Here is a 46,439-nt window from a genome sequence, read left to right on the forward strand (position 1 = left end):
TCAGAAGAGCCGTGAGCCAGACCCGCCCACCAGACCCATCCTGCGCCCACCGAGCCGAGACCGTCACGCCCATCAAGGAGTCAGACCAACCGGTCCACGAGATCCATAGTGAAGAGCCGACAGTGGGCGGTGCGGCTGGGTATCCCGGTGGGTGTCCTGCTGTTGGCGGCGGGCACCACGTTCACGGTGGGGGTGAACATCGGATCGTCGCGTGTCCCGGCGCAGGGCGCGATCTCGCAAAACGAGGCGCTGCGATTCCGTCTGTCGTCGTATCCCGTCGAGCAGGCAGCGGTGTTCGGTCAGCAGTACCTCAACATCTGCCTGACCCGTCCGGCTGCCTCCGACACTGCCGCGGTCCGCACCCGCGGTGAGGTGTTGGCCCGGATGGCGACGAGCGGCACCGAGTCGGGCTGTGGCTACTCCGGTACATCGACAGCAGAGGCGGAGAAGCCGGAAAGCATCGTCTTCACCGGACAGATCAGCTCGGTGCGCGAGGGCTACACCGAAGGGGCCGCAGCGTATTTGACGTACCAGGTGGCGTACGGCGCGGAGAAGACCTTGGAAGCGGTTGTTCCGGTGTGGGTCAACGATCGCGCAGACCCGACGATGATGCGGGTCGTCGGCAATGTCGGTTTCATGCCGGCGCCCCGGTTGGGTGCTCCTCCCGCCTACGCCGAGACCCGAGCCAAGGACGCCCAACTGGCGACGCAGCTGCGCGATCAGGTGCTCTCTCCGTTCATGCAGGCGTGGGGATCGTCGGATGCCCAGCAGCTCAATCTGACGTTGACCGAAGACGCATCGTTTGCGGCCCGCGCTGGACTGCGTGGCTTGTTGGTCAACCCCACCGTGGAGAAGGTGACCGTGTACACCGCCCGGACAGAGTCCGGCGGCACCATCCACTACCAGTCCGGCGACGAGGTTGTCGCCGAGACCACCGTGGAGTGGACCAGCGCGATGAGCACGTCGAAGCAGGCTGGCACGTACCAGATCCGGTTGCGGTACGTGCAGGGGAAGTGGGCGGTTCTCGACGTCACGGGGTCCGCCTTGGATCCGTCTGGGGGACCGGTTCCGAACAGCGGCGCAGCCGCGTCGTCATCGGGTGCGCCCGACAGTTCGTCACGCAGTGGATCGTCGTCGCCCTCGTCGCCCTCGTCGCCGACAACGCCTGTGCAGCCGCAGGAGCCGACGCAGGCCGCGTCCGGTCCATTCGATCCTGCAGGGGTCCCCAGCGCGTAGTCCCCGGGGAAGTCCCTCGTAGAACGCCAATTTCGGCGTCTGTCGGGTTCGGGTGGAGAACCCATGCGAGATCGTGCAGTCGCCGCGACTGGCCCGCAAGGCGGGTGCGGCCCTTACGAGAAAGGAAGCACAGCATGTGGGATCAGGTTCTGGCATTGACGGGAGACCCGTCGACCGCTGTCGTCGCGCAGCAGGGGTGGGGCACGGTCAACGAAATCGCAGAGAGTGTCCGCGACAATCTCCTCCTCATCGGCAGCACTCTGCTGACCGTCTTCGGGTCCATCCTCGCCGTGAAGATCGGTGGCTCCGGCAAGGGCAAGATGCGCGAGCGCATCGGTGACGTCGGCGTGTGGGTCTTCGCCGGGGTCTTCGCTGGGCTGGTCACCTTCATCCCGGGCCTCGCCACCTCGCTCGGCAAGGAGACTGTCCAGTCCGGCACCACTGGTGGCGGGGTATCCGTGGTCGACGGACAGTAGAGCCTCGCAATGTCCGCCGGCGACAACTCTTCCCGAATCATCTCCCATGACTGGACCAACCTGTTCCGGCACCGGTCCCGTCAGTTCTCGATGGACGAGTTCCGCCTCCCTGGCGTGGACTGGGTCGGAGCAGGTGTCGCAGGCGGAGCCGCGCTATCCATCGGGATCGGCACCACGCTGCTGCTGTGGCTGCTCGGAATCGGCTGGTGGTGGATCGGACTGCTGGTCGGCATCGTAGCCGGTGGTGCGGTCTACCCCGTGGTGGCCAAGGACACCGAGGGGCGGGTCACGCCCCTCGAATCGACCACCCTGTGGATCGACTACCACCTGTTCCAGCCCGCAATGCTGCAGGGCACAGGCAAGGACGAGTACCCGACCGATCTGCACTGGCAGGTCATCCTCTACCGCCCCGAGGACATGCCGGATTACAGCGACAGCTTTCCCACACCCGCGCCTTACGGCACCTACCGGAAGTAGCTTCCCGTGACATACATCTTCCTTGGCGTCCTCGTCATTTGCGTCGTCTACTTCGGTGCTCGGAAAGTCCAAGCGCGCAAAACCTCCGCCCCCACGGGGCGCGCTCGGCAGAAGAAGCTGACGACAGTGGCGGACCGGGAACGGCTGCCGTACCGATACGCGGACGACCTGATCTTCATCTCCGGAGACTCAGTGTGGACCGCGCTGCGGCTCGCCGGCACGACCGACGAGTTCCTCACGGCCGACGAGAAGCAGTCAGCTGCCGAGTTGGTGGCGCAGACCTACAACACGCTGCTGGCCGTCTTCAACGGCAAGTCGGTGCAGTGCCACGAGATCATCCGGTACCGGCCGACGTCGGCGGAGGAGTGGGCCCGGGGCTACCTCAAGACGTCCTGGAATCCGTCGCGACTGATGCGCCAGCTTCTGCGCCACGTGTCGGCGTTGCTGTCCGAATCCACACCGGAGCGCCAGCGCTACCTGATGGTGCGGCTCGGCGAGTTCACCGGCGAGACCGTCCCCGACCCACTCAGCGCCATCGCGAATCGGGTCACCGCCGTCGCCGACGAACAGTTCCGAGCATCGGATCTCGAGCCGTTCCGCGATCTCGCGATCCGGGTGCACCTCCAGCTCGCCACGTTCCGCGCAACACCGTGCACCCGCGGCGACCTGATCTGGCTGATCCGAAAGACACTGTCCGGGCACCGCTTCCCGTCCGAACAGCCGATCCTGACGTCGAAGCCGCTGCGGACAAGTTTCTTCGACATGGCCGTGAACTTCCGTGGTCGCAATGGGCAGGACTATGTCGAGATCATCGACACCGACCCGGATACCGGGGACGAGCGATCGACCTACACCGCAACCCTCGTCGTTGCGTCGTCCGCACCGATCCTCGAGTTCAACCCGGTCATGGCGTGGGGTCCGGCCCTCGCGCAGCTTCCGCGGCCGGTCGAGCTGTCGTGGCGCTACGAGCTGATCTCGGCGGCCGAGTTCAAGGACCGAGCCCTCAAGGTCGCCAAGAACATCAAGGATGAGGCCGCCGACCGCGACAAGGTCCAGGCCTCGGAGGATCCGCGATTCGAGAACAAGTACGACCGGGCGCAGGCCTTGTTCGAAGAGGCGAGTACCGCTCCGCAGCCCGCGATGATCGGCCGGTTGCGGCTGGTGCTCTCGGCGCCGACGCCCAAGGAACTCGTCGCCGCCGAAGAAGACGTCCGAGCGATGATGGGCGACCTGGAGATGGTGCGCGTTCCCCGTGCCCAGTCCCACCTGCTCAAAGAGCAGCTGCCGGGGGACTACACGGGCAAGATCTTCGGCGGCCTCGTCGCTGCGCAGGGTGGCGGGGTGAAGATCGGCGAGCGCACCACCGATGTGTGGGCGCCGGCGGTGGCTCGCCTCGATTCCGATGACCAGGTCGGCGACGCAGTCGAGGCGAACCGGGGGAGGACCCGAGGCTGGCGCGGGTTCCCGGTCGGCTACACCTACACCAATGGCGCGCCGGTCCACTTCGGGCTGCACGTGCAGGTTGCGCGGGACCGCGGCGCAGGCATCGCGATCATCGGCGCCTCGGGCGGCGGCAAGTCGACTCTCGCCCTGCTGCTGTACTTCTGGGAATCCGAGTCCGGCACGCAGTGCATGGTGCTCGACCCGAAGAACGACTTCGAGAAGTTCACGTACTACATCGCATTCGGCGAACAGGTGATGCAGCCGGGATTCTCCGCCGACGCGGAAGCCGGGATTCTCGGTACCGAGGAGTCCCAGTTCCAGCCGGTCAACCCGGAGTTCTGGGCCGAGACCACGATCGTCAGTCTCGCCCGCGGCGCCGCTGGCCAGTTGGATGCGTGGTCGCTGACCGACTCGTACGCCGAGGCTGACGAACTCGCCCGCGGCCAGGTCGAGGTGCTGTTCACCGACAAGGACGATCGCACGATCGTCGAGCAGGCGTTGGCTGTGATGAAGGAGGCCTACGACGCCGAACAGGCCGGCGAACCCATTCACGGCGACCCGATCGTGCCGTCGATGGGGACAGTGGTTCGGTTCCTCGAGCAGAGCCGTGAGAAGTACCGGCCGATGGCAGAAGATGCGGACAACGCGAATGCCTTCAACGCGACCGAGAAGCTCGAACAGCTCGATCGAGTGATCAACCGGTTCAAGCGTGCTCGTGACACTCGCTACGCCAAGCTGCTCGTCGGTAACGGCCAGCGAGTCGACCTCGGTGACATGACCCGTCGGCGGGTCATCTTCACGCTCCACGGGTTTGCGCCGCCGAAGAAGCCGGACCAGCCCGAGACGTGGTCGGAGTCCGAGCGCAATGCGGCAGCCGCGATGTTCACGGTGCTCGATCTGGTGCAGAAGCTCTTCGACGATCGTCCGAAGCCGAATCCGGTGACCGGTGAGATGAAGACGCCGCCGCGTGCACTGTTCGTCGACGAGGGGTACATGATCGCCCGGCAGCCGACTGGGCAGGGCATCCTCTCCCGTGGCCTGCGTCAGGGCCGCTCGCTCAACCTGGTGATCGTGTTCATCTCCCAGCAGCCCCGCGACGTGCAGGAGATTGAACAGCAGGCCAAGGACGCCGGCGAGGCCGACTCGAACCAGTTCGGCACCATCTTCATGTTCCGGCAGAAGTCCCCGGTCGAGGCGGCCCGTGCGCTGGAGCTGCTGCGGGATACCAGCGGAGGGACCACGACCGAAACGGTCGCGCTGGCACGCAAGCTCCTCGAGGAAGGCAAGAGCGCTGGCGGTCAGCTTCGTGGTGGTCGGTGTGTGATGCGCGATGTCGACAACCGCGTCGCCACGGTTTCGGTGGACCAGATGTTCGCCGAGCTCGCCCGGGCTACCGAGACGAACCCGAATGACCGTCCTCGAGCCCAGAGCATTCCGATCAGTGGCAGTGGACGGGACTGGGAGATCGACCCGACCACGATGCTCGAAGTCCGCACGGGAATCAGCGAAGCCAACATGCGCGGTGACTACACCGACGACCTCGAACTCGACGAGGACTGGCACGACTTCATCGCTCGCAACATCGACGAGCTCGAAGCGGCCAATGCCGCGGCGGCAGTGACTGCCGAGCGCCTGTACACCGAATCCGGATTGGAGGATGCGCACTGATGGCTACCCTTGCCCCTCAACAGCTCTGGACCGGCCGCAGCTCGCGGTGGGGCCGCAAGTTCATGGATGTGCTCACCCAGCCTCGTCTGATGTTCCGCGGCGTCGCGGTGGTGTCGGCGCTGTTCCTAGCTGCCGGCCTCGTGCAGGAGATCGGCGTCGTGTCGACCCTCGTGGTTGCCTCGATGCTGGCCGGGGTTGCCGGTCTGGTCGTCGCATGGCGGCGTAGCCCGGCACACGTCTTGGCGGCCGTCTCAACGCTGGTGTACGCGGGCGTAGTCGTCGCGCTCGGTGCGGCATCGTCGTGGCTGACGATGATCGAGGGCGGGTATGCGTACTTCACCGCCTACCTGACCGGGCTGCTGGCGCTCGCGGTGCTGGTACTGCGTTCGCGACGAATCGGCCCCTCGCCGGCACTCACCACCTTCCTGGCTCAGACCGCACTGATGGCCACCCTCCCGCTCCAGCTGTGGCTCTCGTCTGCCTCCGCTGCGATCGGCGGGCTGATCCTCGGGGCCGCGGTTGTGTGGTGGCGGCAGCGTCTCGCGCCACGACGTGCGCAGACGGATCAGCGGGTCCGCCACCTCGCGGGTCGAGCGTGGCAGGTGGTAACCGCGGTGGTGGTGACGTTGCTGGTCACGGCCACGGTGATGCTCGGCTCGGCCGCGCCGGCGGGAGCGTGGGGTTTCTCGTCGATCACGAACGCGATCACGGAGCCCGTCAAGGAAGCCATGTGCGGTATGACCGCACCCAACCTCGAACAGCAGCCGGTGGGTTCCGGCCCTGAGGCATGGTTCTCGAACCTGAACCTGGCTGGTGCGGTCGATGCGGAAACGGGTCAGCGTTCGGACAACGCGAAGGACATCCGTCTCGCGGCCGGCGGCGACATGACGCAGTACACCCTCTACGAGATCTCGGGTCTGCGCGGCTTGGACTGGGTGAACTGGCAGTACTCGCCGGACGCCGACGGGGAGGCGAAGCCCGACCAGTGCTCGATTCCGGCATGGATGTGGACGATGTCGGGCAACGCCATCTTCACCGTCAACCTCTACATCCTGCAGGCGACCATCGCGCTCAAGGAACTCGCGCAGGCGAAGAACCCGGTCGCCTGGCTGTACGACAAGTCGAACTCGGTGGTCGCGAACGTCTTCACCAACCTTGCGCTGCCGCTGATGGGTATCGCGATGGCTCTGGGTGCGATCGCGATCGGAATGGCAGCGGTGCGGGGCGGGGGCCGCGACGCGATCGGGAAGGCGGTCGCATCGATTGGCGTCATGATTCTCGCCGGGGCCATGTTCGGCGGCATCATTGCCGACAAGAACAGCGACCAGTCCCTCGATGAGCCGCAGGGCGCGGGCTTCTACGTCGTGGCAAACACGCTCGATTCGATGATCGGGCAGTTGAATTCGGCGCTGACGACGGCGATCTTGTCCGATCTCAACGATGACAATGGCGAAGAGTTCTGCCACGTCCCGCCGGGGAACACCGAGGCTCTTGGGCAGCGGGTGTCCTCGTGTGTGCTCGCGGAAACCTTGGCGTACCGGCCGTGGGCGCTCGGACAGTTCGGGCCTTCGGGTGGACGTGCGATCAACGTCGATGAAGGCAAGCCCGATGCCGGATCCGGGCAGGCTGTGGAAGGTGTCCGATACGGCCAGGACGCAGCGACCAAGGGCGATGGACTGCCGTGCTACGTCAACCTTGACATGTGCCGTGACCTGCGGACCTACCTGATCGTGCAGCAGGGCGGACCGGCCATCGGCGATCTGGTCACGACCTGCCTGAATGCCAACAATCCGAAGAACCTCGCCGATGCGCAGCAGTGCGTTCCCTATTTCGCTGCAGGGAAGGTTCTGGCTGATCGGGTCACCGCCGTTACAGACGCGTCTGACGGTGATACGGGGCAAACAGGCGGTTCTCCCGCACTGGCTGGAGTTGACGCGAGCACGATGTACTCGGCGTTCACCGGCACCAATGGCCTGCAGCGGCTCACTCAGGCCGCGTCGTCTCTCGTCGCGACGCTGGTCATTGCGATCGCACTCACGTCGCTGTCGATCATCACGATGCTCTGGCACGTGCTGCTGTTCGCGCTCTTCATGATCGGCCCCCTGGTCCTCGCAGGAGCGACATTCACCGGTAAGACCAACGGCGCTAAGGAATGGGTGTGGAATGTGCTGCACACATTCAGCGCACGCTTCGCCTACGGCCTGATCATGACCCTGATCATCTGGCTGATCTGCCTGGTATTCCGCTCCGACAGCATCTACACCGGTATGAAGATCATCATCGTCGGAATGGTGCTGTTCGGGTTCTTCAAGCTGATCCGCAAGATCGACGAGAAGATCCGCCCACAGCAGGGCTCGATGAACGTGAACATGGCCGACCAGGCTCGCCGCGGTATGACTACGACAAAGGCCATGACCGCGTACGCCGGATACAAGGGTGCGCAGCGCCTTTCGCGCGCGCCCGGCGCGGTCGGCCGCGGCACGGGCGCTGCGGTGCAGGCCGGCGGCCGCTCCGCGAAGTCCGCGGTCCTCACCGGCGGCCGGATGGTCAGGGGCGCCGCGGTGGGATCGGTCAACGCGCTCGGTGGTGAGCACAAGTCCAACCTCGCCGCGTCCCGGGCCATGGGCCGCAGCGGGACCCGCGTGATGGCGCGGCGTCTGGTGACCGCCCCAGTCACAGGCACCGCCGGCGCGGTCCGCGGCGCCTACCAGGGAGCGCGGGGCCGCACCCCGGCCTACGCCGGGGAGGGAACGAACCGGGCTGTCGACTCCCTGGCTCGCGGCGCGAAGTCCACGGCCAAGGTGACCAAGGAGGCCCAGTTCCTGGCCCAGTACTCGGCGCTGCGCGCACAGGAAGCGGTGGGCAACAGGCTCAATCCGGCACGCAAGCTCCCCGATCAGCGACGCGGGAAGAACGCGAAGCAGGGAGCGGGCAGCAACGGGGGAGGAGAAGCGTAGTGACATTCTCCGACCCGACTTCGACCGATCTCAGTACGACGACTCAAGGACAGCGCATGGAAACCACGGCCAACGGCAACCACCATCCCGCCGATGACCTCGCCGAGGCGCTCGACGCGTTCGACGCCGCCGGATATGGGGATGAGGTGTTGTACGGCTACGACCCTCAGGTGCTGTACGACAACGAGACCGGTGAGGTTCGGATCATCGTCGTCGTTCCCGTGGAGGGCGGTGGCGAGCAGCCGATCCACATTCCACTCGACGACGAGGGGATGGTCGCCGTCGTCAACGGGCTCGCGGAAGCGCGCGGCGTCCAACCGCGCATGTCGGCGCCGGCACGTCACCCGCTGGCCGAGGAGATCGATGCTCCCGGTGAAGCGCCGAAGCGGTCAGCGATCCGACGAATGGTGGATCCGGCTGGGATCGGCGGGCTGACACCGGATGACCTGCCGCCGACGATCTTCGGAGTGCAGTCGAACAAGATGATCGCGTACATCCTGATCGGAGTGCTCATCATCTCGTTCCTGCTGATGATCCTGCTCTGACTCTATCTGCCTCTCCACGAAGCGGCCCCCACCCGACGGTGGGGGCCGCTTCGCGTTTCCGCTGGTCAGCAGCTGGTGGAGAACCCGTACGCAATCGTCTGTCCGACCGATCGACGTCGACGCAGGAAGGACCCGTCATGGATCTTGCTGACCGCACACGGCGGTGGGCTGGACAGGCCATCAACGAGGTCGGGGCCAGGCTCACCACCACCCGCGGTCGCCTGGTCCTCTGGGGAGTCGTTCTCGTTCTCTCGGCGTCGTTGTCCGAGACCGGATCACAGCGACTCGGCGACGGTGGCGTGCGCATGGCCGCCCTGATGCTCGCGGTGATCGCCCTCGAGCTCACGGTTGCGGCGGTCCGCTGGCTGTGGCGCCGGTTCAAGCAGCGACGTGCGCGTCACGCTGTCCGGAGCGGCCGATGAGTACGGCCAGCACGCGGACCGCGCTGGCCGCGATACTGCTCGCAGCAGCGGTCGCCCTCGCGGGATGCGGCGGTGACAGCCCATCTGCCCCGGCAACGCCGACTGTGCTCCCCGACGACCCGGGAAACATCGAGGTCACCCCGAAGCACACCTACGCAGAAGTGCCGGCAGCCGACGCTGAGGCATTCGCTATCGACTTCATCAAGCTGTACGGCACGTTCAGCCCCGCCAACCCGGCGCCAGGGCGGACGTGGATGTCGTCGTGGCGGTCGCTTGCCATGCCGGAAGTATCCAGTCGGGCCGAGGCGGAATTCGACAGCATCTGGGGGTGGACCTGGGACCAGCAGGTTCAGGCGCAGGACGTGTTGCCGGCCGGGCCCGTTCAACTCGACGCAGACTTTGGGACGGTGACCGTCCGCATCCCGGCCCGCCGCTACGTGCTCGGGCTCCTCGCGCAGCACGTGGAGGACGGGCATTGGGAGAACCTGCATTTCGAGGTCGTCGTCGGGCCGAGGACTGTCGGGGAGGCCGACTCCGGTCTGGCGGTGTACCGCGTCGAGATGCGTGGTGCCTGACAGATGTGGGTTGTAGCAGGCAAGGTCGCCGCGAAGGCGGCCACCAAGGCGGTCGCGAAGAAGGCCGCCGGAGGGCAGGCTCCGAAGAAGAAACGGTGGCCGCTCTACCTGTCAATTCTCGGTGCGATCGCCGCGTTCTTCGCAGTCCTGTTGCTGTTGGTCGGGAACATGATCACCGCATTCGTCGCGGCGATCACCGGAACCACCACAGTCGTCTCGACTGACTGCGGTGTCGACCGAGGGCGGGTGTCCGCGTTCGGTGCCGCCGGTGGATCGTTGTCCGGTGTCCGTGCCGGATCACTGGCCATCCCCATGGCCTCGGGTACCTACACGATCTCCTCCGGATGGGGGATGCGTGACGGTGGCATGCACAACGGCAGCGACTTCGCCGCCCCCGTCGGCACACCGATCTACGCCGCCGCCGACGGCGAGGTGACCGTCGCCGGTCCCGTCTCCGGATACGGCAACGCGATCATCGTCGAGCACAACCTCAACGGCCAACGGGTCGCCACGCTCTACGGGCACATGTTTGGCGACGGCGTGCTGGTGAAGGCCGGTGACCTCGTCCGCGGTGGACAGCACATCGCCAACGTCGGCAACGACGGCGACAGCTCCGGCCCCCACCTGCACTTCTCCCTGCATCCTGGCGGCTACGTCAACTACAACTCCGGTGTCGATCCGATGCCGTGGCTCACGCAAGACCTGCCCGCAGCCTCATCGCTGGCAGCTGCGCGTCCCGAGTACACGCCGATCGACCCGAGCACGTCGACCAGCGCCAATCCCTTCGACGCTCTCACCGCGCCGGCCGCCGAGATGGTCGCCTTGCCGGCCGAGAAGGGCACCGAGTCCGGGATGCAGGTCGACGGTGTGCGCGTCATGCGGGCCGCGTCGGCGAAGTTCCCCGCCGTCACGACGATCGGTGGCCTACGGCCCGGGGACCCGGGCGACCACGGGTCCGGTCGTGCCGTCGACATCATGGTCCCGGACTACAAGAGTCCCGAGGGGACCAAGCTCGGCGACGACATCGTCGCCTACTTCCAGGCGAACGCCGACGCCTTCCACGTCGACTACCTGATCTGGCAGCAACGACTGTGGCAGAACGGCTCCTGGTCTGTGATGGAAGACCGAGGATCGGACACCGAAAATCACTTCGATCACGTCCACGTCAGCGTCGCCGGTGGTGGAACCCCGAACGGCGACACACGCTACGGCACCGCGCCGGGCATCTCCCCGAATTCTCCACCCGCGATCCTCGCGGCCGACACGTCAACCTCCACCGCCGACTGCATCGAGCCACAGACCAGCGGTGGAGACGGTCTCGCCGATGGCTCGGTGCCCGAGAAGTACCGGGCGGCGGTCATCGCCGCAGCCTCGATGTGTCCGGAGATCAAACCCCCGCTGATCGCCGCGCAGCTCGAGCAGGAATCCGGCTGGCAGGAAGGGGTCACCAGCGCGGGCGACGGCGTCAACTCCGGTGGCGCCCAAGGTATGGCCCAGTTCATGCCGGGCACGTGGGCAACGATGGGCGTCGACTCCGGCCTAGATAGAAGCGGACGGCCCGAGGCCGCGAACTCGCCTGACCCGTTCAATCCCTTCGACGCGATCGCCGCCCAAGGCAAGTACATGTGCTACATCGTCGACCAGCTCAAACCGCACGTTGCCAGCGGAAAGGTCAAGGGCGACATCGTCGATCTGGCGTTGGCCGGCTACAACGCGGGTGAGGGCGCGGTGATCGAGTACGGGGGGATCCCGCCGTTCGGGCAGACCCAGGCGTACGTTCCGGGCATTCGCGCCCGGATGGCGAAGTACGAGGCCAACATCGGGTCGTCCCCGGAAGTCTCAGGGGGAGGCCCGGCCATCACCGTCGCCGGCAGTCCCTTCGCACGCGCGATGATCGAAGCCGCGTCACGTCAGCAGGGTCTGCCGTACGTGTGGGGCGGTGGTGGAGCTGACGGTCCCACCGCCGGCCAGGGCGGCGGCGAGCTGGGCTTCGACTGTTCGGGGCTGGTGCTGTACGCAGTCGCGCAGGCCTCCGGACAGCGGACGATCCTTCCTCGCACCACCTGGGGGCAGGTCGAGACCGGCACCGCCGTGTCCAAGGAGAACATTCAGCCTGGTGATGCGGTGTATTCCAACGGCACCGCGCACGTGGCCATCTGGCTTGGCGATGGGAAGGTCCTCGAGGCGCAGACTTTCGGGGTGCCCGTCGGCGTCCACCCATTCGACCTGAACAACGCCGAAAACATCAGGAGGTTCGGATGATCCGTCGTGCACTGACCAGTGTCGCTGCGCTCTCGCTGGTCGCTGCCGTAGTGGCCGGCTGCTCCTCGTCGAGCCAGGAGTCGGCACCGCAGCCAACCGAGACCGCGCCGACGAAGGTGATGCCGTCGACCTTGCCTGCGCTCGACGCGTCGACCATCGATACCAGCGACCCGGATGCCGTGGCCATCGCGTTCGCTGAGACGTCGTACACGCTGTTACCGGGGGTCGACCCGGACATGAACGCTGGAATGGCCCGTGCTGCAGCAGTCCTGGAGCCGAAACTCGCCAGCGACATCCGCGGCCAGGTCGGGCGTTCCTCGCCGGGGTACGAGTGGAACCAGTGGGCGCAGGCCGGCGCGATGGTGGATGCCACTGCGGCGATCGACACGCAAGAGGTGCCGCCGCAGACTGATCGCGAGGCGTTCCGGATGGTGCGGGTGACGCAGACGGTGGAGAACTCGACGCGGTTCATTGCGCAACGACAGCTAGTACTGCTGTTGACCCTGGTCAACATCGACGGCGAGTGGAAAGTCTCGCGTCTAACCCAGCTCTGAGCTGTTACCTCAGATCCACGCGTGTCAGGACTTCTCGGAGGCGCTCTTGAATGGTGATAAGCCATTCGGCCATCTCGTCCCACCGGTCGCGGTCGTTGATGTCGTTGAACGGCGAGGAAACGATGATCCGAGCGGCCTTGTTGTCCGGCATCGGATCCCATGTCACCTCGGCGTTGACCAGCGAGTCGACGATGTGGCGATGCTCGACCAAGATGGCATACCGACGCTCGTTCTCCTCGGCGTTGGCCGAGAAGTACACCTGATGTGTAAGGACTCCGTTGAACCAACTCATCAGCAACTGAACGTTGCTGATACCCGTGCCTATGGGTTGCCAGGGTTTGTTCAAGCCGGTGGCGTTCGTCCAAGACGGATACCGGTCCCGAATCCGGTCGAGGACAACCGCCCAGAATTCGCGGTACACCACAGCCGACACGGACTCACCTGTCGAGGTCGCCGCCTTCTTCACTGTCTTCTCCCAGTCGTTCGGTTTGACGACCAGTTCGAAGTTCGGCGCGACAGGGGAGTCGCCGATCCGCACCACACGGATCTCTACACCGAAGAATCTGGTGTCCTCGTCGGTGCGATGATTGAGCCATTCAAGTGCCGCCCGGTGTTCCTCACGGAACCCCGTGGTCACCCACACAATTGTGCTTGGGTTCGTGCCAGCCGCGTACGTGATGATCTGGCCGAGATGCTGGTGATCCGAATGCCCGAGCTGGTTTTCGACGATCACTTTCCGGTCCGTTCCCTGATCCCGGCCGATCAAGTCCAGGCGGAACCCCCCGACTCGATGCTCTGTTGCTTCGAGAACGAGATCGTCGATACCGAGCAGCTCCGCGAGAACGTCCGCGTTCTCCAGCAACCAAGGCGTGAAGTGCAGTGCCTCGTCCGGCCACACGGTGCGGGGCTCGACCGAGGTCAGCCGCGCCAACTCAAAGCCGCCTGTCATCGCTGCTCCCCTCCACTCCGGTTATCCGCTCGCAGCTTATGCAGCCAGGGCCACAGCACGGGACAAAGACGCCAGCACCCGACCGAGTGCTCCAGCAAAGTCCGCCCGACCATCCTCACCCGCCGGGAAACGGCCACGGAGCAGAGGGAACGGGTGCTCGGCACGGACCGGCTTCCGGCTCCGCGGTGCTCGTCGCCACGCCAACTCTCGTTGCCACCACTCCCACATCAGCGATTCCGCGGTGTACAGCCGCTGACGTGCTTCGATCACGCCCGCCACGCCCAGCTTCACAGCGGCAGCAGCCATAGCCGAGACCACCTTCTTCACAGCCCGACCGCACCGAGTGACAAGTCCGAGGTCCTGCAGGAGCCGCAGGTGCCGAGTGACCGTCGCTGCGGGGAGGCCCGTCGCCTGGGAGAGCGAGGAGGTGCTGTGGTGGCCCGATAGGACGGCACGGTGGGTGGCACCGCAGGCGCCACCGAGGCCGGGGCTGGTCCAGAGGTCGTGGCGGGCGTGGAGCAGGGTTTGGTGGAGGAGGGTGCCCAGGAGGGGATCGGGGGCGGGTACCCCTTGTGATTCAGTTCTAACCTCAACGGAAGGAAGGTCCAACCGATACCGATCGGATCGTGTTCCCCGGCACGTGTCTACTCGGGTGATCCAGCCGTTCTCCCGCAGCCAACTCAGCGCCCTCGACGCCGTCGGCTGCGTGACTCCCGCAGTCAGGGCCAGACGTCGCTGATCGATGTCGAACTCTGTCCGTCCGGTCTCCCACGCGATCAGGCACAGTGCATCGAGAACACATCGTCTGTGGACTCCGGCGTTGCCGCTCCACTGTGTGGGGTCGGTACCGGCGGCGTGCTGAATCTGGTGGGCGCGAAGCCTGCCGCCCTTGTCGGTGGTTGTCTCCGCGCGACGGGGATGCTTCTGGGTCCATCGGTTCCAGGCTGCCAAGGCACGGTCCCACTGGCGCAGCGCGAACCGATCGATGTCGGGGCGTTGAACGCGGCCGGTACTGCCGTAGCGGCCGGTGCGGAGATATTCGAGGGCGGGTGCGGTACGCGCGGCGGAGAGGACATCGTCGGTGCGCCATCCGTTGGCGGCCATGCGCAACAGGGCAGAGAACGCAGGGCCACTGTGGTCGTCTCGTGGGCGGATGGGGGTCGACAGCGCGGCGTGGAGCGCGGCGTGGCGGGCGTCGTCTTCGAGGTTGCAGCGGATGGCGGGGGCCCGGGTTTCGACGATGGTCGGGCCCGTGAGGACTTCCAGGCTCGGGGACTTGCGGGATGTACGGGGCTTCGGCTGCGGCGTCGGCTCGGTGGTGCCGGCGGTGTTGAGGACCGTCAGCATCATGGTCAGATGCTTGGAGAGCCGGCGCAGGTCGAGCATGGTCGCGCCGAGGGACAGTGCGGCGAGCGCTTCGTTGGGATCACCGTCGGGATCGGACAGTACGGGGGTGGAGCATGTGCCACTGCGGTGAGCGGAGGCCGGGAGACGGACGCAGCCGGTTCGCGGGTTGGTCAGGGGCGACAGGTCGAGGCTGCTGTGGAGCTGTTTGGTCAGGCGGGCGAGGGAGCGCACGGCTCCGGCGGCTACCGGCTCGGCCATGCGGATCCAGACGTGGCGGCCCCATTGGCTGCCGGAGGCTGTCACCAAGTGTGGGATGTTCAGCGACCGCAGTGTCGAGGTGAAGGCGAGTGCGTCAGCAATGGAGTCAGCGAGTCCGATCGACGGTGTTTGGGTCGAGTCGAAGTCGAACGCGAGGAAGCGATAGGTGCCGTGGGGGTCGGCGAGGTACATCGCGACGGGGAAGTCCGGTAGGTCGGCCGGAAACGGCGCGTCGGTGTAGATGTGGGTGCGCGCGGTGTCGACTCGGGCCGAAGGTCGCGGGGACCATTCGTGAAACGCCTGGTAGTAGGTGTGGCGCCAGTTGTGGTTAGTGACAGTTGTGACAGCGTCGTTGTGTGTTGCCGATGGATCAGCGCATAGATGTGCGCTACCATCGAACTGTCCTGCTAGCACAGGAAAGCTCCTCATTGGTTCGGAGCCGCGGATCAGCAGAGCTGGTAACTCTGCCCCGCACATGAACACTGGTTCGGTGAGTTGGCGCTCACCGAGCAGCTACAGAAGCCCCGCTTATGCGGGGTTTAGCTGTTTCTAGGGGTGGTTAGTTCCTAGACATGTACGTCCACGGCTGATGAAGTTGTTCATGGGCCTGACGCCGGTTGGCTGGTAAGGCCGGCCCGGCGTATGGCGTTAGCCGGTCATCAGCAGCTGGCTCCTCTCGGGCATCAGGTGCCCTAGACCTACGCGGTGGGCAAGCAGAGAGGCGACGACGTCGGGGCGACGAAGAGCTGCCTCGGCCGCGAACTCGTCGAGGACCGGGACGAGTTCCTTGGGCACGCGAATCGCGAGTGTCCCTGTCCCCTCCGATTCATGGGCCACCGATGGGATGACTTCTGCGAAGTCGAACATCGGCTCACCGTGAAGGACGAGGTCAGGGCGACCGGCGGTTTCGGAGAGCAAGTCAGCGACTGCTCTGCTTACAGGCAGACCACGTCGCTCCGCATAGGTAGCGAGAGCATCGACGACGGCCTGGGGCGCGTGGAAACGAATCTGCGTTCGTTCGCCGAGGTGTGGTTGAGCCATGGCGGTCATTAAACACGCATAACTGTTACGGAGTTGCACGACACGCCGCACTTGTAACAGTTACGGCTGAAACACCCGGCGAAGCGCCTCCGTACCTTCACCGACATGAGCACACCAGACGCCCACTCCGTCGGCGGCGACAACCCCGCCCTCGCCGGGCAGTCCCTCCGCAACCGCTCGCGCGCGCAACGCCGCGCCCTGCGCACCATGACCGGTCAGCTCATAGTCACCGCCAGCGCGATCACCGCGACGGTCACCACCATCGCTCTGCTGTTCGTGCTCCCGCTCATGGACGCCCTCGCCGTGGGCACCTACAGCGCCGCGGCACTCGCCGCCGCCTACGCACTCATCACCTTCCCACGCCGCGCCGCAGCAGTCGGCTTCGCGCTCGTCGCAGCGGCACTGGTCTTCACTATTGGTCGGTCCTACGACCTCGGGGCCGCTGCATCCTGGGCCGCTATCCTCGCATGCGCAGTCACCTCGGTGGCTGTGTTCTCGACCCGTCGCACCACCCGAACCCCGTACCTCCCCACCGTCGCAGCCCTGACCGTCATCGTCACGGCCTTCTGGACGACGGCCGCCCTCGCGCTACCGCGTTGGCTGTGGGTAGCCCCCGCCCTCATCACGAGCCTGGTCGCTGTCGGGTGGCGCGCCGCGTGGCCGATCACCTGGCGGGCACACCACGCGGGTTGGCGCTCAAAGATCCGGTACCGCACCGGCGCGCCCCTTGCCGAGCGCCCGAACGGGGACGGCCGGTGGATGGCCGAGGAGTACCTCGAGGTCGGCGCTGACGCCGAACGCATCACCGCTCACATGTTGACCGGCCTCGATGACCGCTGGCACGTGTTGCACTCTCGGGCACTGCACTACACGGCGGCGGATGCGGACCACATCGTGATCGGCCCGGCTGGTGTCCTGCTCATCGACAGCAAGTACCGGTCAGGGCACTTCGAAGCCCGCCCCTGGGTTACCGAAGATGGCACCGCAGGCAGCGACTGGTTCTACAACGGCCAGGTGCTCGACGCCAGCCTCGCGCAGTCGGCGATCTTCGAAGCTGACCGCATCGCGTGGGCCTTCCACGCCGATGGCCTCGATCGCCAAGCGGTCCCGATCGTCCTCGCCATCCACGGCGCCCGCATGAATGTGCCCTGGGGGGAGTGGACGATCGAGCTGCTTGGTGATCCGGTTGACGATGACTCCGAGACGCCGGTGGTCGGTACCCGACTCGTCACACTCGTCGACGCGACCCACCTGGTCGACTACCTGACATCGTTGCCGGCCCGACGGTTCACGACGCCCACAAAGCGCGAGCTCACTGTGGGGCAGGAGAAGTCGTTGTCACCAGAACTGGTCGAGGAACGCGCACAGCATCGCTACGTTCGCGATCTCGCCGCGGTATGTGAGCACCTGTTCCCACGCACCGCGTGACCGCCCAGCATGCCGACACAGGTACAGGAAAGGTTAATCAGCGCGAAGGGCCCGACCGTTGTACGACGAGAACCTTCCGATTGTTGAGACAAACCGATTTTCACTGCAGCGGAGCGGGGGTAGCCGTCGTACAGGACGGTTGAATTCGATTGCGAGCCAGGAGCGCGCTCACCCTTCGTATCGGCTGGAGCACACCTGCCGGTTGGACTCGACGCAGGCACAGGCACTGGCACTGGTTTTGTCCGGAGGATCCGGCAGCCAACCAGGGAGTTGTCTGACCTGAAGGCGCCATCCGCGATCACCAGCGCCGGACACGGTCCGGTCGACCCAGACTGGGGCTCCGTCGAGCCGGGTTCGTAGTGGGCGGGTTCGTGCGGGCCGGGCGTGGAGTGTTGTCGCTTACTGCTGATCGGGGCCATGGGCGGCGAGGAGCTTGGCTCGGGCGACGCGCAACAACGGTCCCAGTGCCTCGGGCTCGATACCGAGGCACTGTGCGATCAGGACGTCGGGCACCCGGGCGTCGCGGAGCCGCAACGCTAACGAATAGGGCACCGGCAGCCGCCTCAGCGCGTCCTCCCATAGGTCCCGTTCGGTGGCCATGCCGCCAGCATCGATCGCCCGGGCTCCAACGGCACGAGTATTCGGCTACTCCAATCCTTATGCGCCGATAGTGAGCGTCGAGAGATGAACAGTGGCGCAACGCCAGAAATGCCGGTCGGTGAGGCCTGCATGGTGACCACCTTTTGTCCTCACTGACTCGTTTATCGGATGAATCGCTCCCTGAGAGGCGACGTGCCGCTTCTACGCTCTATTTATGGGCAGGGCATGGCCGCTGACCGGCCGGGCAGAAGAAATGCAGTTCATCGAGGGAGCGCTACGGCGTAAGAGTGGACCGCGCGGTGTCGTCCTCGCGGGCGCCGCGGGAGTGGGCAAAACCCGTTTGGCCCGAGAGACGATGGCAGGAGCGGCACGGCGCGGCCACGCGGTGTGGTGGGTGCCGGCGACCGCGTCGGCGCGGACGCTACCATTCGGCGCGTTCGCCGGGCTGTTCGACGTAGCGGGTGACGATGCGGGGCAGGTGCTGCAGCGCGCCACCGCTGCGCTCACCGGTGGTCGGGGCGCCGGTGAAGTGGTGATCGTGGTGGACGACGCCCACCAGCTCGACGAGATGTCGGCGCTCCTCGTACACCATCTTGCTGTGCGGTGCGCCGCCGCTGTGGTGGTGACGCTGCGGAGCGATGAGCTGGCGCCGGACGCGATCACCGCGTTGTGGAAGGACCGCTATCTGGACCGGTTGGAGGTGCAACCGCTGTCAGAAGAGGAAACTGCAATGCTGCTTGAGTCGGTCCTGGGCGGGCAAGTCGACTCCGTCACGGCGGGACGGTTGTTCGACCTGTCGCGAGGTAGTGCACTGTATCTGCGGCAGCTGGTCGACGGAGCACTCGAGGCCGGACGGCTGCGGCAGGACGGCGGGGTGTGGCGCTGGGAGGGACCGTCGATGGTGCCGCAGGGCCTGACCGAGTTGCTCGAGACTCGGATGGGCACCCTGCCGGAATCGGTGCAGGAAGTGGTGGACCTTCTTGCTTTCGGAGAGCCGCTACCCGTGACAGCGTTGAGTCGGCTGACGGCTCCGGCTGCGGTCGAGCAAGCGGAGACGCGGGGAGTGATCAGCGTGAGCGGCGATGACGATGCGCTGCAGGCCAGGCTCGGACACCCGCTATACGGGGAGGTGCGCCGGCTGCGCACCGGCCGGTTACGTGCGGCGCAGTTGCGTGGCCGCCTTGCCCAAGCCCTCGGCGACACCGATGACGGCGGGTCGTTCCTGCTGCGGCGGGCGGTGCTGACCTTGGACTCGGATCTGCCCGGGGATTCGGAGTTGTTTGTAGCCGCGGCGGACCGGGCGTTCGCGCTGTGTGATTTCGATTTGGCCGCCCGATTGTTCCGGGCAGTTGTGGTCGCCGGCGGGGAAACCGAATCCCACGCCCGGCTCCTCGTCGCCCTGGCGCAGTGCAACGCTGCGACCGAATTCGAGCACGAAGCCGCCACGCTCGCCGGGCGCGTTACCACCGACTTCGAGCGGGTGCAGATCGCGGTGTCGCGGGCGATCAATCTTTATTGGAACCTGGGGCGGACCGACGCCGCCGCGATCACTCTGGACGGTATCGAAGAGCAGGCTCGAACGGCCGGATTGACTTCGGTGCTCGATGCGCTGCGCGCAGCATTTTTCTCGGGACTCGGCCAGTTCGAGGAGGCGATCGCCGTAGGACAGTCCGCACTGGGGCATGCGGAATTGCCCGATTCCTCGGTGGTTCTTGCCGGCTGGGGAGTTATGGCCGGACTCGGCAATCTGGGGCGGGTCGACGAGATCGGACCCTGGGCCGAGCGTGCTCATCAGGCGGCAGCTAGGGAGCCCCTTGTGCGGATGCTCCGCCCGACCCTGGCCCTGGTCGAAATGCACGTTCTTGGGGTCGGCGGCTACGCCCACCAAGCGGAGAATGTCACGCGGACACGTCGCGACGAGAGTTGGCAGTCGCCGGGTTTCGGCCAGTGGACGGCTACAGCGCTGTTCGGCTGCGCCGCGCTGGCGCGTGGACGGGTCATCACTGCACAGCGCCGGCTCCGTGATGCTTTGGGCGGCTTCGGCTCGATTCAGCACGCAGCATGGCGGAATATCTGCCGTCTGAACCTTGCCCATGCGCTAGCACTGTCTGGGCAACCGGTTGCCGCGGCGCAGGAGTTGTCTCTTCTCGAGTCCCAGCGGGACATCTACTCGACAGTGTTTGCCCCGGAGTTGCTCATCGTTCGTGCCCGGGTTGCGGCTGCGGAGGGGACGGTCAGCGCAGCCATCGCGTTGGCCCATGACGCGGCGCACATCGCGGCAGAAGCGAGGCAGAGCGCATACGAGGTGTACGCGTTGCACACGGCGGTGTGTCTCGGGGACCACACCGTCGCGCTCCGGCTCTCCGAACTGGCCAGCACAGTGCAGGGGCCACGGGCGAGCGCGGCGGCCGCGCAGGCTGCGGCACTGGCCGCCAGCAACGGGCCCGGCCTGCTCGTGGTCTCTGAGGAGTTCGAGCAGAGGGGAGATCTGCTTGCCGCTACCGAGTCCGCCGCTCAGGCCGCGGGGGTGTTCTTCCGCCAGCAGTTGCGCGGGTCGGCGCATGCGGCAGCGACACGAGCACACCGGTTGGCGGAAGACTGCGAAGGACTTCGAACGCCGGCGTTGCTGGAAGCAGACCGTCCGCTGCCGCTGACCGGTCGGCAACGCGAGATCGCGACCCTCGTTGCCCATGGACTGTCCAACCAGCAGATCGCCGACCGGTTGACCATGTCGGTACGCACTGTCGAAGGACATATCTACCGTGCTGCCACCAAGCTGGGCGTCACCAGCCGAACCGAGCTCGCTGCCCTCATCCGTGACGAGGGCCCAGAAGGGGTAGCCGTAGCATCCGCCGGAAATCGGGCGGATTTGGCGTATCCGACTGGTGGGCACGGGGTTTCGAGTTCGGCATGCACTGTCGACTGGTTGGTGCTTGACTGCCGATGATGATGTTGGTCGGTGCTGGTGGAGGCTGAGGTCGTGGCGACGCGGATGTTCGCGGACGAGGAGTTGGAACGACTGCGGGGATTCCCGGAGATCAGCCGCGAGGAGCTGTTCCGGTACTTCACGCTGACGCCTGCGGATCTGGCGTTCGTGGATCCGGGCCGGGGCCGGGGCCCAGCCGAGCGGCTGGGCTTGGCGATCGCGTTGTGTACGCTGCCGTGGCTGGGATTCGTGCCGGATCGGCTGGTCACGGCTCCGCCGGTGGCGGTGGCTCGTGTCGCCGAGCAGTTGCGGTTGGATCCGGTGGTGATCGGTGCCTACGGCAGGCGAGCCAAGACCCGCACCGAGCATGTGCGCCTGGCCGCGCGGTACCTGGGATGGCGTGCGGTCGGTGCGCTCGAGTTCAAGGAGCTCGATGAGTTCCTGCTCGCGCGGGCGATGGAGCACGATTCCCCGACTCTGCTGTTCCGGCTGGCGTGTGAGTATCTGATCTCGGCGAAGGTGATCCGGCCAGGCCCGGTCACCGTGGTCGAGCGGGTCGCCCACGCCCGCCACCAGGCCCAGACCGAAACCTATGACCGGCTCGCTCACGAGTTCACTGCGGCGCGGTGCGCGGAGTTGGACGGCTTGCTTGTCACCGACGCTTCGCTGGGGATCTCGCGGTTGCGGTGGCTGTCGACCGGGCCGGTGGAGGCCTCGGCGGCCGCGGTCCGCGCCGAGGTCGACAAGCTGGGTTTCCTGCGCGGGTTGGGCGCTGATCGGCTGGATATGTCGGTGCTGCCCGCCGAGCGGCGCCGGTTTTTGGCCACGATGGGCCGGCGCCTGAGTCCGCAAGCGCTGCAACGTCGGGATCCGCAACGCCGGTATCCGATCCTGCTCACGGTGCTGGCCCAGTCCGGCACCGATGTCCTCGATGAGGTCGTGGCGTTGTTCGATCAGGCGATCTCGGTGAAATTCGGTGCTGCCGAACGGAAGATGCAGCAGCGGCTGGCCGAACGAGGAAAGACTGGAGAGGACCGTCAGGCGCTGCTGGACGATCTGTTGGAAATCGTCACCGACCCCGGCGTTCCGGATGAGGAGATCGGTGCGCTGATCCGCGGCGAGAAGATCGGGTGGGAGCGCCTGCGCGCGGCGATCGCCCAGGCCAAGCCCAGGTTGCCGCGTGATCACGGGCATCTGGCGGCGTTGGATTCCTCCTACAACTACCTGCGTCAGTTCACCCCCGCGGTGCTCGAAGCGGTGCGCTTCTGCGGCGGTACCGCCGCGACCGAGTTGCTGATCGCGGTGAACATGCTGCGCGAGTTGAACGCGACCGGGCGGCGCAAGGTCTTCGATGACGCCCCGACCGGGTTCGTGCCGATGAAGTGGCGCGGCTACCTCGACGAGGCCCGCAAATCCGGCAGCGCGACCGCGTATCGGCACTACTGGGAGTTGTGTGTGCTGCTCGGATTGCGTGACGGGTTGCGCAGCGGGGATGTGTTCGTGCCGGGCTCGCGCCGTTACGCCGACCCGGCCGCCTACCTGCTCACCACCGGGCAGTGGGAACCGCAACGCGTTGAGTTCTGCGGCCTGGTCGGGCGATCCGCCGATCCTGGCGTCGCGCTGGCCACCGTGGTCGCCGAACTGCACGACGCTCTCGGTGAGCTGGAGGAGGTGCTGGCCGGCGGGGACGGCCCGGTCCGGCTGGACGAGGGCGGGGATCTGGTGATCTCGCCGCTGAGCGCGGAAGATGTTCCCGCCGAGGCGATCACGCTCAAGGCCGAGCTGACCGAAATGCTGCCGTTCGCGCCGATCGTGTCGCTGCTGATCGAGCTGGACAAACGCACCGGCTACCTGGACTGCTTCACCCACGCCGGCGGTCAGGCCACCCGGACGCCGGAGCTCAAACGCAACCTGATCGCGGTACTGCTGGCGCACTCGACGAACCTGGGGTTGACCCGGATGGCCGAGGCGTGCGGAATCACCTACGACATCCTGGCCTGGACCGACGAGTGGTATGTGCGCGAGGAGACCCTGCGCGCGGCCAACCTGGTACTGGTCGGCTACCACCAGCGGCTGCCGCTGACCGCGGTGTTCGGCGCCGGAACACTGTCGTCGAGCGACGGGCAGCGTTTCCCGACGCGCGGTAAGTCGACCACGGCGCGGCCGTTGAGCCGCTATTTCGCCAGCGAGGGCCTGTCGACCTACACCCATGTCAGCGACACCCACGCCACCTACGGCACCAAGGTCATCGTGGCGACCAAACGCGAAGCCCACTACGTGCTCGATGAGATCCTGGGCAACGCCACCGATCTGCCGATCACCGAGCACGCCACCGACACCCACGGGGTCACCCTGGTCAACTTCGGGTTGTTCGACCTGCTCGGGATGCAGCTCTCGCCACGGATCCGGGATCTGGGGCGGATCACCCTGTACCGGCCGGGCCCGCGCGCCGAGGCCGAGGCCCGGTTCCCGCACGCGGGCCCGCTGATGACCCGCAAGGCCAACCTGGGTTTGATCGCCGAGCACTGGGACGATCTGCTGCGGTTGGCCGGATCGCTGAAGTTCGGGCACGCCACCGCGTCGCTGTTGGTCGGCAAGCTGTCGGCGTCGGGGCGGCAGAACACCCTGGCCGCGGCGCTCAAGGAGTACGGGGCGCTGCGGCGCACCATTTACGCCGCGAGATACCTCTCCGATCCGGACTACCGGCGCAAGATCTCGCGGCAGCTCAACAAGGGCGAGTCGCTGCACGCGCTGCGCCGCGACCTGCTCTATGCCCATGAGGGGATGATCCGGGCGCGCCACCTCGAGGACCAGACCGAGCAGGCCTGGTGCCTGACCTTGACGACCAACGCTGTGATCGCCTGGACCACAGAGTATTACGGGTTCGCTGTCGAGCAGATGCGCCGGACCGGGCAGCGTATCGATGACGAGGTCCTGGCCCACATCAGCCCGGCCCACAGTGCCAACATCAACTTCTTCGGCGCGATCGAGGTCGACATCGACGCCGAGCTGGCCCAGCTGGGCCCGACCGGGTACCGGCCGCTGCGGGTGCGCGACACCTTGTTCTGACCGCGCGGAACCGGGGCCCGTGGTTACGGCGTGGCGATGTCGATAGCGGTGTCTGCTGGCGTGGGTGTTCGGTGGGCGGTGAGGAAGTTGTCGACGAGCCGGGTGCAGTCGTCGTGGTCGATGCTGCGTAATCCGGTGAGACGGGCGAACACGATCGGGCCGAGGAGTTCGATGATGGCGAAGGTGGTGTCGAGCTCGCCGAGCATCGCGCGGGCCTCGGGACTGGTGAGGATCTGGTCGAACGGGTGGCGGTACTGCTCGATGACGCGCGCGCGCAGCGAGGTGACCGCGGCCGGGTCGGGGTGGTCCTCGCCGATGGAACCCATCGCCAGCCAGGCCAGGGTGGTCATCTGCACCGGAGCCTGTTCGATGAGGTCGGCCTGGCTGGCGAGCAGCGCCAGGAGCCGCTCACGCACGGGCCCGGTGCCGGTCGGTGTGTCGACCTGGGGAAGTAGTCGTTCGAAAGTCGCCGCGAGCAGCTGGGTGGTGCTGCCGAAGTGCCGGTAGAGGGTGGCGCGGGCGACCTTCGACACGCGGGTGACCGCCTCGACGGTGACCGCCTCGACACCGCCGGTGGACAGCAGATGGGTGGCCGCGTCGAGCAACCGGTTGCGTGAGCGCGCCAGTCGCGGATCGGCCTGCTCGTCGTCCGCGGCGAGCGGGTCGGTCGCCGCCGGGCCTGAGTCGGTCATGGACGCGCCTTCCTCCGAATTCGTGTCGTTGAACTCTTGATATGGGTGAACTCTATCCCACCCCCCAACCACTATGATACGAATGGTCTCGTACAGATACCGTTGGTCTTCAAAGTCGGGGAGGTGCCGGTGGCCACACCCGGAACGGACACTGTCGAGATCGCCCGCTGGACCAGGGCCCAGTGGTGGATGCTGGCGGTGTCGTGCCTGGCGGTGGCGCTGGTGGTCGCGGCGATGGCGGCGTTGTATTCGGCGTTGCCGCAGATCGCGCTTGCGACCGGGGCCACCCAAGCCCAGCTGACCTGGATCGTCGACGGCTACACGCTGGTGCTGGCGTGTCTGGTGCTGCCCGCCGGCGCCGTCGGTGACCGTTACGGGCGCCGCGTGGTGCTGGTGGTGGGGTTGGTGGTGTTCGCCGCCGCCTCGGCGCTGCCGCTGCTGCTGTCCGACCCGGCCTGGTTGATCGCGACGCGCGCGCTGGCCGGGGCAGGCGCCGCGCTGGTGATGCCCTCGACGCTGTCGATCCTCACTGCAGGGTTCGCCCCCGCTCATCGCGGCCGGGCGGTGGGGATATGGGCCGGGGTCGCCGGATCCGGGGCGATACTGGGGATTCTCGGTGCCGGGGTGCTGCTCGAACGATGGTCGTGGCTATCGGTGTTCGTAGGGTTGACCGTGGCCGGGGCGGTGCTGGCGGGGTTGGCGTGCACCATCGCCGAGTCCCGCCAGCGCGAGCATCCGCAGGTGGACTGGGTGGGCGCGGTGGCGGTGGCGGTCGCTGTCGCGGCGATCGTGTTCGCCGTGATCGAGTTCCCCGCGCGCGGCTGGGCCGACCCGCTCGTCGCCGCCGCCGCCGGGGTCGGCGTGGCCGCGACGGCGGCCTTCGTGGTCGTCGAGCTGCGCTCGGCGGCGCCGCTGCTGGATGTGCGGTTGTTCGCCCGCCGTGGTTTCGGTGCCGGGTCGCTGTCGGTGACCATCCAGTTCCTGGTCACCTTCGGGGTATTCCTGCTGCTTGTGCAGTACCTGCAGCTGGTCTTCGGTTACGGGCCGCTGGCCTCGGCGCTGGCGTTGGCGCCGATGGTGGTGCCGCTGGTCGTGATCTCGGTGATCGCGCCGTGGCTGTCGAGCCTGGTCGGGTTACGGGTGATGACCGTGGCCGGCCTGCTCACCATCGCCGCCGGGCTGGTGCTGGTGAGCCGGCTGACACTCGCCGCGCACTACCTCGACCTGCTGTGGCCGCTGCTGATCATGAGCGCGGGCCTGGGATTGTGCACCGCGCCGGCGACCTATGCCATCGTCGCCGACACCCCCGAGGCCAAACACGGGGTCGCCGCCGCGGTCAACGACGCCGCCCGCGAGATCGGCGCCGCGATCGGGATCGCCGTGGCCGGCAGCGTGCTGGCCGCCGGCTACACCCACCGCATCCAGCCCGCCCTGCCCCAGTTGCCCGAGCCCGCCCGCGGCCCGGTCGCCGATTCCCTGGCCGCGGCGCTGCAGGTCGCCGACCAGGCCGGACCGGTGGCCGCACCGCTGGCCGAGTTCGCCAAGGCCGCGTTCGTGCACGGCAGCGGCCAGGCCGCGCTCGCCCTGGCCGCCCTCACCACCGTCGGGGCGATCGTGCTGGCAGTACTGGCCCCCGGCCGCGCACCACGCCGCCGATACATCTCGACCATTTCCCCCGCAAAACACGCTCCCTTCTCGTGAAAGACGCCCGTCATGACGGCCTATCGCACGATCATCGTCGACACCGACGGATCCGACCGCTCCTACCGTGTGGTCGACCACGCCGCCGAACTCGCCCACGCCACCCACGCCCGGCTCCTGATCATCTGCGCCCGCCACCCCATCGACGCACGTGAGCTCGGGGCGGACCTCGACCGGCTCGGACCCGACGCCTACCAGCTACGCGGCACCACTCCCACCGAGGCCATCCTGCGGACCGCCCACCAGCACGCCCTCACCCACAACACACCCCCACACACCGATAACACCCCCTGACCTGTTCCGTAACCGGATCGGCCACCGGAACACCACGCAGAGCCAACGTCGGCCCAGCTCACCGGTGTTCCGTAGAGGTGTTCCGCTGACTGTGCCGGTCAGCCCCCGCTATCTGGAACACTTTCGGCATGGGTGAGCCGTTCCGCGTCGGATACTGCCGCTGCTCCACCGACGAACAAGACGTCGAGATCCAAACCGAGCAGCTATTGGCGCTCGGAGTGCCGCGTGAGCGGATCTTCATCGACAAAGGGTTCTCCGGGACCACCCGCAAGAACCGGGCCGGGCTCGACAACGCACTCGCCGCCGTCACCTCCGCCGCGGCGGCCATCGACGGGCGACAGGTAGTGCTGACCACGCCGAAGTTCGACCGATTCGCACGCAACATGGCCGAAGCAGGCCAGACCCTGACCGAACTGCGCGAGCGCGAGGTGCTGTTCGGACTCGGGAGCTCGATCTACGACTGGAACGACCCGTTCGGCAAGCTCTTCCTGCAAACCTTGGCCATGGTCGCCGAATTCGAGGCCAACCTCAACCACCTACGCACCCGCGAGGGCATGGCCAAGGCCCGCGCGAAAGGCAGGCTCAAGGGCAAGCAGCCGAAACTTCCTCTCACGGCACGGAAAACAATCCACCGCCGCTACCACGACCCCGCCGACGACGCGAGCCTGGCGGACCTGGCCGAGGAATACAGCGTCGGCCGCTCCACCATCCACCGCATCGTCAGCAGTGCTGCACCACGAGCCTGAGAATTCACCAGCCTGTCGTCAGGATCCCGCTACTTTGCACTTCCTGACAACCTTGGGTTGCGGGCCCTTACGTCCCACACGAGTTCTGGCCCGAATCGGATCGTCGGCGAGCTGGGCGGATACGCCGCGCCCGCCAGGAGCCGGTGGCGAGACAGACGATCGTTTCGACCCAACAGGCCGAGCGGATCACCGACCGGGCACTACGCCATATCCGCCCGATTTTCGGCAAATGCTACGGCTACCCCCAGAAGGATGACCCGGACGGAATCGGAAGTACGCGTTGCACATCGGTTCGAGGACGCGACCCGACCCAACGGCAGGCCACTCACGGTGTGCTGCGCGACCACCGTGGCTCGTCGGCATAGCTACCATCCTCAGCCGACAGATGCCACTACAGTTTGAACAGCTGTCGATGCGACTTCGACACTCCGTACTCGTGCGCCACCCTGTCTCAGGGTTCCATGTGCATTTCGCATGCCACTGAACTTCGGAGTGTGCCCGATCCCCTCGACGCCCCTTGGCGGCTGTTCCACCGCCGGGCGCTCGTGTCGCGATTGTGAGGCGAAGTGACGTAGTGGACTACCTGCCCCACCACCCTCGGCTCGTTTCACCATTGGTTGCGTCAGATTCGGATCGAGGTCGATCGAACCTCACCAGGCACGGAGGAAATGACATGAACAAGAAGATTCTCGGGGCATCGGCCTCGGCAGTCGCGGCCGTTGCAGCGGTCGGACTGCTCAACACAGGAACTGCCGGAGCAGCGACATCCCTTGGACCGACGACGAATTCGTGTGCTCCCGGCGGGGGCGCCGCAGCGCCGGTCGCCGTCGCCGGCGGTGTGTTCATCGCCGATCCAAACAACCCGATTCCGACGGGTGTGCATGTCAGCTCTGTCGGCACCGGAAGTCTCAACGGCGACGTCCCGGGGACTGTCTGAATAACGGTGGATCCGGGTTGGCCTGACACGCCGAGCAGCGAGCTTGGCGGGAAGGATCGACCATGACGGAAACACTGGAGCCCATGGCGGACGAGGTGAACCAGCTGGAGTTGGCGCAGCAGCTGCTGGCCCAGGCCAAAGAGCAGGGCATAGAGCTGATGGGCCCGAACGGACTGCTCGGGCAGTTGACGAAGAACGTGCTCGAAACCGCCCTGGATGCGGAGATGACCGAGCACCTCGGCTACGAGAAGAACGACCCGGCCGGACGCGGCAGCGGCAACTCCCGCAACGGCACCAGATCGAAGACGGTGCTCACCGAGATCGGCCCGGTCGAGATCGACGTCCCGAGGGACACCGACTCGAGCTTCGAACCGAAGATCGTGCGCAAACGGCAACGGCGGCTGACCGGCATCGACGAGATCGTGCTTTCCCTCAGCGCGAAAGGGCTGACCACCGGAGAGATCTCGGCGCACTTTCAGGACATCTACGGAGCGTCGGTGTCGAAGGACACCATCTCCCGGATCACCGACAAGGTGCTCGAGGAAATGACCGAATGGCAGAACCGGCCCCTCGATCGGGTATATCCGGTGGTGTTCATCGACGCCATCCACGTCAAGATCCGCGACGGTCAGGTCACCAACCGACCGATCTACGTCGCGATCGGGGTGAGCGTCAATGGCGAACGCGACATCTTGGGGTTGTGGGCCGGCGACGGCGGGGAGGGTGCGAAGTTCTGGCTGGCGGTGCTCACCGAGATCAAGAACCGCGGAGTCGCTGATGTGTGCATCGTCGTCTGCGACGGGCTCAAGGGTCTGCCGGATGCGATCAATACGGTGTGGGAACTGGCGGTGGTGCAGACCTGCATCATTCACCTGATCCGCAACACTTTTCGGTTCGCACCACGTCAGCATTGGGACGAGATGTCCCGCGATCTCAAGCCGATCTATACCGCTCCGACCGAGGCCGCGGCCAAGGAACGGTTCGTCGAGTTCGCCACCAAATGGGGGCCGAAGTATCCGGCGATCGTGCGGTTGTGGGAGAACGCCTGGAGCGAGTTCGTGCCGTTCCTCGACTACGACATCGAGATCCGGCGGGTGATCTGCTCGACGAACGCGATCGAGTCGATCAATGCCCGCTACCGGCGGGCGATCCGCGCCCGTGGGCATTTCCCGACCGAGCAGGCCGCGCTGAAGTGTCTCTATCTCGCGACGCGGGCTCTGGACCCCACCGGTCGGGGTAGGGCACGATGGGCGATGAGGTGGAAGCCTGCCCTCAATGCCTTCGCGATCACTTTCGAAGGACGCATCAACTAACCGATGCCAGGCCGGATCCACCGTTTATCGGACACTCCCACGTCCCGGGAAAAGCCGAGAACGGTGGAATCATGATTCCCACGACTGGGATCGGTGTCGGCACAGTCAGCGGGACGTATGTCCGTCAGATCGGGGCGAATCCGCCCGAATCCTGTTCCGTGAACGGCATCTTCCTGCTGCCGTGACCATGCGGTCTCGGCCCGGACCTTCGGTGAGTTCACCATCAGGTGATCTCCCCGAAGTCCGGCCCTGGGGACAGGCTCACGTGTAAATGGCAGTTGAAGACCGACCCCTCGAAAATCCTGGCCTCAGTCGAGGCCAGGAGGGAGCGTGTGTTGTCTGTGGAGACTGGGCCGAGATCCGGCGACTGCACTGATTCGATCCGGATCCTGCGGGGATCGGACCTGCGACCTGGCGTCCGGCTTATCTGCCCCCCGGATCCGTTCTCGTTCATCATCTGTCAGGCGGAGAAGTTGCGGCGCATCAGCTCGTCGAACTCCCGCTTGGTCTCGTCGGTGCTACTGCCGCCGTCGCGTAAGTCTTCGACGAGAGCGTCATGGTCGATGTCTGCGACCGGAGTTGCTGCAGTCGGAGCGTCCCACCAGCCAGTTGGTGCCGCTTCGCTGGGCGCGGCTGGCGCAACAGTCTCCACGCGCTCGGGTCGGCGGAGATGCCGCCGGGCGTTGTCCCGCTCGCGGCGAAGGTGCTGCAACCTGCGATGCTGGTCGAGCGCAACGGCGGACAGCAAGTAGGCGAGCACCCCGAGTATCGCCACGAGCGGGAGGGGTATGAGCCATCGCGGCGCCTCTGCCCAGGCGAGAAGTGCGACCGGGACGTTCATCATTACGGAGATCATCAGCGCCACCCACCACGTGGGGACAGCGAGCGCGGTCTGAATGAGGGCGATGCTGATGAGTATCGCGAGCACGATCGCGCCCGCGTGAAGTATCGCGGACATGGCCGGCGCCTTTCTGTTTGGTCAGTTGCCCGCGGCTGCGGGCTCACCCTCGACGGTAGAGACGGTCGGTGACGGTGTTGCAGATGTCGTTGCCGGTGTCTTCTTGGTGGTCGTCGCGGTCGAATTGCGGCCTGCGAGTTCGCTGGTGAAGTAGTCCGCGGTCCAGCTCAGTGCGTCACGGCCGCGGGAGTCGACGACGAGCTGGCCGTAGTTCTGGTGCGCACCACCGGAATAGAAGGAGATGGCTCGGGTCGCGGAGCGAGTGACGGAGGCGACGTTGAACGAGGTGGCGAGGTTCGACACCGCGCCGAGGTCGACGCCGTCGAGGATCCCGCTGGTGTCGGCCGCGGTGGCGAGGGTGTCGAGGATCAGCGGTGGGATCGCGAGCAGGTCACCGCTCATCACGTACTTCACGATCAGAGCGACGTTCTGAGCGAGTGCGGTCAGGTCGAGGCGGTTGATGACCTTGAGGACATCCCCGGCCAGCCTTTCGGGTGACCCGGTGGGCATGGTCTGCAGGATCGCAATGAGCGGGTCGAGATCGACCGAGTCGACAGCTTCGACGATGCCGACGAGCTTGGCGTTGAGGGCGTTGACGATGTTGGGCATGGCGGGGAAGTCGCCGACGGCGGCGAGCGAGCCCAAGGTGGTCAGGTCGTTGACGATGCCTTGGAAGTCGATGCGTGCGACCTTGCCCGAGGTGACCGAGGCTTGGCGGAGCAGAGAGACCGGTTGGATGCCACGCACGATGCGTGCGGCCGCGGTGACATCGCTACCGCCGAGTCCTGCGAGCGGGCCGAGAACTTCGGCGAGGTCGGCGGCGGAACCCATGAGTTGATTTGCGCCGAGGCTCTCGGCTCCGTCGGCGAGGCTGTCGAGGATCCTTGAGAGGTTGTCGATGTCGACACTGCGGACTGTGTTGAGGACGGTGCTGGCGCGGTACTGGGCCGTGTCCTGGGAGAAGTCAGTAAGGGTGGCGGCGGCGTATCCGTTGCTGATGTTCTGCGCGAGGCTGCGGACCAGCTGGCTGTCCTTGCGTGTTTGGGTCGCGATCGTGCGCGCGCCAGCGGTGTCCCCGGAGGAGAGTGCGGTCTGGATGCGAGTGGATGCGGTCTTGAGGCCGTCGATGTTGAGATGGGCGAGATCGGTGGCCGTGGCGGTGTCGGCAGGGTTGGTGGGGGCGTCGTCGGCGCTGCTTGCCAGCCCGACGTTGCCGAGCACCGATCCGATGCCACTGAGGAGACCGTCGTCGCCCGGGGTGGCGCAGTAAAGGTCGGGGGCGGGATCGCAGATGGTCATGACCTTCATGCCGGAGAACCCGTCGGTACGCGGACCGGCGATGCCGTGGCCGGGCGGATTCGGGCCGACGACAGTTTCCCCGGGGGTACCGCGGCGAGGGTCTGCGATCAAGACGGTGGCGCGCAGTCTGGATGCGGGGATCGGACCGTTGCCTTGTGCGATCTGTTCTGCGATGTCGCCGGCGATGTCAGCGCCTTGGCTGTATCCGGTGAGTCCGAACAGGGTGGACGGGCAGCGAGCGGCGCGCTGCTTGAGTGCGGTGCTGACGGCGGCGACGCCGTCGGCCTTGCTGTCGGCGTAGCCGACGCCTTGGTCGAAGGCGGTGGCTTCGTAGGCGGGGAAGAGAGAGCTGATGGTGCCGCCGGACTTGGCGGCGGCCTTGTCGGTGACAGTCTTGAGCATCCCCACGGGCGTACTCGGGTCTGCGTTCTTGTTGGTCTCCCAGGTGCCTGGGACGGCGATGATTTCGGCGGGGGAGCAGTCGCCGGGAGCGGCGTATGCCGGGGGGCCGGCCAGCGCGCCGACGCCGAGGCTGGTTGCGCCTGCGACGGCTGTGGTGAGTGCAGCGGTGGCGGCGCGTGTGAGCATGGATGCGCGGGGCGTCATCGGGCATCTCCGAGTCAGGTGTGGGCCCGGATCGACGTCGATGGCCGGTGTGATTGGCCGGTCTCGCTGTCCCCGGATCCGCTGGGTGTGGACGCGGACACCCTGGCAAACGCCTTCTCCACTCTGATGAAAAAGGCTATCTACCTGAACAAAAAGGAGGAGCGCCGGCAAGGCCGACGCTCACTACGCTCTATCGGATCTGCCCACACACACCCGCCGCGAGGGAGGGGTGCATAGGTAGCGCGACTCTCTGGGAGACGCGGCCGCACGACGTGGATGAACCAGCCGCCAGCACGTCCAATAGTAGTAGACATTCTCGGTGAGGCCAACCGCGATGGAGGATCGGCGCGGTGCCCGAGCCTCGTGCCCACTGGTCATCAGCTCCGACCGGCAGCTGGTGAACCGGACCGATAGCTTGTGCCGCACCACCGATTGGAAGGAGCGCAGATGACCAAAGCTGAGTCCGTATTCGAGATGGCCGCGACCCGGCTGCGGAGTGTCGCCGGTCGCGCCACCCCGGGGCCTTATCTCCGATCGAAGGCCGTACCTGGCGCTTTGCGCTGCGTGGACGCTCCCGATGGCGGGGAGCAGCACCTCGCATTCGGAATTGCGCGGCAGGAGGATTTTCGCCTTCTCGTCGGTGCCGATCCGGGGATGTACGAGCTGTTAGCGGCGGTGTTCGCGGCGGCCGCCGGGTCCGATGCGGCCGCACCGGAGCTGGCGGACCTGGCGGCGTACCTGAGTCAGAAGATGGGGTTGAAGCTGCCTGCGGTCGCGTTCTATCCAGCAGACGAGGCGGTTGTCGAGGACCCGGAAGCACCCGCTGCGGCGCCCGTCGTCGCTCCGGAGCCGACTCCCACGGCACCCTCACGGGCACCTCGCGCACACTCCGTGGTCCAGCCTGCCGCAACCGCCCCGGCGTTGGACGCCGCAGACCTGTAGTCACGGTTCATGCAGCGACCAACTGAACTGCGTCACCACCGATCCTCCGGTACATGTCCGACGCGACGGTTGGAGAAACGTCGAACTCGTTGTTGCGGCGCACCGCAATCGCTGCCCGGTGGGCCGCCTCGTTCAGTGGATGCCCATCGTGACCACGGACCCAGCGCACCGTGCTTCCGGTCCGTTGCAGCTTCTCCCTCAGCGCCCGGACTCGGCCGGCGTGACTCGAAATGAGCCAACGGGGGACGTCGGGATCGTTGCTCTGCAGGTAGGTAGCGACGTGCAGACTGTCGGTGAGGATCTCCAGCTGGCCAGTGTGTCGGCGCACCGCCATCTCGATCGCGAGGCACTCACCCAAGTTGATGCTCTCCACGTCGGGTAGGTAGTCGACGTAGACCCTGCCGGCGGCGTCCACTGCGCTGATGCCGACACCGGCGCGGCCGCGACGCTTCGACGCGTCGGTGGCGACCTGCAGAATCGACTCCGGTTTGCCGCTGCGGGTCGGGTCGGGGTTCTTCGACGATTTCGGTACCTCGGGTAGAGCGCGTCCGGCGGCATGGAAGAGTTCGGAAAGGCAGCCGAGCGGACTCGCTGTGAGGACGACTGCGGGGAAGCTCGCAGCGCATCGTCGTGTCTCGGCGCGGACTCCCGAATGGTCGATGTACAAGGCGGGGCGGATGATGGATTGTTCGGCGAGCGCATAGAAGTGCTCGAACGCATCGAGTACTACCGCTTCGGCGCGCTGCGTGTGGTCACGTTCGAAGGGGACTGTCGTGGTGTGGCCATCTATGCCTTGATATGTCACAACGGCTGTGTGCGGCCGGATGCGTTGCGTCAGATCGGGGGTGGGTCGATCGACGCGAATGACTCCCGCGACCACCGTTTTTTCTGTGCGGTCTTGCCAGTTCCTCCATGATGCGTGCAGTGCAACGGGACTGAGGATGGCGTGGAGCGGCGACAGCGTGGGCATGAATCCTCCTCTGTGGGGATCGGTCCGCAGGACCGGGTTGTCGGGGACGACTCCACAGAACCTCCTCGGGCGGCGGATGTTTCAGTCCCCGGCTGTCGCACTGTCAGGGGGTCGGGCAGACCGAGTCGCAGCTCAGCTTGTTCGCGATGTAGAACCGTCCTCCGGCTGAGACCACCGTGTACTGCTGGTGGTACTCGTGGCTCACGCCGTCAGGGGTGGTGACCGTCAGTCGCACGTTGTAGACGTTCTCGGTCTCGGTGCTGGTGATCACGATGTTGTGGGTCGTCAGCGGGTCGAGTCGGTCGATGTCGGTTTGGATTGCCTGCGCGGTGGCGGGAGTGTTCTGGCTGGCGACGAGGTATCCGGCAGCGGCGGCACCGTTGCGCTGCTCGTAGTACGCGTTGTCGAAGCCGAGGATCACCCCGGGGCCGCTGGTGGTGTCCCCGGGAGCAGGAGCGGAAGCGACGGTGCTCGGCGTCGCCGGCGCGGTCGTCGTGACGGCAGCGGTTGTACCTACCGCCGCCGAGGATTCCTGATCTGTGAAGCCGCCCCGGAAAGTGCCGACGGCAACGGCGCCGAGGACCACAACCCCGGCGACGACAGCGACCACGCCGACGCGACGACGCTTTCCCGCGGGGGTTCGGGTCGGTTTCTGGGGAGTCCGAAGAAACGCGTCGGTGTCGAAGTCCCCTTCGGGCATGCCCCCGTAGGGATCTGCTGTGCGGGCGTCGGAAGAGTGGTGGTCATAGTCGGGTGTCTCGTAGTGATCGGCACCACGGTATTCGGACTCGGCGCGCGGATCCCAGGGCTCGTAGTCGGGTAAAGGGGCAGGGGTCACCGCGGGGAACGCAGCGGTCACCTCCGAGGCGTCGTCGAAGCCGTCGGTGCCCCCGCCGAATTCGTCCGCGACGTACTCGTCGCCGAACCCCTGGTCGTACCCGGGAGTGAAGCTCTGTCCGTCGGTGACTGGTCCCTCAGCCCATGGGTCGTCGCTGTCCCACTCGTCGTTCCCGGGCATTGGCTGTGTGTCGGGTTCTACGCGTCCGCGTGCCATGGCGTTCCTCGTATCGGGTCGGTCTGGTGGTCGGTGCGCAGAACCGTAGCCCCATGCTTCTCCACGCAGGTCATCGCTTGTTTGCCCTGCATGCGAACGCTTTTCACTCGGCGTCGGGTGGGAGTGGAGAAGCTCCGCTCTACGGTCGGCGCGACCTTTGCGACAACGTGCGGGGCCCCGCGTCGCACAGGCTCACCGGTCCCGGAGTCGCCGGGAACTCGGTATCAGCTCTGGCTGCAGCACAGGAGGAACAACAGATGGCCAAGAAGCACCGCAAGCCACGAAGCTCGTGGATTGCTCCGACGGCGGTTGCCGCTGGTATCGGCATGACCGCCGTCACCGGCGCGGGGATCGCCACTGCCGCCCCGGAGTCGGGGTGGTCGAACCCGGATCCTTCGGACAGCGCACCGGAGTCCGGGTGGTCGAACCCGAACCCGACGCCGGCAGCTCCGGAACCCGCGCCCGTGCAGAGTGCTCCTGAGCCCGAGGAGTCGTTCTGGGTCGCTCCGCCGCCCCAGTACAACCGCGGCACGCGGGCGTACAACCCGGAAACCGGCGGTGGCGTGACGCAGACGGTCTGGTCCGGCAACGACTACTCCGGGGGCAACAACTACTCCGGAGGCGACGATTACTCGGGTGATGCCAACTACTCCGAGAACACCTCACCCCAGGTCGACTGGAGCAATCTGCACGCACCCACGCCGGTGATCGATCCGACGCTCCCGATCGAAGCTCCCAAGGACAAGATCCGCGTCGGACGAGTGATCTTCGATCAGCCGAACTGGGTCTCGGACATCGACGCCAAGCGCACCAACAACACCACAGCTGTCATCGAAGCCCAGGTCACCGACGCGTGGCGCTCAGTTGGCCTGGAAACCACCGAAGCCGAAAAGGTCGCCTCCGGGCAGGTAGCAGGAACCGCGCTCGGCGCGGTGAGCGGGTTCGCGACCGGATGTGCGGCCACAGCAGTTCCGGCAGGGCTCATCGGCGGCACGATCGGTGGAATCGGTGGCGCTGTCCTGGGCGGATGGGTTCCCTCTCCGATCCCCGGAACCGCACCGATCACCACCGGTGTCGCGGGCACTGCCGGTGGCGCCGCGATCGGCGCTGCAGCAGGCTGCGTTGCCGGTGGTGCGGTCGGTGCCGGAATTGGTGGCGCCGCAGGCCTTGCGGCTGGTACCGCCTACGGAGCCGGCGAGGGTGCCACCCCGATCGAGACGACGGTCCCGGACGTCGAAGAGGACCAGATCGCCGAGCAGGTGGACACCACCTTCGATCAATGGTCCCAGGATCCGGTGGGTGCGACCGCGGTCGACGCGGTTCAGTCGTTCACTACCGAGACGGCCCCGGCCCTCGACACACAGGTCCGGGACTTCGTCGGCGCTCAGGCAGGTGGCGAACAGATCCTCAACCAGGTCGACCAGACCCTTGAGACGTTCTTCAACGACGCCACGCCGGGTCTGAGCGGAAACCTGATCAGCACGGCGGTCGGTGACGCCATCGCCGCTTTCGGGGCTGCCCCCGCCGCGGATCCGGCTGCGCCGAGCGCGGGCTGACTGCAGCAACAAACCAGCGGGCTCCACACCAGCATTGGTGTGGAGCCCGCTGTCGTGTGCTCAGCGAATCAACTTGCCGCGACGGTTTTCACGGCCACCCCAGACGCCGGTCTGCCCGGTCGCGCTGATGTAGGTGCCGCACGCTTCGGCGATCGGGGAGCGAACGCAGATTCCGGCGGCGTAGTCGAACGACTTGCTCAAGGAACTACCTTGACGCAAGCGCATGAGCGCGGACGATCAACTGAACCCGCCAGCGCCCCGGCAATCGTGCGCCGGGCCCGATCAGCCAGCGGATACTACTCGGCGACCTTCTTCGGCTCACCTCGCGGCCCTACACGTAACGAGGTGTATGGATACATCCATCGGTATGCATCAATTACGTCCTGGAGCTGGTGCTCGGGTCGATCGGCGTCGCGAAAGCGAGTATCGCGTACCGATGAGCGGTAGGCCTCGGCCAATTTACGAACAGCCGCTCGGTCCTCGCTGTGTAGCGGTACTGCCAGATCTCGGGGGTCACCCTCTGCGAGGCGCGTGAGTGCCCGACCTTCAGCGATCAAATCATCCCAATATTTCCGGTTCATGCCTGTATCAAACCCTGCGCGGCGGCTCGTACCCCCGGGCCTGGTGAACCGCCTCCGTACGGTCAGGCCGCCAGTTCACCAACGATCGAGGGGTACTCATGAGCAAGCTCAACGGTGCAGTACGACGTGCGGTTCAGATAGCAGCCGGAGTGGCTGCGGCAGGAGTCCTAACTGTCTCCGGAGCCGGGCTCGCATCGGCTGCGTCACCGCCCGTCACGCCGAGCCCGGGCGGAGACAACATCTGGCCCGTCGTCAACCTCGACCGATGCGGTGGCCCGATCCAAATATCGAGGGACACCGTCCCCGGCCGAACGGATCTGCTCGGGGTGACGCTCACGCCGACGGGCAACTTCGGCGCCAGCCCGGAATGTGCGGCCCCGGTGAAGCTGGAGTGGATCAACGGCATTGCGCCGTTCGGCCACGCCGTGACGGTCACGGTGGACAAACCCGGGCCCACCCGGGTCGACATCCCGATCGGGGCTGGCGTGAGCCTGCTGACGGTCCAGATGCTGGGAGTGCCGGCGTTCGGCACGTCTCAGTACATGTGGATGCAACCGTAATGCGTGGGTGACTTCGGGAGACCCCGGACCCTCTCATGAGGCTCGGAGGTCTCCCGCGTCACGCGCAGGCACCGGGTAAAGGTCCGCGCGATCAACGTTCGAGCCACTCGACACCGTCGAGATACTTCCCGCTCAGCACCGCCCACGCACCGATGATGGCTGCCGCAAGTTCTGGAGCTCGTTGGCCACTGAGTCGGCCTCGATCCGCAGCGTCGTAGTCCTCGAAGAACTGGACAACCCACCCCTCGTCATCTGCACTGCCGTCGTACTGGGCCCGGAAATCGATGGGCTGGCGGGTGAACGGGTTCATCATAGGCGCGCGGATCACCTTCTCGTCGACCTGCGTTGCTTCGGTGCCGCAGAACAGGGAGACGAGCTCAAGCGCCTTGTCGAGGTCGGGGACAGCGGGTTCATCGCTCACGGAATCGTCCTTCCTGACTTGGGAGATCATGGTGAGGATCTGAAGGGATCGTTCTAGCAGTTCGCGGCGACAGATCGGTCCCTCATCCGCTCGGGTGCGGTTCGACTCCACGGCCGGGCGGTGAGTCCAACCACGAGAATCGCGGCGGTACGAAGTCGGCGCAGTGACCTCTTGAGTCGGTGGCTATGCGGAGAACTTGATGTAGGCCTGGGTCTTCCCGAGGACTTTCTGTCCCTCCGCGGACACCGTGACGTCGATCCGCGCAGTGCGTTCCTCGTCGTCCAGACGAGCCACCTTCGCCGAGATCGACAGGTCGGCACCCTTCACCTGGTCGACCACGACCGGCCGCGTGAACCGGGTCTCGTACGAGACGACCGTGGTGGGGTCTCCGACCCAGTCCGTGACGACCTGCAGACCGAGGGCCGCGGTCAGCATCCCGTGAGCGAGAACGCCCGGTAGTCCTGCGCTGGTCGCGACGGCGTCGTTGAAATGGATGGGGTTGAAGTCACCCGAGGCGCCGGCATAGCGGACCAGGTCATCTCGGGTCACCGTCAGGTCGGCCTTCGCGACAACCGCACCGACCTCAAGGTCCGTGAAGCGAGGAACTGTGTAGGTCATTCGTCATCTCCTCGGTGCAGCAGCGACGAGGTGATGGTGACGACCACGTCGCCACTTTCATCTCGGATTTCGCAGATCGTGGACAGGATGGAGCTACCGGCACGCTCGGTGACGTCGGTGATCGTCAGCGTGGCGCTGAGTTCCTCGCCAGCGACGATCGGGCGGCGGTATTCGATCTTCTCCGATCCGTGGACGATGCGGTGCGGGTCGAGTCCGGTGTCCGGGGTTTCGACGAGCTGGGTCACCGAGGGGGACTGGACGACGGTGGTGAACGTCGTCGGCGCGATGACATCTGCGAAGCCAGCGGCCCGGGATGCCTCGACATCGTGGTGCAGCGAGTTCGTCGCACGCACGGCGCGGGCGAACTCGCGAATCTTCTCGCGGCCGACGAGATATGTCGTCGGTGGGAAGACCCGGCCGGCGAGGTTGGGGTTCAGTGGTGGCATCGCTCGAGACTATCGCCAACGCCTGGTTCTCCTCCGGAGTCGATCGTCGGGTAGGTCCGGTGCGACGAGATGAATCGCCGTTGGGTGCCGAGCGAGACGCGAGGTGTCGCGGGATCGGCCGATCCTGGGGGCGTTAGATCGGTCGCCATCTGGGAAGGGGTTCATCCCGTCCGGCGGATCGTGCGGCCCTCTACGATTCAGCTCGACAGAGTGAATCGAGGAAGGGCCGAGCGTCGCGTGGATCGTGTGGAGCGCCTGGTGGTGCAGGTTGCTGAGTCAAATGACCTGCTCAAAAGGGGCGGAGCAGCCCGGTGGCGAATCAGCCTGATGCTCCTGGACAACACTGTGGAGCTACTCCTCAAAATTGAGTGCGACAAGCTCCTGAGCGGAAATGACTTGAGCTTGAAGTACCTCGATCACATCGAGGCGATGATTGCGTCCGGGAAAGAGTACACGGACCCTACGCCGTTCGACGATGGCGGTGATCCTGAACCTTTGACAGAGATTAGGGACAGGTACAGGCGTGAGACACTGCCCGCGGACGCGATTCCCAAGCTTGAAAATGACTTCAACCGGCGAGTCGGATACCTGATTACTGCAGGATTCCTCGATAACAACTATGGCGGGGTTCTGAAGAGGCTTCATAAATATCGGAATGAGGCCTATCACGAGGATAAGATCAGACCCAACACCATTGAAGCCGCAGCGAAAATCTACACCTTCGTCGCCTGCAATCTGATGGAGCGCGTGAAACCCGGGGCATGGTCAATGGCGGGTAGAGGAGATCTGCCTGACTTAAGAGCGCTGTTTCCCGATATTGAGGTCACGTCACACAGTTTCGCAGCTCCCTACGCACGTCCCCTGCTCACTCAGTCACCCGTCGGCGCCCCCGAGAAACTTGGAAGGACCCTCTCAGAGCACCTTGCGGAACGCCTAGACGAAATCGACTCAGACCTTGAATACCTGGCAACGGGTGGGTTCCCATGGGCCGAGACGGACATTCAGACCAGATCAAATACGCTGGATAAGATCGTTCATATCCACAACGAGATGGCCGCCGCGAATGGTACGAAGAAACTGAATGCGGATTACAGGCGCATTTCCCGGTGGCGTTCCGCTGCTTCGAAGCTCGCCAAAGGAACCGATTACGTCAAAAGTTTCGATCGTTTTGCCTCTCTGGAGATCGCTATTGAGCAAGTTGAGGACCCCCTCCGGAGGGCGGTATTCGCACTTGACGAGCACCTCGAAGATGAGAGAGAGCGCATGCGATGGGGCAATGACTGAGAGCGACCGTGGCGCAGGCCAGGACGTTCCGCATTCGCGCGACGGCGGCCCGGTGTCGTGCGGGGCGACGGCCAGAAGCCAAGTGATGGATGCAGCGCGAGGCCGGCGTGCGGTGCCGCCCTTCCATGCTGCTACGGAGGTTCGCTGTACCTCGGCGCCCTGACCCCGAGCAGGCTGTCGAACGGGAAAGCGTGTTGCAGGAGCCGAGCCGTTGGACCGGTTTCAGACCGTGGATACGCCGTAGCGGTGCCGGTGCCTGACATGTTGCGCAGTTGTCATCGAGCCGGCGAGGACCGTGCCCGCTGTGCGCCCGAAAACGGGTCGCGGCAGCGAATCACCACGATCCTGCGAGGGCCGAAGCAGGTATGCGTGAGATGGGTCTGTAGCAGCTGGAGCCGTACCGTGTGACGATCCGTCAACTAGGGTGGCCGTTCACACGGATCTGCTAGATAATCTATATTATCTAGCAACAACCGATCGGCGCCTACCGCTCCTCAATCGCGGCCGACGACAGTCAGGAGACCGCCTACCGTGACCGTGATGTTCCTGCTGCTCCCTGGAGCGCTGCTCCTACTGTTCGGACACCAGTGGAGCCGCAGCACGACCGAAGTTGCACCGAAGGTGGCCGCCCTCTCCATCCAGGCTTGCGGCGCTCTGACCATCGGTGTGGCAGCGCTCGCTTCCGCTGCATCCTGGACCGCCAAACTGCCGATCCTGCTGAGCTCGACGATTCTGCTGGCGATGTGCGCGTACGCGTACGTCCGCGTCCGGCAGACCATCCAGGACCCCGACTAACCCATCACCCAGACCAAGGAACACCGCATGTCCAACGCAGGAAGTCTCGCCGCCCGGTTCGACGAGTTCCTCGTCTACCGCAGCACCGGCAAACCATCGGAGGCCACCCTCAAGGCCTACCGGCAGGACTTCACCGCGATCGCCGAACTTCTCGCAGCCCACAGCGGTGTTCCGGTCCACGACCTGGCCTGCAATGTGGTCGACAAGGACCGGATACGCGCGGCGTTCGCGGCCTACGCCGACACGCGCTCCCCCGCCTCGATCCGGCGCTGCTGGTCGACCTGGAACGCGTTGTGCAGCTACCTGTTCACCTCGGATCTGATCGTCGCCAACCCGATGGACGCGGTCCTGCGCCCCAAGGTCGCCAAGACCGTACCGAAGGCCTTCGACCAGGACGCGGTCGAGAAACTGATCACCGCGCTGACCACAGACGAAGACGACAACGCACACGCCTGGCGCGAACGCGACCTCGCCATAGTCCTTACCGCACTGCTCACCGGATGTCGACTGTCCGAGCTGGTCACCCTCAACATCGGGGACTTCCGCGACCTCGACGACACCGGCCGCGTCAAGGCCATCACCGTGCACGGCAAGGGAAACAAACAACGCGTCCTCACCGCCGAGCCCGCACTCGTCGACGTGCTCACGTCATACCTCGACTCGCGCCTGCGGCGATTCCCCGGCAGCGGCAAGGCCCGCACCTCCCCCACCGCCTCGCCCTGGCGCCGCCTCCGGGCCACCGATCCGCTCTTCCTCGGTGCCGATGGGGAACGCATCACCGGACCCACGATCCAGTACCGGGTCGAGCGCGCCTATCGCCGCGCCGGCATCAATGGACAGCGCGCGAAAGGCGCTCTGGTACACCAACTGCGGCACACCTTTGCGACCTCACTGGCCGATAGTGACGTCAACGTCTACACCCTGATGCGACTGCTCGGGCACGAGTCGATGACCACCACCCAGCGCTACACCCAAGGCGCCGGTAAGGAAACCCGTGCAGCCTCTGCAGCAAACCCGGTCTATCGACTGTTGGACAGTCAAGGAACGGGCAGCAAGGCGATCGCCCCAGGACGACGCGAGCGGCCTACTTGAGAACTACATGCGGCCGTTGCGCGTCGTCCGATGATAGTGAAGAGTCCTCGAGACTGAACGACAGGGAAGAGATATGTCAGAGCAAGCTGTGGACCGCTGGGTTGCACCGGTAGGCAATAAAGTCCCCCGTACCCCGGACGGCCTGCTCGACTCCGCCACTCTAAGCCGTGACTGGTACTCAGGGGAACGGCCTCAGCTTGCCTCAAATTTGGTCGGTGCACCTTACTCCTACGTGTTGCTGGCCCCTGGCGGAGCAGGAAAGACCACTCTGATCGAGGCCCTGAAAAGTCAGGAAACTGGTGTTCACACCATAGATTTGCGGTTGCACGACCGGCGATCCCTCGTAGCGGAGCTCCAGTCCCTCGTCTCTGATGGATCGTCGTCAGACAGCTGCTCCGTTCGTACCGTTTTTATCGATTCCGTTGATGTCGCACTCCAATCCGACCCCGACATCGCATACGCGCTCGTTAGCTCGTTGAGAAGTCCAGGCGCAAGCTGGATAGCTTGGCGCTTTGCTTGCAGACCTGGATCGTGGACGGCTGGTCTCTCCGAGGGACTAGCGGGCGCTTTGCCAGGTTTTGTCGAGCTTGAGCTTCTTCCCCTGAGCCGTGCAGAAATCACACAGATGATCGGCGGACCGGCAGAGACCGAGCTTTTCCTTGCAGCGGTCGAGCGCGCACGTCTGACGCGTCTGCTCGCCTATCCCCTCCAGGCCAAGATCCTCATCCAGCAGTGGCGCCAGGCAGATGAACTTCCCACTAACAGAGCAGGTGCCATGGACCATGCCGTCGGGCGTATGCTCACCGAAGGAAGTAACGAGCGCCCGATCGGGACGCTTGACATCCATCGACGACAAGTGATCAGCGAGAGGTTGGCCGCGTTATCCCTGTTCTGTGGGATGAGTGCCTTCCTGCTCGGCTCTGCGGATTCCCTGCACGCCGCATCGAACTCATCACTCAACAACGGCGGTACATCCACCCTTCCCGTCGATGCTGTACCCCTACAGGACGAACCAGCCCTGTCTCAGGTGACGGTGAACGATATCCGTGAAGTACTGAACACCGCGCTGTTCACCACCGCGGGTCAAGGGGCCGTATCCTTCGTTCACCAGTCCTACGCCGAGTTTCTTGCCGCATCGTATCTCGTACGACGCGGCGTGACCGGGCAGCGACTCGTCTCGATTCTGGGCGCCGATGTCAATGGTTTGGTCCCCGGTCCGATGATCGAAGTTCTTGGTTGGTTGTCGGCTTTAGGGGCACCGGTTCCCGACGATCTGGTGGCGCACAACGTCCAGCAATTGCTGAGCACCGCCGGGCTGGAACTAGTGGGCGAGCATGTTCGAGAACGCGTCGTCGACGAGCTCCTGCGGGGTGCTGCCGCTGGGACGATCACTGAAGAGTGGCGGGCCAACACCCCTGCCCTGTCTCACCCGGCATTGGCGACTCAACTCCATGAGGCCTCCCGGCACGTCATGAACGACCAGGTCGCGTTCTGGATATGTCGCCTCGCACGGGACTGTGCCGTAATCGAAGCGGCTGACGATCTCCTTGAGATTGCTTCTACCTCGTCGTTGAACGCCACCATTCGCGCCGAGGCGGTGAGAGCCTTCGCTGCCGTTGCGCCTCGTGACGATATGAGCAAACTGCAGCCGCTTCTGAACCTCGACACCGCCGAGGATCCCGACGATGAAGTCCTCGCCGCAGTCTTGCGCGCGATTCTCACCGCGCCTGTCGATATCACTTCCATTTGTCGCTCCCTGCGGCCCCGGCGTACACCGAACTTCTTCGGCGGTTACGCTCGACTTCTCGGCGAGCTGCCCTCACTTCTTCCCGAAAATTACGTCCTTCCTGTCCTGACCGACATACTGCAACGCAGGCCTGAGCTCGACGACCTGGCATTCGACCGCATGATCGGTGGTCTGCTGCAACGCGCCTGGAGCATGAACGACCCCGAGGTGTGCCAAGACATCGGTGCAGTCCTGAGTAACGAGCTTCTCTCTGCCCACCAGCTGTTTCCAGACAAGGTGCCTCCCTGGCTGGAGGACGACAATCCGCAACGCCGGTACGCCATGGTTGCCTCAGCGCTGAAGAGCGGCTCGAAGGGCTACTACCCCGTCCTCGAGATGCGTATGGTCACGCCCGCAGATCTCGGATGGTTGCTCGACTGGATCTGCACCGCCCCACTCGAAGCGCACGAACCCACCAGAGTGGTACTGCACCGGCTGGCGTGGAACGTGCCCGACGCCGCAACAGCCGAGCGCGTCCTGGAGATCGATAAGACCCATCCCGCCTTCCCGGCGTTGTCCGTTTATCAAGGGCAGCAACCAATCTCGGAGCGCCCGGCATGGCAAAATCACCTGATAGACGACGAGGAGTACATCGATGCCGCCTCATTGGAGTCTCAGCTGCACAATGCTCTCGCCCGTTCCTGCGATGACATCACCCTGTGGTGGACCGTCGTTATCGCGCTCGCCGGCAATCAACAGCTCACCGAGGGATGCTTCGGCTGGGACCTGACAAGCAGACCACTGTGGGCCACGGTGCCCCAGGAAAAGCAGGAGGACATCCTGCGGCTCGGGGTGGACTACGTCAACACCCGGCACCCCGAACCGCACCGTTGGAATGACCTCGCCTCCTTCACGCTCGAGGATGTGATGCCCGACTGGTCCGGTGCAATTCTCTTCACGACCCTGGCTGCACATCGTCCGGATATGCTCAGCGACGTCACCCCAAGCGCTTGGTCTTCGTGGTCCCCGGTGCTGGTGCGGATGCCGAACTTCGTCGGGGACGAGGACTGGAGAATCTGGATCCGCGACGCAGTCCCTCCTACAGGGCGCGACACCATCGACGAAGCGCTGCGAGAACGGATTCGGCAGGACGATGACTTTTCCTTCGCTCGCCACCCGCTCGCAGATTTTTCCGACATCCGCCTGATCGACATCGTGAGTCATCTGGCGCGTGACTCCGTCCGCTCTCAAGACCGACGCAACGAAGCGATTGAGGTGCTGATCAGCCACGCTCCCCAGATCGCGTTGAACGTCGCGCGGGAAACAGTCACCAGCGAGACCGTTCCCTCGGCGGCATTCACGACGTTGGCGAGGCTGGCACCGGACGAATTGGTGTCTGAATGGATCGAGCAAGGACAACTCGGGCCGATCGAATGCCTGGCCGCTCTCGATACCGCTGGCCTGTCTGATGACTCCCTCCTCGCACTAAGCAGGATGGGCCTTACCCCCAGCAAATGGACACGGGTGGTGGATTACGCCGCGGATGCCAGCGTAGCGATGTAGAGGGTCTCGTAGGTGTTCGGGGACCGGTGTCCGCACCAGGAATGTCGTCGTC

The 46,439-nt window shown here is 65.5% G+C and carries 38 protein-coding genes; 25 read left to right on the top strand and 13 right to left on the bottom strand.

The window, feature by feature from the left end; genetic code table 11:
• Positions 1-108 precede the first annotated feature (108 nt).
• The 10 genes from K3M35_RS22515 (at position 109) to K3M35_RS22560 (ending at position 12,615) form a co-directional block, all read left to right on the top strand.
• The gene (locus K3M35_RS22515) at positions 109-1,236 is read left to right on the top strand and encodes a conjugal transfer protein (protein WP_220666996.1); all 1,128 of its coding nucleotides are present in this window, start codon (positions 109-111) and stop codon (positions 1,234-1,236) included.
• 134 nt (positions 1,237-1,370) lie between these two features.
• Complete coding sequence (locus K3M35_RS22520; RefSeq protein WP_193904230.1) at positions 1,371-1,712, top strand: hypothetical protein; 342 nt, start codon at positions 1,371-1,373, stop codon at positions 1,710-1,712.
• A gap of 9 nt (positions 1,713-1,721) precedes the next feature.
• Positions 1,722-2,189, top strand: coding sequence for a hypothetical protein (locus K3M35_RS22525; protein WP_217580406.1), 468 nt, complete (start codon positions 1,722-1,724; stop codon positions 2,187-2,189).
• A 126-nt stretch (positions 2,190-2,315) separates the two neighbouring features.
• A complete protein-coding gene (locus K3M35_RS26740; RefSeq protein WP_193904228.1) occupies positions 2,316-5,300 on the top strand; it encodes an ATP-binding protein in 2,985 nt (994 codons plus the stop codon).
• Positions 5,300-8,257, top strand: coding sequence for a hypothetical protein (locus K3M35_RS22535; protein WP_217580404.1), 2,958 nt, complete (start codon positions 5,300-5,302; stop codon positions 8,255-8,257). Before K3M35_RS26740 ends, K3M35_RS22535 begins: the two co-directional genes overlap by 1 nt.
• 56 nt (positions 8,258-8,313) lie before the next feature.
• On the top strand, positions 8,314-8,802 hold the full coding sequence (locus tag K3M35_RS22540; protein WP_138846064.1) for a hypothetical protein: 489 nt from the start codon (positions 8,314-8,316) through the stop codon (positions 8,800-8,802).
• Positions 8,803-8,939: 137 nt separating this feature from the next.
• On the top strand, positions 8,940-9,224 hold the full coding sequence (locus K3M35_RS22545) for a hypothetical protein (RefSeq protein WP_138846065.1): 285 nt from the start codon (positions 8,940-8,942) through the stop codon (positions 9,222-9,224).
• Positions 9,221-9,799 carry a hypothetical protein gene (locus tag K3M35_RS22550; RefSeq protein WP_138846066.1) on the top strand — a complete coding sequence of 193 codons (579 nt, stop codon included), beginning with the start codon at positions 9,221-9,223 and terminating at the stop codon, positions 9,797-9,799. The genes K3M35_RS22545 and K3M35_RS22550 overlap by 4 nt, the downstream gene beginning before the upstream one ends.
• Positions 9,800-9,802: 3 nt before the next feature.
• On the top strand, positions 9,803-12,061 hold the full coding sequence (locus K3M35_RS22555; RefSeq protein ID WP_138846067.1) for a peptidoglycan DD-metalloendopeptidase family protein: 2,259 nt from the start codon (positions 9,803-9,805) through the stop codon (positions 12,059-12,061).
• The gene (locus K3M35_RS22560; RefSeq protein WP_217580402.1) at positions 12,058-12,615 is read left to right on the top strand and encodes a hypothetical protein; all 558 of its coding nucleotides are present in this window, start codon (positions 12,058-12,060) and stop codon (positions 12,613-12,615) included. The genes K3M35_RS22555 and K3M35_RS22560 overlap by 4 nt, the downstream gene beginning before the upstream one ends.
• Positions 12,616-12,619: 4 nt before the next feature.
• Here the strand turns inward: K3M35_RS22560 and K3M35_RS22565 are convergent, their stop codons facing one another.
• The 3 genes from K3M35_RS22565 to K3M35_RS22575 all read right to left on the bottom strand — a co-directional run bounded on the left by K3M35_RS22565 (position 12,620) and on the right by K3M35_RS22575 (position 16,219).
• Positions 12,620-13,564: a DUF4268 domain-containing protein gene (locus K3M35_RS22565; RefSeq protein WP_217580400.1), complete on the bottom strand. Its 945-nt coding sequence runs from the start codon at positions 13,562-13,564 to the stop codon at positions 12,620-12,622.
• 36 nt (positions 13,565-13,600) lie between these two features.
• A complete protein-coding gene (locus tag K3M35_RS22570) occupies positions 13,601-15,361 on the bottom strand; it encodes an ArsR family transcriptional regulator (RefSeq protein ID WP_175428146.1) in 1,761 nt (586 codons plus the stop codon).
• Positions 15,362-15,817: 456 nt separating this feature from the next.
• Complete coding sequence (locus K3M35_RS22575; RefSeq protein WP_193904223.1) at positions 15,818-16,219, bottom strand: hypothetical protein; 402 nt, start codon at positions 16,217-16,219, stop codon at positions 15,818-15,820.
• Positions 16,220-16,315: 96 nt separating this feature from the next.
• On the opposite strand from K3M35_RS22575, the gene K3M35_RS22580 reads away from it, so the two are divergent.
• The gene (locus K3M35_RS22580; protein WP_138846072.1) at positions 16,316-17,638 is read left to right on the top strand and encodes a nuclease-related domain-containing protein; all 1,323 of its coding nucleotides are present in this window, start codon (positions 16,316-16,318) and stop codon (positions 17,636-17,638) included.
• 399 nt (positions 17,639-18,037) lie between these two features.
• On the opposite strand, the gene K3M35_RS22585 is transcribed toward K3M35_RS22580, so the two are convergent.
• The gene (locus tag K3M35_RS22585; RefSeq protein ID WP_138846073.1) at positions 18,038-18,238 is read right to left on the bottom strand and encodes a hypothetical protein; all 201 of its coding nucleotides are present in this window, start codon (positions 18,236-18,238) and stop codon (positions 18,038-18,040) included.
• Between the two features lie 214 nt (positions 18,239-18,452).
• Here K3M35_RS22585 and K3M35_RS22590 point away from each other — a divergent pair, with 214 nt between their 5' ends.
• Positions 18,453-21,185 carry a LuxR C-terminal-related transcriptional regulator gene (locus K3M35_RS22590; RefSeq protein WP_138845854.1) on the top strand — a complete coding sequence of 911 codons (2,733 nt, stop codon included), beginning with the start codon at positions 18,453-18,455 and terminating at the stop codon, positions 21,183-21,185.
• Positions 21,186-21,218: 33 nt separating this feature from the next.
• Positions 21,219-24,233 carry a Tn3 family transposase gene (locus K3M35_RS22595; RefSeq protein WP_039583599.1) on the top strand — a complete coding sequence of 1,005 codons (3,015 nt, stop codon included), beginning with the start codon at positions 21,219-21,221 and terminating at the stop codon, positions 24,231-24,233.
• A gap of 23 nt (positions 24,234-24,256) precedes the next feature.
• Here K3M35_RS22595 and K3M35_RS22600 read toward each other — a convergent pair whose 3' ends face one another.
• Positions 24,257-24,925, bottom strand: coding sequence for a TetR/AcrR family transcriptional regulator (locus tag K3M35_RS22600; protein ID WP_039583585.1), 669 nt, complete (start codon positions 24,923-24,925; stop codon positions 24,257-24,259).
• Between the two features lie 129 nt (positions 24,926-25,054).
• Between K3M35_RS22600 and K3M35_RS22605 the strand changes: the two genes are divergently transcribed.
• The 5 genes from K3M35_RS22605 to K3M35_RS22625 all read left to right on the top strand — a co-directional run bounded on the left by K3M35_RS22605 (position 25,055) and on the right by K3M35_RS22625 (position 29,916).
• Complete coding sequence (locus K3M35_RS22605) at positions 25,055-26,626, top strand: MFS transporter (protein WP_039583601.1); 1,572 nt, start codon at positions 25,055-25,057, stop codon at positions 26,624-26,626.
• A gap of 12 nt (positions 26,627-26,638) precedes the next feature.
• Entirely contained in the window at positions 26,639-26,920 is a 282-nt protein-coding gene (locus tag K3M35_RS22610; protein WP_225623914.1) for a universal stress protein, read from the top strand.
• Positions 26,921-27,048: 128 nt separating this feature from the next.
• The gene (locus tag K3M35_RS22615; protein ID WP_006553200.1) at positions 27,049-27,666 is read left to right on the top strand and encodes a recombinase family protein; all 618 of its coding nucleotides are present in this window, start codon (positions 27,049-27,051) and stop codon (positions 27,664-27,666) included.
• A gap of 673 nt (positions 27,667-28,339) precedes the next feature.
• Entirely contained in the window at positions 28,340-28,603 is a 264-nt protein-coding gene (locus K3M35_RS22620) for a hypothetical protein (protein ID WP_220666997.1), read from the top strand.
• Positions 28,604-28,665: 62 nt separating this feature from the next.
• Entirely contained in the window at positions 28,666-29,916 is a 1,251-nt protein-coding gene (locus K3M35_RS22625; RefSeq protein WP_220666998.1) for an IS256 family transposase, read from the top strand.
• A 460-nt stretch (positions 29,917-30,376) separates the two neighbouring features.
• Here the strand turns inward: K3M35_RS22625 and K3M35_RS22630 are convergent, their stop codons facing one another.
• Positions 30,377-30,874 (bottom strand): hypothetical protein, encoded by a 498-nt coding sequence (locus K3M35_RS22630; protein ID WP_138845857.1) that lies wholly within the window; start codon positions 30,872-30,874, stop codon positions 30,377-30,379.
• Positions 30,875-30,895: 21 nt separating this feature from the next.
• The gene (locus K3M35_RS22635; RefSeq protein WP_138845858.1) at positions 30,896-32,779 is read right to left on the bottom strand and encodes a cutinase family protein; all 1,884 of its coding nucleotides are present in this window, start codon (positions 32,777-32,779) and stop codon (positions 30,896-30,898) included.
• Positions 32,780-33,226: 447 nt separating this feature from the next.
• Between K3M35_RS22635 and K3M35_RS22640 the strand changes: the two genes are divergently transcribed.
• Positions 33,227-33,721, top strand: a complete 495-nt coding sequence (locus tag K3M35_RS22640; RefSeq protein WP_138845859.1) for a hypothetical protein — start codon at positions 33,227-33,229, stop codon at positions 33,719-33,721.
• A gap of 7 nt (positions 33,722-33,728) precedes the next feature.
• On the opposite strand, the gene K3M35_RS22645 is transcribed toward K3M35_RS22640, so the two are convergent.
• Together K3M35_RS22645 and K3M35_RS22650 are read right to left on the bottom strand one after the other, a co-directional pair.
• Positions 33,729-34,526 carry an RNase H family protein gene (locus tag K3M35_RS22645; RefSeq protein ID WP_175428118.1) on the bottom strand — a complete coding sequence of 266 codons (798 nt, stop codon included), beginning with the start codon at positions 34,524-34,526 and terminating at the stop codon, positions 33,729-33,731.
• 268 nt (positions 34,527-34,794) lie between these two features.
• The gene (locus K3M35_RS22650; protein WP_138845861.1) at positions 34,795-35,709 is read right to left on the bottom strand and encodes a hypothetical protein; all 915 of its coding nucleotides are present in this window, start codon (positions 35,707-35,709) and stop codon (positions 34,795-34,797) included.
• Positions 35,710-36,002: 293 nt separating this feature from the next.
• On the opposite strand from K3M35_RS22650, the gene K3M35_RS22655 reads away from it, so the two are divergent.
• The gene (locus K3M35_RS22655) at positions 36,003-37,301 is read left to right on the top strand and encodes an insoluble domain protein (RefSeq protein ID WP_138845862.1); all 1,299 of its coding nucleotides are present in this window, start codon (positions 36,003-36,005) and stop codon (positions 37,299-37,301) included.
• A gap of 60 nt (positions 37,302-37,361) precedes the next feature.
• Here the strand turns inward: K3M35_RS22655 and K3M35_RS22660 are convergent, their stop codons facing one another.
• Positions 37,362-37,502 (bottom strand): hypothetical protein, encoded by a 141-nt coding sequence (locus K3M35_RS22660; RefSeq protein ID WP_175428119.1) that lies wholly within the window; start codon positions 37,500-37,502, stop codon positions 37,362-37,364.
• Between the two features lie 478 nt (positions 37,503-37,980).
• On the opposite strand from K3M35_RS22660, the gene K3M35_RS22665 reads away from it, so the two are divergent.
• Positions 37,981-38,442: a hypothetical protein gene (locus K3M35_RS22665; RefSeq protein ID WP_217580389.1), complete on the top strand. Its 462-nt coding sequence runs from the start codon at positions 37,981-37,983 to the stop codon at positions 38,440-38,442.
• A 91-nt stretch (positions 38,443-38,533) separates the two neighbouring features.
• Here K3M35_RS22665 and K3M35_RS22670 read toward each other — a convergent pair whose 3' ends face one another.
• From K3M35_RS22670 to K3M35_RS22680, 3 genes are all read right to left on the bottom strand, one after another.
• Entirely contained in the window at positions 38,534-38,863 is a 330-nt protein-coding gene (locus K3M35_RS22670; protein ID WP_138845864.1) for a hypothetical protein, read from the bottom strand.
• Positions 38,864-39,046: 183 nt separating this feature from the next.
• The gene (locus tag K3M35_RS22675; RefSeq protein WP_138845865.1) at positions 39,047-39,481 is read right to left on the bottom strand and encodes a MaoC/PaaZ C-terminal domain-containing protein; all 435 of its coding nucleotides are present in this window, start codon (positions 39,479-39,481) and stop codon (positions 39,047-39,049) included.
• Positions 39,478-39,927, bottom strand: a complete 450-nt coding sequence (locus tag K3M35_RS22680; protein ID WP_138845866.1) for a MaoC family dehydratase N-terminal domain-containing protein — start codon at positions 39,925-39,927, stop codon at positions 39,478-39,480. Before K3M35_RS22680 ends, K3M35_RS22675 begins: the two co-directional genes overlap by 4 nt.
• A 237-nt stretch (positions 39,928-40,164) precedes the next feature.
• Between K3M35_RS22680 and K3M35_RS22685 the strand changes: the two genes are divergently transcribed.
• The 4 genes from K3M35_RS22685 (at position 40,165) to K3M35_RS22700 (ending at position 46,387) form a co-directional block, all read left to right on the top strand.
• Positions 40,165-41,211 carry a hypothetical protein gene (locus K3M35_RS22685; protein ID WP_138845867.1) on the top strand — a complete coding sequence of 349 codons (1,047 nt, stop codon included), beginning with the start codon at positions 40,165-40,167 and terminating at the stop codon, positions 41,209-41,211.
• 531 nt (positions 41,212-41,742) lie between these two features.
• A complete protein-coding gene (locus K3M35_RS22690; RefSeq protein ID WP_220666999.1) occupies positions 41,743-42,006 on the top strand; it encodes a hypothetical protein in 264 nt (87 codons plus the stop codon).
• 27 nt (positions 42,007-42,033) lie between these two features.
• Entirely contained in the window at positions 42,034-43,098 is a 1,065-nt protein-coding gene (locus tag K3M35_RS22695; protein WP_217580383.1) for a tyrosine-type recombinase/integrase, read from the top strand.
• A 625-nt stretch (positions 43,099-43,723) separates the two neighbouring features.
• Positions 43,724-46,387, top strand: coding sequence for a hypothetical protein (locus tag K3M35_RS22700; RefSeq protein ID WP_220667000.1), 2,664 nt, complete (start codon positions 43,724-43,726; stop codon positions 46,385-46,387).
• Positions 46,388-46,439: the final 52 nt, after the last annotated feature.

It is taken from the genome of Rhodococcus sp. DMU2021 (assembly GCF_019641445.1).
Classification (GTDB): domain Bacteria; phylum Actinomycetota; class Actinomycetes; order Mycobacteriales; family Mycobacteriaceae; genus Rhodococcus; species Rhodococcus pyridinivorans.

Coding starts and splice junctions, on each gene's coding strand:
- K3M35_RS22650 (WP_138845861.1), bottom strand. CDS start 35,709: ATGCCCGGGAACGACGAGTGGGACAGCGACGACCCATGGGCTGAGGGA.
- K3M35_RS22630 (WP_138845857.1), bottom strand. CDS start 30,874: ATGTCCGCGATACTTCACGCGGGCGCGATCGTGCTCGCGATACTCATC.
- K3M35_RS22580 (WP_138846072.1), top strand. CDS start 16,316: ATGAGCACACCAGACGCCCACTCCGTCGGCGGCGACAACCCCGCCCTC.
- K3M35_RS22625 (WP_220666998.1), top strand. CDS start 28,666: ATGACGGAAACACTGGAGCCCATGGCGGACGAGGTGAACCAGCTGGAG.
- K3M35_RS22520 (WP_193904230.1), top strand. CDS start 1,371: ATGTGGGATCAGGTTCTGGCATTGACGGGAGACCCGTCGACCGCTGTC.
- K3M35_RS22535 (WP_217580404.1), top strand. CDS start 5,300: ATGGCTACCCTTGCCCCTCAACAGCTCTGGACCGGCCGCAGCTCGCGG.
- K3M35_RS22615 (WP_006553200.1), top strand. CDS start 27,049: ATGGGTGAGCCGTTCCGCGTCGGATACTGCCGCTGCTCCACCGACGAA.
- K3M35_RS22540 (WP_138846064.1), top strand. CDS start 8,314: ATGGAAACCACGGCCAACGGCAACCACCATCCCGCCGATGACCTCGCC.
- K3M35_RS22675 (WP_138845865.1), bottom strand. CDS start 39,481: ATGACCTACACAGTTCCTCGCTTCACGGACCTTGAGGTCGGTGCGGTT.
- K3M35_RS22665 (WP_217580389.1), top strand. CDS start 37,981: ATGAGCAAGCTCAACGGTGCAGTACGACGTGCGGTTCAGATAGCAGCC.
- K3M35_RS22610 (WP_225623914.1), top strand. CDS start 26,639: ATGACGGCCTATCGCACGATCATCGTCGACACCGACGGATCCGACCGC.
- K3M35_RS22585 (WP_138846073.1), bottom strand. CDS start 18,238: ATGGCCACCGAACGGGACCTATGGGAGGACGCGCTGAGGCGGCTGCCG.
- K3M35_RS22570 (WP_175428146.1), bottom strand. CDS start 15,361: ATGTACCTCGCCGACCCCCACGGCACCTATCGCTTCCTCGCGTTCGAC.
- K3M35_RS22590 (WP_138845854.1), top strand. CDS start 18,453: ATGGGCAGGGCATGGCCGCTGACCGGCCGGGCAGAAGAAATGCAGTTC.
- K3M35_RS22655 (WP_138845862.1), top strand. CDS start 36,003: ATGGCCAAGAAGCACCGCAAGCCACGAAGCTCGTGGATTGCTCCGACG.
- K3M35_RS22680 (WP_138845866.1), bottom strand. CDS start 39,927: ATGCCACCACTGAACCCCAACCTCGCCGGCCGGGTCTTCCCACCGACG.
- K3M35_RS22560 (WP_217580402.1), top strand. CDS start 12,058: ATGATCCGTCGTGCACTGACCAGTGTCGCTGCGCTCTCGCTGGTCGCT.
- K3M35_RS22695 (WP_217580383.1), top strand. CDS start 42,034: ATGTCCAACGCAGGAAGTCTCGCCGCCCGGTTCGACGAGTTCCTCGTC.
- K3M35_RS22525 (WP_217580406.1), top strand. CDS start 1,722: ATGTCCGCCGGCGACAACTCTTCCCGAATCATCTCCCATGACTGGACC.
- K3M35_RS22635 (WP_138845858.1), bottom strand. CDS start 32,779: ATGACGCCCCGCGCATCCATGCTCACACGCGCCGCCACCGCTGCACTC.
- K3M35_RS22555 (WP_138846067.1), top strand. CDS start 9,803: ATGTGGGTTGTAGCAGGCAAGGTCGCCGCGAAGGCGGCCACCAAGGCG.
- K3M35_RS22620 (WP_220666997.1), top strand. CDS start 28,340: ATGAACAAGAAGATTCTCGGGGCATCGGCCTCGGCAGTCGCGGCCGTT.
- K3M35_RS22545 (WP_138846065.1), top strand. CDS start 8,940: ATGGATCTTGCTGACCGCACACGGCGGTGGGCTGGACAGGCCATCAAC.
- K3M35_RS22575 (WP_193904223.1), bottom strand. CDS start 16,219: ATGACCGCCATGGCTCAACCACACCTCGGCGAACGAACGCAGATTCGT.
- K3M35_RS22565 (WP_217580400.1), bottom strand. CDS start 13,564: ATGACAGGCGGCTTTGAGTTGGCGCGGCTGACCTCGGTCGAGCCCCGC.
- K3M35_RS22700 (WP_220667000.1), top strand. CDS start 43,724: ATGATCGGCGGACCGGCAGAGACCGAGCTTTTCCTTGCAGCGGTCGAG.
- K3M35_RS22550 (WP_138846066.1), top strand. CDS start 9,221: ATGAGTACGGCCAGCACGCGGACCGCGCTGGCCGCGATACTGCTCGCA.
- K3M35_RS22640 (WP_138845859.1), top strand. CDS start 33,227: ATGACCAAAGCTGAGTCCGTATTCGAGATGGCCGCGACCCGGCTGCGG.
- K3M35_RS22600 (WP_039583585.1), bottom strand. CDS start 24,925: ATGACCGACTCAGGCCCGGCGGCGACCGACCCGCTCGCCGCGGACGAC.